57 protein-coding genes (2 of these 57 only partly in view) are annotated in these 56,541 nt (G+C 56.9%); 28 read left to right on the forward strand and 29 right to left on the reverse strand.

The features are described from left to right. The 3 genes in view from Q9245_RS07100 to Q9245_RS07110 are tightly spaced (at most 25 nt apart) and all read right to left on the reverse strand, a layout consistent with a single transcriptional unit that may run on beyond the window. Positions 1 to 436, reverse strand: partial view of a GNAT family N-acetyltransferase gene (locus tag Q9245_RS07100; protein ID WP_305896470.1) — the 5' portion only. The gene continues 104 nt to the left of window position 1, outside the view; the window shows 436 of its 540 coding nt (coding positions 1-436); it begins with the start codon at positions 434 to 436; its stop codon lies off the left edge, out of view. A 19-nt stretch (positions 437 to 455) separates the two neighbouring features. Beyond that, on the reverse strand, positions 456 to 1,073 hold the full coding sequence (locus Q9245_RS07105; RefSeq protein WP_305896471.1) for a DJ-1/PfpI family protein: 618 nt from the start codon (positions 1,071 to 1,073) through the stop codon (positions 456 to 458). Positions 1,074 to 1,098: 25 nt separating this feature from the next. After that, positions 1,099 to 1,374, reverse strand: a complete 276-nt coding sequence (locus Q9245_RS07110; RefSeq protein WP_305896472.1) for a hypothetical protein — start codon at positions 1,372 to 1,374, stop codon at positions 1,099 to 1,101. A 158-nt stretch (positions 1,375 to 1,532) separates the two neighbouring features. Here Q9245_RS07110 and Q9245_RS07115 point away from each other — a divergent pair, with 158 nt between their 5' ends. The 14 genes from Q9245_RS07115 (at position 1,533) to Q9245_RS07180 (ending at position 15,753) form a co-directional block, all read left to right on the forward strand. Further along, the gene (locus Q9245_RS07115) at positions 1,533 to 1,778 is read left to right on the forward strand and encodes a type II toxin-antitoxin system CcdA family antitoxin (protein WP_305896473.1); all 246 of its coding nucleotides are present in this window, start codon (positions 1,533 to 1,535) and stop codon (positions 1,776 to 1,778) included. Next, the gene (locus tag Q9245_RS07120; RefSeq protein WP_305896474.1) at positions 1,778 to 2,095 is read left to right on the forward strand and encodes a CcdB family protein; all 318 of its coding nucleotides are present in this window, start codon (positions 1,778 to 1,780) and stop codon (positions 2,093 to 2,095) included. The genes Q9245_RS07115 and Q9245_RS07120 overlap by 1 nt, the downstream gene beginning before the upstream one ends. A gap of 730 nt (positions 2,096 to 2,825) precedes the next feature. Then, positions 2,826 to 4,190, forward strand: a complete 1,365-nt coding sequence (locus Q9245_RS07125) for a hypothetical protein (protein WP_305896475.1) — start codon at positions 2,826 to 2,828, stop codon at positions 4,188 to 4,190. Between the two features lie 24 nt (positions 4,191 to 4,214). Continuing rightward, positions 4,215 to 4,601, forward strand: coding sequence for a hypothetical protein (locus Q9245_RS07130; protein ID WP_305896476.1), 387 nt, complete (start codon positions 4,215 to 4,217; stop codon positions 4,599 to 4,601). A 167-nt stretch (positions 4,602 to 4,768) separates the two neighbouring features. Beyond that, positions 4,769 to 5,347, forward strand: a complete 579-nt coding sequence (locus Q9245_RS07135) for an aminodeoxychorismate/anthranilate synthase component II (protein WP_305896477.1) — start codon at positions 4,769 to 4,771, stop codon at positions 5,345 to 5,347. Positions 5,348 to 5,363: 16 nt separating this feature from the next. After that, on the forward strand, positions 5,364 to 6,392 hold the full coding sequence (gene trpD / locus Q9245_RS07140) for an anthranilate phosphoribosyltransferase (RefSeq protein ID WP_305896478.1): 1,029 nt from the start codon (positions 5,364 to 5,366) through the stop codon (positions 6,390 to 6,392). A gap of 7 nt (positions 6,393 to 6,399) precedes the next feature. Then, positions 6,400 to 7,212: an indole-3-glycerol phosphate synthase TrpC gene (gene trpC / locus Q9245_RS07145; protein WP_305896479.1), complete on the forward strand. Its 813-nt coding sequence runs from the start codon at positions 6,400 to 6,402 to the stop codon at positions 7,210 to 7,212. Positions 7,213 to 7,234: 22 nt separating this feature from the next. Next, on the forward strand, positions 7,235 to 8,602 hold the full coding sequence (locus Q9245_RS07150; protein ID WP_305896480.1) for an MATE family efflux transporter: 1,368 nt from the start codon (positions 7,235 to 7,237) through the stop codon (positions 8,600 to 8,602). A gap of 86 nt (positions 8,603 to 8,688) precedes the next feature. Continuing rightward, positions 8,689 to 10,506 (forward strand): IucA/IucC family siderophore biosynthesis protein, encoded by a 1,818-nt coding sequence (locus tag Q9245_RS07155; protein WP_305896481.1) that lies wholly within the window; start codon positions 8,689 to 8,691, stop codon positions 10,504 to 10,506. Then, on the forward strand, positions 10,493 to 12,319 hold the full coding sequence (locus tag Q9245_RS07160) for an IucA/IucC family siderophore biosynthesis protein (protein WP_305896482.1): 1,827 nt from the start codon (positions 10,493 to 10,495) through the stop codon (positions 12,317 to 12,319). Before Q9245_RS07155 ends, Q9245_RS07160 begins: the two co-directional genes overlap by 14 nt. Then, a complete protein-coding gene (locus Q9245_RS07165) occupies positions 12,316 to 13,617 on the forward strand; it encodes an AMP-binding protein (protein WP_305896483.1) in 1,302 nt (433 codons plus the stop codon). The genes Q9245_RS07160 and Q9245_RS07165 overlap by 4 nt, the downstream gene beginning before the upstream one ends. Next, positions 13,614 to 13,877, forward strand: coding sequence for a phosphopantetheine-binding protein (locus tag Q9245_RS07170; RefSeq protein WP_305896484.1), 264 nt, complete (start codon positions 13,614 to 13,616; stop codon positions 13,875 to 13,877). The genes Q9245_RS07165 and Q9245_RS07170 overlap by 4 nt, the downstream gene beginning before the upstream one ends. Beyond that, a complete protein-coding gene (locus Q9245_RS07175) occupies positions 13,874 to 14,887 on the forward strand; it encodes a DUF6005 family protein (protein ID WP_305896485.1) in 1,014 nt (337 codons plus the stop codon). The genes Q9245_RS07170 and Q9245_RS07175 overlap by 4 nt, the downstream gene beginning before the upstream one ends. Continuing rightward, positions 14,887 to 15,753, forward strand: a complete 867-nt coding sequence (locus tag Q9245_RS07180; protein ID WP_305896486.1) for a sugar phosphate isomerase/epimerase — start codon at positions 14,887 to 14,889, stop codon at positions 15,751 to 15,753. The genes Q9245_RS07175 and Q9245_RS07180 overlap by 1 nt, the downstream gene beginning before the upstream one ends. Here the strand turns inward: Q9245_RS07180 and Q9245_RS07185 are convergent. The 9 genes from Q9245_RS07185 to Q9245_RS07225 form a co-directional block, all read right to left on the reverse strand. After that, positions 15,729 to 16,019: a DUF2218 domain-containing protein gene (locus Q9245_RS07185; RefSeq protein WP_305896487.1), complete on the reverse strand. Its 291-nt coding sequence runs from the start codon at positions 16,017 to 16,019 to the stop codon at positions 15,729 to 15,731. The two genes, Q9245_RS07180 and Q9245_RS07185, sit on opposite strands and share 25 nt — an antisense overlap. A gap of 16 nt (positions 16,020 to 16,035) precedes the next feature. Then, positions 16,036 to 16,821 (reverse strand): ABC transporter ATP-binding protein, encoded by a 786-nt coding sequence (locus Q9245_RS07190; protein ID WP_305896488.1) that lies wholly within the window; start codon positions 16,819 to 16,821, stop codon positions 16,036 to 16,038. Beyond that, positions 16,818 to 17,903 carry a FecCD family ABC transporter permease gene (locus tag Q9245_RS07195; RefSeq protein WP_371824806.1) on the reverse strand — a complete coding sequence of 362 codons (1,086 nt, stop codon included), beginning with the start codon at positions 17,901 to 17,903 and terminating at the stop codon, positions 16,818 to 16,820. Before Q9245_RS07195 ends, Q9245_RS07190 begins: the two co-directional genes overlap by 4 nt. Before the next feature lie 5 nt (positions 17,904 to 17,908). Continuing rightward, a complete protein-coding gene (locus Q9245_RS07200) occupies positions 17,909 to 19,057 on the reverse strand; it encodes an ABC transporter substrate-binding protein (protein ID WP_305896490.1) in 1,149 nt (382 codons plus the stop codon). An 8-nt stretch (positions 19,058 to 19,065) separates the two neighbouring features. After that, entirely contained in the window at positions 19,066 to 21,033 is a 1,968-nt protein-coding gene (locus Q9245_RS07205; RefSeq protein ID WP_305896491.1) for a TonB-dependent receptor domain-containing protein, read from the reverse strand. A gap of 123 nt (positions 21,034 to 21,156) precedes the next feature. Further along, entirely contained in the window at positions 21,157 to 21,861 is a 705-nt protein-coding gene (locus tag Q9245_RS07210) for a response regulator transcription factor (protein WP_305896492.1), read from the reverse strand. A 74-nt stretch (positions 21,862 to 21,935) separates the two neighbouring features. Further along, positions 21,936 to 22,547 carry a DUF4202 domain-containing protein gene (locus Q9245_RS07215; RefSeq protein ID WP_305896493.1) on the reverse strand — a complete coding sequence of 204 codons (612 nt, stop codon included), beginning with the start codon at positions 22,545 to 22,547 and terminating at the stop codon, positions 21,936 to 21,938. Between the two features lie 39 nt (positions 22,548 to 22,586). Beyond that, a complete protein-coding gene (locus tag Q9245_RS07220; protein WP_305896494.1) occupies positions 22,587 to 23,204 on the reverse strand; it encodes a glutathione S-transferase family protein in 618 nt (205 codons plus the stop codon). Between the two features lie 18 nt (positions 23,205 to 23,222). Beyond that, on the reverse strand, positions 23,223 to 24,200 hold the full coding sequence (locus Q9245_RS07225; protein WP_305896495.1) for an META domain-containing protein: 978 nt from the start codon (positions 24,198 to 24,200) through the stop codon (positions 23,223 to 23,225). 173 nt (positions 24,201 to 24,373) lie between these two features. On the opposite strand from Q9245_RS07225, the gene Q9245_RS07230 reads away from it, so the two are divergent. The 6 genes from Q9245_RS07230 to modC all read left to right on the forward strand — a co-directional run bounded on the left by Q9245_RS07230 (position 24,374) and on the right by modC (position 29,604). Then, on the forward strand, positions 24,374 to 25,111 hold the full coding sequence (locus Q9245_RS07230; protein WP_305896496.1) for a glutathione S-transferase family protein: 738 nt from the start codon (positions 24,374 to 24,376) through the stop codon (positions 25,109 to 25,111). Positions 25,112 to 25,219: 108 nt separating this feature from the next. Then, complete coding sequence (locus tag Q9245_RS07235; protein WP_305896497.1) at positions 25,220 to 26,194, forward strand: sterol desaturase family protein; 975 nt, start codon at positions 25,220 to 25,222, stop codon at positions 26,192 to 26,194. Continuing rightward, positions 26,160 to 27,092 (forward strand): alpha/beta hydrolase, encoded by a 933-nt coding sequence (locus Q9245_RS07240; protein WP_305896498.1) that lies wholly within the window; start codon positions 26,160 to 26,162, stop codon positions 27,090 to 27,092. Before Q9245_RS07235 ends, Q9245_RS07240 begins: the two co-directional genes overlap by 35 nt. Further along, positions 27,026 to 27,832 (forward strand): molybdate ABC transporter substrate-binding protein, encoded by an 807-nt coding sequence (modA, locus tag Q9245_RS07245; RefSeq protein ID WP_305896499.1) that lies wholly within the window; start codon positions 27,026 to 27,028, stop codon positions 27,830 to 27,832. The genes Q9245_RS07240 and modA overlap by 67 nt, the downstream gene beginning before the upstream one ends. 15 nt (positions 27,833 to 27,847) lie before the next feature. Further along, positions 27,848 to 28,525 (forward strand): molybdate ABC transporter permease subunit, encoded by a 678-nt coding sequence (modB, locus tag Q9245_RS07250; protein WP_305896500.1) that lies wholly within the window; start codon positions 27,848 to 27,850, stop codon positions 28,523 to 28,525. After that, positions 28,522 to 29,604: a molybdenum ABC transporter ATP-binding protein gene (modC, locus tag Q9245_RS07255; protein ID WP_305896501.1), complete on the forward strand. Its 1,083-nt coding sequence runs from the start codon at positions 28,522 to 28,524 to the stop codon at positions 29,602 to 29,604. The genes modB and modC overlap by 4 nt, the downstream gene beginning before the upstream one ends. Positions 29,605 to 29,661: 57 nt before the next feature. Here the strand turns inward: modC and crp are convergent, their stop codons facing one another. Further along, positions 29,662 to 30,303 (reverse strand): cAMP-activated global transcriptional regulator CRP, encoded by a 642-nt coding sequence (gene crp, locus Q9245_RS07260; protein WP_114335439.1) that lies wholly within the window; start codon positions 30,301 to 30,303, stop codon positions 29,662 to 29,664. A 207-nt stretch (positions 30,304 to 30,510) separates the two neighbouring features. Here crp and Q9245_RS07265 point away from each other — a divergent pair, with 207 nt between their 5' ends. Next, the gene (locus Q9245_RS07265; RefSeq protein ID WP_305896502.1) at positions 30,511 to 30,933 is read left to right on the forward strand and encodes an OsmC family protein; all 423 of its coding nucleotides are present in this window, start codon (positions 30,511 to 30,513) and stop codon (positions 30,931 to 30,933) included. A gap of 232 nt (positions 30,934 to 31,165) precedes the next feature. Then, a complete protein-coding gene (gene speD, locus Q9245_RS07270; protein WP_305896503.1) occupies positions 31,166 to 31,957 on the forward strand; it encodes an adenosylmethionine decarboxylase in 792 nt (263 codons plus the stop codon). 32 nt (positions 31,958 to 31,989) lie between these two features. Here speD and Q9245_RS07275 read toward each other — a convergent pair whose 3' ends face one another. Both Q9245_RS07275 and Q9245_RS07280 read right to left on the reverse strand, forming a co-directional pair. After that, complete coding sequence (locus tag Q9245_RS07275) at positions 31,990 to 32,856, reverse strand: phosphoribulokinase (protein ID WP_305896504.1); 867 nt, start codon at positions 32,854 to 32,856, stop codon at positions 31,990 to 31,992. Positions 32,857 to 32,877: 21 nt separating this feature from the next. Continuing rightward, positions 32,878 to 36,606: a DUF1631 family protein gene (locus Q9245_RS07280; RefSeq protein WP_305896505.1), complete on the reverse strand. Its 3,729-nt coding sequence runs from the start codon at positions 36,604 to 36,606 to the stop codon at positions 32,878 to 32,880. Positions 36,607 to 36,795: 189 nt separating this feature from the next. Between Q9245_RS07280 and Q9245_RS07285 the strand changes: the two genes are divergently transcribed. Further along, positions 36,796 to 37,866, forward strand: coding sequence for an aminopeptidase (locus tag Q9245_RS07285; RefSeq protein ID WP_305896506.1), 1,071 nt, complete (start codon positions 36,796 to 36,798; stop codon positions 37,864 to 37,866). Here Q9245_RS07285 and argA read toward each other — a convergent pair. From argA to coaBC, 7 genes are all read right to left on the reverse strand, one after another. Next, entirely contained in the window at positions 37,840 to 39,147 is a 1,308-nt protein-coding gene (gene argA, locus Q9245_RS07290; RefSeq protein WP_305896507.1) for an amino-acid N-acetyltransferase, read from the reverse strand. The two genes, Q9245_RS07285 and argA, sit on opposite strands and share 27 nt — an antisense overlap. 51 nt (positions 39,148 to 39,198) lie before the next feature. After that, positions 39,199 to 40,368, reverse strand: a complete 1,170-nt coding sequence (gene argE, locus Q9245_RS07295; protein ID WP_305896508.1) for an acetylornithine deacetylase — start codon at positions 40,366 to 40,368, stop codon at positions 39,199 to 39,201. A gap of 20 nt (positions 40,369 to 40,388) precedes the next feature. Beyond that, positions 40,389 to 41,633 carry an acetylornithine deacetylase gene (locus tag Q9245_RS07300; RefSeq protein ID WP_305896509.1) on the reverse strand — a complete coding sequence of 415 codons (1,245 nt, stop codon included), beginning with the start codon at positions 41,631 to 41,633 and terminating at the stop codon, positions 40,389 to 40,391. Between the two features lie 23 nt (positions 41,634 to 41,656). Then, positions 41,657 to 42,553, reverse strand: a complete 897-nt coding sequence (argB, locus tag Q9245_RS07305) for an acetylglutamate kinase (protein ID WP_199005820.1) — start codon at positions 42,551 to 42,553, stop codon at positions 41,657 to 41,659. A gap of 39 nt (positions 42,554 to 42,592) precedes the next feature. Then, positions 42,593 to 45,226 (reverse strand): phosphomannomutase/phosphoglucomutase, encoded by a 2,634-nt coding sequence (locus tag Q9245_RS07310; RefSeq protein ID WP_305896510.1) that lies wholly within the window; start codon positions 45,224 to 45,226, stop codon positions 42,593 to 42,595. 97 nt (positions 45,227 to 45,323) lie between these two features. Continuing rightward, a complete protein-coding gene (gene dut / locus Q9245_RS07315) occupies positions 45,324 to 45,785 on the reverse strand; it encodes a dUTP diphosphatase (protein WP_305896511.1) in 462 nt (153 codons plus the stop codon). Beyond that, positions 45,785 to 46,996 carry a bifunctional phosphopantothenoylcysteine decarboxylase/phosphopantothenate--cysteine ligase CoaBC gene (gene coaBC, locus Q9245_RS07320; RefSeq protein WP_305896512.1) on the reverse strand — a complete coding sequence of 404 codons (1,212 nt, stop codon included), beginning with the start codon at positions 46,994 to 46,996 and terminating at the stop codon, positions 45,785 to 45,787. Before coaBC ends, dut begins: the two co-directional genes overlap by 1 nt. A gap of 176 nt (positions 46,997 to 47,172) precedes the next feature. Between coaBC and radC the strand changes: the two genes are divergently transcribed. From radC to rpmG, 3 genes are all read left to right on the forward strand, one after another. Next, positions 47,173 to 47,847: a DNA repair protein RadC gene (gene radC / locus Q9245_RS07325; RefSeq protein ID WP_305896513.1), complete on the forward strand. Its 675-nt coding sequence runs from the start codon at positions 47,173 to 47,175 to the stop codon at positions 47,845 to 47,847. A 218-nt stretch (positions 47,848 to 48,065) separates the two neighbouring features. After that, positions 48,066 to 48,302, forward strand: a complete 237-nt coding sequence (rpmB, locus tag Q9245_RS07330; protein ID WP_114335425.1) for a 50S ribosomal protein L28 — start codon at positions 48,066 to 48,068, stop codon at positions 48,300 to 48,302. Between the two features lie 11 nt (positions 48,303 to 48,313). Further along, positions 48,314 to 48,469, forward strand: coding sequence for a 50S ribosomal protein L33 (gene rpmG, locus Q9245_RS07335; protein WP_114335424.1), 156 nt, complete (start codon positions 48,314 to 48,316; stop codon positions 48,467 to 48,469). Positions 48,470 to 48,535: 66 nt separating this feature from the next. Here rpmG and Q9245_RS07340 read toward each other — a convergent pair whose 3' ends face one another. The 6 genes from Q9245_RS07340 to Q9245_RS07365 form a co-directional block, all read right to left on the reverse strand. Continuing rightward, positions 48,536 to 49,582, reverse strand: a complete 1,047-nt coding sequence (locus Q9245_RS07340) for a glycine betaine/L-proline ABC transporter ATP-binding protein (protein ID WP_305896514.1) — start codon at positions 49,580 to 49,582, stop codon at positions 48,536 to 48,538. Between the two features lie 9 nt (positions 49,583 to 49,591). Further along, on the reverse strand, positions 49,592 to 50,626 hold the full coding sequence (locus tag Q9245_RS07345; RefSeq protein WP_305896515.1) for a proline/glycine betaine ABC transporter permease: 1,035 nt from the start codon (positions 50,624 to 50,626) through the stop codon (positions 49,592 to 49,594). 98 nt (positions 50,627 to 50,724) lie between these two features. Further along, complete coding sequence (locus Q9245_RS07350; RefSeq protein ID WP_305896516.1) at positions 50,725 to 51,693, reverse strand: ABC transporter substrate-binding protein; 969 nt, start codon at positions 51,691 to 51,693, stop codon at positions 50,725 to 50,727. Between the two features lie 239 nt (positions 51,694 to 51,932). After that, positions 51,933 to 52,796 (reverse strand): endonuclease/exonuclease/phosphatase family protein, encoded by an 864-nt coding sequence (locus tag Q9245_RS07355; RefSeq protein WP_305896517.1) that lies wholly within the window; start codon positions 52,794 to 52,796, stop codon positions 51,933 to 51,935. A 55-nt stretch (positions 52,797 to 52,851) separates the two neighbouring features. After that, the gene (locus Q9245_RS07360; RefSeq protein ID WP_305896518.1) at positions 52,852 to 53,487 is read right to left on the reverse strand and encodes a thiol:disulfide interchange protein DsbA/DsbL; all 636 of its coding nucleotides are present in this window, start codon (positions 53,485 to 53,487) and stop codon (positions 52,852 to 52,854) included. 185 nt (positions 53,488 to 53,672) lie between these two features. Continuing rightward, positions 53,673 to 54,287, reverse strand: a complete 615-nt coding sequence (locus tag Q9245_RS07365; protein WP_305896519.1) for a cytochrome c — start codon at positions 54,285 to 54,287, stop codon at positions 53,673 to 53,675. Between the two features lie 179 nt (positions 54,288 to 54,466). Between Q9245_RS07365 and yihA the strand changes: the two genes are divergently transcribed. After that, on the forward strand, positions 54,467 to 55,105 hold the full coding sequence (gene yihA / locus Q9245_RS07370) for a ribosome biogenesis GTP-binding protein YihA/YsxC (RefSeq protein ID WP_305896520.1): 639 nt from the start codon (positions 54,467 to 54,469) through the stop codon (positions 55,103 to 55,105). 180 nt (positions 55,106 to 55,285) lie between these two features. Here the strand turns inward: yihA and Q9245_RS07375 are convergent, their stop codons facing one another. Then, a complete protein-coding gene (locus Q9245_RS07375; protein WP_305896521.1) occupies positions 55,286 to 55,957 on the reverse strand; it encodes a TetR/AcrR family transcriptional regulator in 672 nt (223 codons plus the stop codon). Positions 55,958 to 56,132: 175 nt separating this feature from the next. Between Q9245_RS07375 and Q9245_RS07380 the strand changes: the two genes are divergently transcribed. Next, positions 56,133 to 56,541, forward strand: the start of a protein-coding gene (locus Q9245_RS07380; protein WP_305896522.1) for a coniferyl aldehyde dehydrogenase. Its footprint extends 1,037 nt past the window's final position; the window shows 409 of its 1,446 coding nt (coding positions 1-409); it begins with the start codon at positions 56,133 to 56,135; the stop codon falls past the right edge of the window.

Here is a 56,541-nt window from a genome sequence, read left to right on the forward strand (position 1 = left end):
ACCCCAAACGCTCGGGAATGGCTCGGCTTCGGGTGTTGCCAGTGGCGCAGGCAATCTCGATTCGGTTCAAGCCGTACTCCCGAAAGCCTTGCTCAACCAGCGCCTGCACCGCACGCACCATGATGCCTTTGCCCCCATAAGACGCACCCAACCAATAGCCAAGACTGCCGCTGCGATTAGACAGATCAAACGGATGAAAGCCACACACGCCACAAAGAGCTGACTCGGAGAAAATGGCGTACTGCGGGCCTTGGCCGGATTGGTATTGGTTGATGGCGAATTGAAGGAAGGATTCAGTGTCGGCCGGAGACTGGGTTGCATCGACCCAAGGCAACCACTCGCGCAGGTGTTCGCGGTTGGTGTTTATGAGGCTGAATAGCTCATCTTTGTGGCTTAGGTTGAGCAATTTCAGTTCGGTGGAATCGGCTAAGAGCAATTCGATCTCCTATTACGCGTTAAACGAGCCCATAGATGCGTGCAAACGGATCCCGGCCGGCATCGCTCTGCCATTCGTATTCGGCCAGCGTAGCGATACTGTTCGCCATTTCCCGCCCAAGCATTTTCTGAATCAGCGCCAAGGTCATGTCGATGCCAGCCGATACACCTGAAGACGTAAAAAACCGACCATCTTCAACCCAGCGCGCTTCCTTTACCCAGTGCACCCGCTCGCCTTGAGACGTGGCCCAATCAAACGCTTTCTTGTTGGTTGTGGCCCTCATGCCATCCAGTATTCCGGCCTTTGCCAACAAGGCGCTGCCCGTGCACACGGAGGTAACGTATTCACATGTTCTGGCTTGATCCACAATCCACTGCAGGAATACGTCGTTCGACACTTCAGCCCGTGTTCCTATGCCACCCGGCACCAAAAGAATATCGAAGTTCGGTGCATCGTAAAATGCCACATCAGCGACCGACCTCGGCCCTTGGGCGCTGGCCACTTCACCGCCTTTTTCTGAGACCAGCTGGAGTTCGAAATGGTCCGGCGCCTGGCCATACATCTCCAGTGGGCCAAATACGTCGAGAAGCTCAAATCCGGGGAAGAGAACAACGCCTACTGATCGTTTGTTTTTCATCGAGCCTACCTATCCTTTCAAAAGACTAACAACCCCACCAATTCCAAATCTTGCCGATACCGCGCCAGATGCCCCCGAGAATAGCGGGAAACAGTTTCGGGAGCAGCAGGGCCAATACAGCAAAAATGATGATACAGGTGACGAGGTAACGACTACTGAGAAAACCATCCCAATACACGGCCAGTTCCAGGTTTACCCAGAACCAAACGAATGCTGCCGTTGGGATAGAGAAGAATAGCGATGCGAAGAGGCTGATCAGCCTTGATTCAATTGGTCCGCCTTGGCCGCGATTATTTGCCATGATTTTTGAACATTCCTTGTTTATTTCGTCTTAGATTTGCCCGAATAAGGGGCGGCAGCGTAGGCACGCCCGCCAACAGTCATTGGCCAACCCCTTGCATGCGCATAACTATGCGCATAAGATCAAGCTATGCATTCTATATCTTCTTGGAGGTCCTTATGGCCGAACTCTATAACTCAGCCGCCCCCAAAAAAGCAGCGAACCTCTCAATCAATAGCGACCTTCTGCGTAAAACCCGGGAACTGAACATCAACTTGTCTGCCACCCTGGAACGAGCTCTGAAAGAAGAGCTTGCAAAACGCGAAGCTGCACAATGGGTTGAAGAAAATCGTGCTGCGATAAAAAGCTACAACGATTTTGTCGAACAACATGGATGCTTCGGCGACGAATTCAGGGAGTTCTGATGGCACAGTTCGATGTGTACCCCAACCCGAGTAAAACCAGCAAGGCTCATTACCCTTACCTTGTGGACATTCAAAGCAGCCTTTTGAGCGATTTGGCAACTCGCATTGTTGTCCCTTTGGGCAAACGTTCTGCCTTCGGTGGCGAAGCCATGCAAGGGCTCACTCCAGAAATCAGCTTTGCCGACGAGGAGCTGTTGCTGTTAACTCCGCAAATTTCGGCCGTGCCTGAAAAACACCTCAAGAGCCCCATTGGTTCTCTCTCGCATTTCAGAGATCAGATTGTTGGAGCGCTGGACCTGGCCATCACCGGTATTTAGCGCCAGCCAGCATGCGCGGCTACGGAATGGAGGCGAAGCCGCAATGCAGTAGGCGTCGCGTGCCTGGCCTTGTTAAATTCAAGGCTTGAAGACCTTCCCATAGTAGATCTCCAGCTCATCATTAATTTCTCGGAGTCTTGAGTCGATATGAGCGATTGCTCTGTAAGCTTCCTCTGCGCCATTCATTTCGCCAACTTCCTTCGCAAGCTCACCTTTTCTGCTCAGCAAATCCAGATAATGCACCCTCAGAGATAGTAGTGAGTTAAGGCGCCCAATATCGTTGGATTGCTTAGCTGATCTTGCCGACCGACGAGCATAAATCGCGGACAGGACTGCAATAAGGACAGAGACGATCGTAATTCCTGACCCAATTAAAATCTCTATGCCGTTCTCCTCAAATTTAACAGCGAGTTATACGAACACGCTCGTATAACTCCGTCCCTTTAAATAAAATCAGCGCCCCAAACGGCACCACACCAATCACACTTGAACTTATACCCCTTGGCCCCGTGAGGTTTTCTCCACGAAATCAGCACGCCCCACAGCAACCATATCAAAAGCTTACTAACAGTCACCCTTTTTCCCACAAATTTCCGAGAACCGCTTCCCAATCAACACAGTGAGCGCCCGCTCTCATTAACCACCAACCCCATGCAGAAGTCGTCGCAATCCCGCTATACTCCAAAACCATCACCTCTCCACCCCCAAGCTAAATTCCGTAAGGCCTTCAATGACCAACAAAACCACACTGCGGATTGCCACTCTTTCTCCGGTTCGCTCGCCGATCAGTGCCAACAGCGAACACCGTGCGGCAAAGGCGTTGCAAGGTGGTTCCGGTTACTACGGTGGCAAGCGTTTGCTGCCGGCTTCGGGCGCGCTTACGTCGTTCGATTGGCCTTGGGCCAACGGCTACGGCACGCTGGCTCACGACAGCTTGCCGGTGTTCTTCCAGCCGTTTGATTGCTACGACATTGATCATTCGGCCGCTCGGGCGCGTTCGGAGAATCTGGCGCGCATTTGTAGTGACTGGAACGGCGAGATCGAGGCCAGCCAGCTGTTTCTGTACGACGACACGGTGGCACTGCTGCGGCTGGATGTCATGATCCAAGTGGACGAGGCCACGCTTGAAACGCTGATTGAATCCGGCCTGTTAGACCGTACCCTGTCGGATGCGGCGAGTGATGTTTACGGGGCGCTGATTTATCCGTGTTTTCAGGCGTATTGCTGGGAGTTTTCCGGACGCTTTGGCAAGCGCAAATCTGGCGATGAGCAACAGCTTCGCGACCCGAACAAGCTGACGGTGTTTAAAGACGTTGCGTTCAAGGAAGCAACCGCTCCCGCTAGCCATGTGCTCTGGACTGGGCGCAGTATTGTGGCCAGCCCGGAAGAGCTGGATCAGCCTCTGGGTGAGTTGTTACGCCAGTGGGCGTCTTACGCCGGTTCCCTCGACGATCTCAAACAGGCGCGCCACTATGTGGGCTCTGGCAACATTCTGGTGGTGGGTGACCAGCCGCAAGACTGCCGCGACGACTGGTTCCGGGGTTTGTCCATCTGCCAGCTTTATAACGCCATTCTGTTCATTTACGGCGCCATTCTGAAATCCAGTTATTCACAGCTCACCGATCTGTTGGACGCGAAGCGCACTCGTAACGGCGAACTGAACCGGTTGATGGCGAACATTACCGTGAGTCTGGATCACCTTGAATTTAGCCGTTTGGAGTTTAAGGAAGCCCGCGCAGGGGTGCAGGCCGACCGTGCCCGCATTGTGGAAGACACCTGCGCGGCCTGGCAGCTGGATACTCTGATCAGCAGCGCGCTGGAACGCACGGATTTGATTCGTTCACGCATCGCCCGGCTGCTGGAAGCGCGCAAATCCCGTGTGGATAAAACCGTTGAATTGATTCTGGCTGGCATCGGGGGCGTGGCGCTGGTGGAGCTGTTTCTCTCGCTCACCACCGCATCCCGCAGCCTGCCCAAAGATGATTTCCCCGGCATTCTGGATGTGTTCTTGTGGTTGCCGCCCAACGGGGCCATTGCGTTATCGTCTGCTCTGCTGGTGACGATCTTCATCTATATTTATCTGGCCAAACGCTGACTCGCCACTGATAAGGTTTTAACCATGACAGACAATGCCCGTATCCGCTTTTTGGTGCTGTTCTCAATCAGCCCGGAGAAAATGGCCGAGGTCGGCGACTTGGTGGCGGGCCAGTTGTCGCGGCGGTTTGGTGGGGCCACGGTGCTGCATTCTTCCGACAGCGCAACTTTAACCGGGTTCTGGGCTGATGATGGTCAGGCGTTCAAATCCGCCTACGAAGGCGAAATTCACAAGGAGCCGGTGATCAGCCTGATGCTGTCGGTACTGCCGGAAGATGAAGAAGAAGCCTACAGCCAAATTAAGGCCACGTTGGCACAGGCGGCGAAACGCTTTGCGCTGGATTGCCGCCACGTGCATGTGGAAACCCTGCGCGCCTCGGCACGGCATTTTGATCTTCAGGCCGAGGCTTAATACCGGCTTCCCCGCCGGCCCGATATTGTACCCAAGCCGGTGGGCTGCAATAATCCACTGTCTGTTTGCGCCAAACCTCAGGCAAGGTGTGCTGTGAATTACCTTTACCAACAGCACCGCCCGCATGGCGAACACATCCACTGCTAGAACATACGGTCCCGATCGCTATGCTGCTGATGATTGATAACTACGATTCCTTCACCTACAACATTGTCCAGTATCTGGCCGAGCTGGGTACCGAGGTTCAGGTGCACCGGAACGATGAGATCACCATTGAGGAAATCGAGGCGCTGAACCCGGAACGGCTGGTGATTTCCCCCGGCCCCTGCACCCCGAACGAAGCGGGCATTTCCATGGAAGCCATTCGCCATTTTACCGGCAAGCTTCCGATTCTGGGCATTTGTCTGGGCCATCAGTCCATCGGGCAGGTGTTTGGCGGCGACACCATTCGCGCCGGGCGTGTGATGCACGGCAAGGTGTCCCCCGTTTACCACAAAGATACCGGCGTATTCCGGGGCTTGAACAACCCGCTGCAGGCCACTCGTTACCACAGTCTGGTGATTGATCAGAACACCCTGCCGGATTGCCTGGAAGTGACCGCCTGGACCCGCAACGAAGACGGCTCCATCGAAGAAATCATGGGCGTGCGCCACAAGACGTTGCCGATTGAAGGCGTTCAGTTCCACCCCGAGTCGATCATGACTGAGCAAGGCCACGAATTGCTGCGCAACTTCCTCAAATCATAAGAAAGGACACCCACGCATGGATATGAAACAAGCCCTCGACCGCATTGCCGCCAATCTGGATTTGTCCCGTGAGGAAATGAAGGATGTGATGCGCATTGTCATGAACGGCGAAGCCACCGATGCGCAGGTGGGTGCCTTTCTGATGGGGTTGCGCCTGAAAAGCGAAACCATTGACGAGATTACCGGTGCCACCGAAGTCATGCGCGAGCTGGTCACCAAAGTTGAAATCAACGCTGAGCCTCTGGTGGATATTGTGGGTACCGGCGGCGATGGCGCTAACCTGTTCAACGTATCGTCTGCGGCCTCGTTCGTGGTGGCTGCGGCCGGCGGGTTTGTGGCCAAGCACGGTAACCGGGGTGTTTCTTCCAAAAGTGGCAGTGCCGATTTGATTGAGAAAGCCGGCGTGAATCTGACCATGTCGCCGGAAGAAGTTGCCCGCTGCGTGGAACAAATCGGCGTGGGCTTCATGTTCGCCCCGTCTCACCACGGCGCGATGAAGCACGCCATTGGCCCCCGCAAAGAACTGGGTTGCCGCACCATCTTCAACATCCTCGGCCCCATGACCAACCCGGCGGGCGTAAAGCGCCAGCTGATCGGTGTGTTCACCAAGGCCCTGTGCCGCCCGATGGCGGAAGTGATGCAGCGTTTGGGTGCCGAGCACATCATGGTGGTGCACTCGAAAGACGGGCTGGATGAAATCAGCCTGGCCACCGAGACGTATGTGGCCGAACTGAAAGACGGCACCATCACCGAATACAGCATCACCCCGGAAGATCTGGGTATCAAAAGCCAGAGTCTGGTGGGCCTGACCGTGGATTCCTCTGAAGAATCCCTCAAACTGATCCGCGCCGCCTTCGGTCGTCAGCACGACGAAACCACCGAAAAAGCCCGCGACATAATTGCTTTGAACGCCGGTGCTGCGATTTACATTGCCGGGCTGGCCAACACCCCGCAGATGGGCGTTGAGATGGCGCTGGATGCCATGGGCTCCGGCCTGGCAGCGGGCAAGATGTCTGAGCTTGCTGATTTCTCCCACTGTTTCTGAGGCCGACATGACCAACAGGCACAATGACCGTACCCCCACCATTCTGCGCAAGATTGTTGACCGCAAATGGCAGGAAGTGGACGAGCGCAAACCGAAAACCTCCATTGCTGACCTAAAAGCCATGGCGGGCGATCAGCCACCGGCGCGGGGCTTTGCCGAGGCGTTGCGTTCGCGCATTGAACAGCAGCAGGCGGCGGTGATTGCCGAGATTAAAAAGGCCTCGCCCAGCAAAGGCATTCTGCGCGACCCGTTCGAGCCGGAAGCCATTGCTGAAAGCTATGAAAAAGGCGGCGCGGCCTGCTTGTCAGTCCTCACTGACCAAGACTTCTTCCAGGGCCACGAAGACTATCTGAAAGCGGCCCGAGCGGCTTGCAGCCTGCCGGTGATTCGCAAGGATTTCATGGTCGCGCCCTATCAGGTGTACGAAAGCCGCGCCATCGGAGCCGACTGCATTCTGCTGATTGCTGCCTGCCTGACCAAAGACCAGATGCAGGAACTGGAAGGCATCGCCCACGAGATCGGGCTGGATGTGCTGGTGGAAGTGCATAACGGCGAAGAGATGGACGATGCGCTGACCCTGACCACGCCACTGGTGGGCATCAACAACCGCAACCTGCACACCTTCGAGGTGTCGCTGGACACCACCTTCGACCTGTATCAGCGCATTGGTTCTGACCGTTTGGCCATTACCGAAAGCGGCATCATGACCCGCGCCGACGTGCAGACCATGACCGAACGTGGCATTTACGGCTTCCTGATTGGTGAGTCGTTCATGCGCGCACCGGAACCCGGCGAGAAGCTGCAAGAACTGTTCAGCTGATTCATCCAGCCATGGAAGCGCCATGACCAGCCCCAGCGCAGACGCTAACGACCCAATCCTGGCCGGCCCTTATTGGCCGGCCTTTTTCCGCTATGCCCTGCCCTCGGTGGCCGGGTTACTGGCGCTGACCACCGCCAGCATCGTGGATGGCATTTTCATCGGCAACTTTGCCGGGGCAGACGCACTGGCAGCGCTGAACCTGCTGATTCCCTGGTTTACCTTAATGTTCGGGCTGGCCCTGGCCTTAGCGATTGGCGGCACTGTGCGGGCCGGTCGCTATCTGGGCGAAGGCAACCAGGCTGCCGCGTCTGCTATCTTCAGCAAATGTATGACAGCAACGCTGGCGCTGGCCTTGACCGGCGCACTGGTCGGGCTGCTGTTTCACGAATCCATTTATCGATTGCTCGGGGCTTCCCCCAACGTCTTCCCGCTGATGTCCGAATACTATCTGGTAATCATCTGGGTGATAGTGGTGCAGCTGCTGACCATGGTGCTCTATTACTTTGTGCGGGTAGACGGATTCCCCGGGCTGGCCACCACTGCACTGGTGCTGGGCGCTGCCGCTAACATTGTGCTGGACGCCCTGTTGGTGGGGTATCTGGATTACGGCCTGCGCGGTGCCGCCATCGCCACGGGGCTGGCCCAGTTGCTGCAGTTTGCGGTGCTAGCGCTGTATTTCTACAAACCGGCGCGAAAGCTGGTGTTCCGGCTGCGGCAACAGAATTGGCGCGAAGTGGCCAAGGCCTTCGCCAACGGTGTGTCTGAGTGGATCAACGAGATGTCGGTCGGCTTGGTGATGCTGTTGATCAACTGGCTGTTGATAACCTCTCAGGGCTTGGCTGGCGTGGCGGCATTCACCGTGGTGAATTACCTGATCTTCCTCAGCCTGATGGTGTTTTACGGCATTTCAGACGCCATGCATGTGTTGATCAGCCGCAATCTGGGGGCAGGCAATGCCGAACGCATCCGCCGGTTCATGGGCTGCGGGGCCACGGTGATTCTGACATTGGCGCTGACGCTGGTGGGCACGGTCTGGCTATTTGGCAATGATGTGGTTCGGCTGTTCCTCGATACCTCGGCGGACCCGGCCACGGCGCAACTAGCCGACCAGTATCTCGCCATCCTCTGGCCGCTGTTTCTGGTGAACGGCATTAACGTACTGCTGTCGGTGTACCTCACCGCCACCCACCAACCCCTGCCTTCTGCAATGGTGGCCTTCTCGCGGAGCCTAGTGTTACCGGCTCTGCTGCTGGTGGGCATCGCCCGCTTTGCACCGGACTGGCCACTGCTACTGGCGCTGCCGATGGCCGAGTGGCTGACCTTCGGCCTCGCGCTGGCACTGTTTGTTCGCTTTCGGCCTCAGCGTTTGGTCGCATCCAGCACGGCCTAAAGCCAAATGTAAAAGATGTAAATACATTTCAATTGCGGATAATTCTCATTTAGATTGACTCCAAATTCTGACTTTGGAGTGCCGACATGGGACCGTCCGCCCGCGCGATTGCCGAACAGGCCAGCCTTCAGGCTTTTCTTCATGGTTATCTTCAGGAAATCGACCCCGGCCAGTGGCGAGAGAACACAGAATCAGCGCGCACGCCCGGCCACTGGATCTGCGAGCTGTCGCTTGAGAGCCAGCGCTCCCGCCTTGCCATCGACATTCTTTACCGCTCCGATCTGGGCCGGCACCGCTACGGCAAACTACACCAGTGGCTGAACGGGCGTTATTGCTGGGCCGAGATTGAGCCCTTTCAGGCCATGTGCCTGCTGGTGCGGGAACTCTATGCTCGCTCCGCAGGCATGGTGCCAGAGCTTCGCAAACTGCGGGAGCTGGAGCTGCTGCACCGGCTGACCGACAGCTACGGGGTGATGACCCGCTACATTGCCAAACGCCGCCACGACCCGCACCTTTACCTGAACCGCTTTCTTGAGAGCGAACAATCCTTGCTGTTCGGCCACGCCAGCCACCCGACCCCGAAAAGCCGGCAAGGCATGTCGGAATGGCAGCAAGACGCGTACGCCCCGGAACTGACAGGCCGGTTTCAGCTGCACTACTTCATGGTGCACGAATCCTGCGTGCTGGAAGATTCCGCAACAGCCGTGCCCGCCAGCGCAATGTCGGAGCTTCTGATTAACGGCAGCCAGGCCTCGCTGAACCTGCCCGATAACTACGTTCTGCTACCGGGCCACCCGCTGCAAGCTCAGTGGTTATTACTGCAACCGGCGGTACAAAGCGCCATTGAAGACGGTGTAATTCTTCCCCTTGGGGCGCTGGGGCCGGAGTTCGCTGCAACGTCTTCCGTGCGGACGTTATACAGCGAGCAAGCCGACTGGATGCTGAAGTTCTCCATTCCGGTCAAAGTGACCAACTCGTTGCGGGTGAACAAGGTGCCCGAGCTGCGCGCTGGCGTAGTCATGGCCCGGCTGCTGGCGCAAACCGGTTTTGCCGAAAGCGAGCCTAGGTTCCGTATCCTGCAGGATCCCGCCTACTTAACGGTGAATCTGCCCGGGCAGGCCGAAAGCGGCTTTGAAGTGATTTTCCGGGAAAACCCGTTCATCAAGGGGCAAGAGCACGATGTGGTCAGCATTGCCGCTCTGACGCAAGATCCGCTGCCGGGGCGCAACTCCCGTTTACTAAGCCTGATTGAAGGCGTGGCACTGAATGAAAACCGCAGCCTGGCGGCGGTCAGTCAGGACTGGTTCCAGCATTACCTTGCCTGCGCCATTGCACCGGCTCTTCGCCTGTATGACGAGCACGGCGTTGCGCTGGAAGCCCACCAACAGAACAGCCTTCTTGATTTAAGGGGCGGGTACCCGGACACCTATTATTATCGGGACAACCAAGGCTACTACCTGTCGGAAAGCAGACGTGCAACGCTGACCGAACTTTGCCCGGACGTTAACCACACCCCGGAACTGTTCTATCGGGACGCGATGATTCGCGACCGTTTTTGCTATTACCTGATTGTGAACCAACTGTTCTCGGTGATCGCACGTTTTGGTGCAGACGGGCTGGTTTCAGAAGCGGCGCTGCTGCGGCAATTACGAGGCTTTCTACAGACGGAACTTGCGCGCCTTGATGGCCCGGCCCGGCCGTTGGTGGCCATGTTGCTGGAAGACAGTTGTTTGCCCTACAAAGGCAATCTGCTGACCCGTGTGCACGATGTCGATGAGTTGAACGCCGAGCTGGAAATGGCGGTGTATACCAGCATCCCCAACCCGCTGTGCCGCCGTGTGCAATCGGTACTACCCAACCAGCTACGCAAACAAGCCGTTGAGGTGCACCATGGCGCTGCGTAACCCGGTTGCCGAGGCGGCTCTGGTACCTGCGCTGGCGGAAACACCCCGGCAACGGGTGCTTCGGCAATTGCTGGAAGCCTTGCTGTTTGAAGGCTTGGTGCCCTGCTACAAAACCGATTCCCGCAGCGGCAGCTGGCAGTGGCTGGATTTTCCTGTGGGCACCTTGCAGGCGCGTTGCCGAGGCCGGGTCAGGGGCTTCAGCCGCGTTCGCCTCGACATCGAATCCCTGAGTTTCAGCCGCCGCCAGCGCCCGGTGGCGGTGGACTTGCCTGAACTTATTCAGGAGCTGCCCGGTTCCCGCTCACAGCACCAGCAACTGCTCGAAGAGCTGAATGCGACCATCGCCAACGAGGAGCAACTGCGAAACAGCCACCAAACCCGCACGCTGAACGATCGACGTTCCCTGCACGGCGAAGCGCTGGATCGGGCCATTCATGAGGGGCACCCCTATCATCCGTGTTTCAAAAGCCGACTGGGGTTTGGCGCCGACGATTTAATGCGCTACAGCCCGGAAACCAGCACCGGCTTCCGGCTGCACTGGGTGGCCGTACCCCGCCGCTATCTGGACAGCCAGCTGCCCGCGTCAGACCTGGCGTTCTGGCAGGCTGAGCTGGGCGAGGAAACGGCGTTTCTGCTGCGCGCGGCGTTTCATCGAGTGGGCATTGATTGGCAAGCCTACGGTGCAATGCCTATGCACCCCTGGCAATGGCGACACCTCAGTACGGGGCCGCTGGCCAAACAGCTGGGGGATGTCGATATTCGCGATCTCGGGCCATTGGGCGACCGCTACCAGCCCAGCCAGTCCTTGCGTTCGTTATTCAACATGAACCGCCCCGGCCAGGCCTGCCTCAAACTGCCATTGGGCATTCACAACACCTCGTCCCGCCGGCATCTGGAGCCGCATTCCGTGCCCTCGGCACCCGCCATCAGCCGCTGGCTGGAAGCGATTGTTGAATCCGACCCAAGGCTCTCGCGGGATTACCCGCTGCGGCTGTTGCCGGAGTACGCCAGCCTGAGTTTCATCGCGCAACCCGGCACACTGCCCGGGCAACATCCGCTTGAAGGTGAGCTGGCCGCCATTTGGCGCACCAGCCTCAGAGCCCGGCTGAACGAGGACGAACAAGCGATACCGCTAAATGCGCTGTTTCAATGGCAGCCCGACGGCCAGCCGTTCATTGAGTCTTGGATCGAGCGGTACGGCCTTGAACCTTGGCTGAACGCCACACTTTCGGCCCTGATTCTGCCGGTCTGGCACATGCTGGCCGCTCACGGCGTTGGCTTGGAAGCCCATGCTCAAAACAGCCTGTTGGTGATGCGCCAAGGCTGGCCCAACGCGCTCTTGTTGCGGGATTTTCACGACAGCGTGGAATACGCCCGCAACTACCTGGCAGCCGCCACGCCAGAGCCGGACTTGGGCGAACGCCAAGCTGCTTACGACCAGGCACCGGATGATCTGTATTACCGGATGTCCGGCCCCGAAGCCCTGCGGGAGCTGGCTGTGGACACTCTGTTCATCTACAACCTGAGCGAACTGGCGCTGCTGCTCGAAGACGCTTACGGGTTTGCAGAAACCCGGTTCTGGGCGCAGGTGCGCACGCTGCTGGACCAATACGCCCAGCAACACCCCGAGCTTCAGCGCCGTCTGTCGCGGCTTGGCTGGGACCAGCCACGGCTGAAAACCGAATCCTTATTAACCCAAAAATTGCAGCCGGACACCGGGAATGTGAGCCATTGGGTTCCCAATCCTTTGGCCATCACCCCGACCGGTTTCACGACTTCTTTCACCGATCACCAGCAAGCGAGGTTATCGTGACCACTCCTCTGTTTTATGTTGATAACACCCCGTACAGCCAGGACGATTGCGACCGCATTGTGTCGCCACTGGTCGGCTCTGGGCCGTTTCAGAATCCGGCGAGCTGCCGATTGGCGGTTTGCCTGCAAGACACCGCCCACTGGCTGGCCCTGTGCCTTTGGCTGAAACCGCTGGGTGCCAGCGTGCTGCCTATTCATCCCGGCACGCCCCTACAAGCGGCACAAACGTTGGCAAAAGACACCGGCTGCAGCCATTTGCTGTTCGGGGACAACCTGCGCGATGCCGCTCCCGAAGCCCTCGAAGCACTCACAAATCCGGCCAAAGGCAACGGGGGCGAGTTGATTCAACTCAGCTCGGGCACCACCGGCAAGCCCAAGACCATTGCCCGCTCGTGGCGGGATATCGACCGGGAACTCACCGCCTACGTTGACCATTTCACCGAGGCCCAGCCACTCACCCCGGTGGTGGCCTGTCCGGTCACCCATTCCTACGGTTTGATCTGTGGCGTGTTGGCGGCACTAGAGCGAGGCGCGACACCCCATGTGGTGACCAACCTGAACCCCCGATTCATTTTGTCGCAGCTGCGCTCGGTGCCGGAGCACCTGCTGTACGCTTCCCCCACACTGGTCAGCCTGTTGATCCGGATATTGCCGCCAAGCGAAACGCTGCATACCGTGATGCTGTCCGGCGCGCCTTTGCCCGCCCCGGTGTTAAACCAGCTTCGGGACCGTTGCCAACGGCTGTGCCAGCAATACGGCTGCTCGGAAGCCGGCTGTGTTGCACTCACCCCGGATGTGACCAAACCCGGCTTGTTGGGCACTCCACTGCCCCATGTCTCGCTGGATGCGGGCACCTCCGCAGAGCAGCCGGACGACGTGCTGATTACCATCAAAGGCAGTGGCCAGCAGATTAATACCCGGGATTTGGGTTATTTCGATGCCCATGGCCAATTGCACTTTCTGGCGCGCACCGACGACACCATCAACGTGGCGGGTATCAACGTATACCCCGGCGCAGTCGAAGACGTGTACCTGAGATACCCGGGCATTCGCGAAGCGGTGGCGTACAAACAAGCCGACAGCTTTGCCGGCGAACGGGTGTGCCTACGTTTCGTGGCCGATGCCGTACTGGATATCGACCAGCTCAAACAATGGAGCCGTGAACACCTGTCGCCCCATCAGGTGCCCGCCTTCATCGAGCAGGTGGAAACCATTCCGCGCCTGCCCAACGGTAAGGTCAGCCGCCGCCTGTTAAGCGAAGCGCCCGCCCACACGCTCGCTGCGGAGGTGCCGGCATGAGCGCCAACCGCCATGCCGCCATCAAGGCGGTTCTTCAGCAGCATCTGCCCAATGCGCGGCTCTCCGCTTTCGCGGGCAGTGCCCGTCTGAACGCTGACCTGGCCATCGATTCGATCATGTTGCTGCAATTGATTGTGCATCTGGAACTGGAACACGGCTTCAATCTGCCGGAAGAAACCTTGCTGACGCAGGAGCTCGAAACCGTGGATGATCTGGCCCGGCTGCTGGTTGCCAATGACCAGAAGGAGCCGTCGCTGTGATCAAGGTGCACTGTTTTGTCAGTTGCGTGTGCGAGATCATCAAACGCACCCCCGGGGTGGACCACCGCCCGTTTTACTTCGGAGTCTGGGATGCCGATTTTTCGGTGAACGATCAAATGGAGCTGTCGTATCACTCGCCCCACACCCGACATAACGAATTCCGCGATTGGTACAAGCTGTTATACGGCATCAGCATTGAACCTTGGTACAACCATAAGGCAGACAAAGACACCAACATCCGGACGCTGGTCTCGCTGGTGGAAAACCGGCCCTCGGATCGACAAGTGATGGTGATGCTTGATCTGTACCGTCTGCCCGAGCGGGAGAACAAGTTTCACCAGAATCCGTTTCCGCACTACGTGATGCTGGAAACCACCGACAACCCCGATGAATGGTTCATGTCTGACCCGGATTTTCGGTGGGAAGGGGTTTTGCCGAAAGATCGGATTCTGGATTCGGTGCGGTCTCCGGCCGCAGCTGGCGGCTTCTATTTTGACGGTTTGAACATACGCCACACGCCGGCTGAAACCGTGGCCGCCTACTTCGCGCAATGCATGAAGACCGACCACAACCCGTTCACCGATGCCCTGCGGCGCATCCTTCGCGCTCACACCGGGCCGGACGCCAGCCAGCCACTGGCAAACCTGCCCCATGCCTTTCGGGAAATTCCGGTGATGGCGATTCGCAAATACGCCTTCGAGCACGCCTTCGCCTGGCTGCTGGAAGATCAGGGCAAACAAGCAGAAGGCGCGCCCTGGTTTGAAGCGGTGTGTGAAGACATTGAACGGCTGGTGAAAACCTACACGCAAATCCAGTTTCGCGCTTTGAAGCTGGTGATGTCTGGCGACAGCGCCTTACTGGCGAGCGTTGAGCAGCTGCTGGATGAGCAGGATGAGCGAGAGTTCGCCATCAAGACGCGCCTGCTGGGATTATTCGACGACTGGCAGCGTTACCGCAACATCGGCGTTCCGAGGCCCGATACCGAACAAGCCCCATTGGAGGTGCTGTGATGATCCGTTTTCACCTGTGTACCATTTCGTTCCGGCATTATCTGGTGTCGTTACCGGAGCTGGCCGACTGGGCCAAACGCAACGACTTCGACGGTATTGAACTCTGGGCCGTGCACGCGCGCCATCTGGACCGGCAGCCCGCCTTGGATGGCCACTGGATAGAACGCCAAGGGCTGCGCATTCCCATGGTCAGCGATTACCTGCCGCTGGATGGCAGTGAGGCGGAAGCGCTTCGCAAAACCCGCGAGGCCTGTCGATTGGCAAAGCGTTGGCACGCAAACAAGGTGCGCACCTTTGCGGGGCCATTAGGCAGCGACGAGGTTTCACCCAGCCAGCGCCAGGCTATGACCCGGCGGTTAAAAACACTGACCCAATGCGTGGCTGATGAAGGCTTGTCGCTGATGCTGGAAACCCACCCGGGCACATTGGCAGACACCGTGGGCTCTACCCTCGAATTGCTGAGCGACATTGACCACTCGGCCCTGGGGATTAATTTTGATGTACTGCACGTTTGGGAATCCGGTGCGAACCCTTTGATTGCCCTGAAGCAGCTGGCACCTTGGGTACACCATTGTCACTTCAAGAATATTCAACAACACAGCCAGCTGGGTGTGTTTGCCCCCGCCAATGTGTATTCACCGGCGGGCACCCGTGAGGGCATGGTACCGGTTTTGGAAGGTGCCTGTGATTACGGGCCGATACTGGCGGAACTGGGCGTTTGGCAATCGGAAGGCATCGATATGGATGTGTCTTTGGAATGGTTTGGCGCAGACAGCTACCGGGTGCTGAACAGCGATCTCCGCCAGCTCCGTAAGGTGCTGGCGGAGCAATGCACTCAGCCTCAAGCGGTCGCGGGGTTCCACTGAACCTCAGCCACCTCATCGCCGGCAAAGCGGATGAGGTGGGACGCCACTACCTGCCCCAGCTCTTCTAATTCTTCTACCGTCGGGGACTGGCATTCAAGCGCCAGCGCCCCGTTTAGGGTGTTCAACCGGCACTCTCCGATGGAGAAGGTGAGCAACCCGTTGGTTTCGCTCCACTCGGCTTCGATCTTGTGGCTGAAATGTTTGCACAAGCGGTTAATCAAACGGCTCGGGTTTTCAGTGGATACTTGAGCGTTCATAAACGGCATAACAATCTCCTCGGTTTCAGCGAACACTGGCGGGCAAGGGGCGATCCGCCAGCACAATGGGTTGGCCCTGCGAGCAGCGTTCAATACGGGCTTCAATGCCGTAGGTACGTGCCAGCAAGTCTGGCGTTAACACCTGTTCCGGCGTGCCGAGTTCAGCCTGACCGCCGGGCGACAACACCAGCACCTGATCGCAATAACGCAACGCCAGGTTGAGGTCGTGGCACGCCACCAGCGCCACCGACTGTTCGCGGTTGGTGGCATCGCGCACGGCGTTGAGCACGTTCAATTGCCAGTGCAAATCCAGCGCACTGGTAGGTTCGTCCAGCAGCATCAAGGGTGTCTGGCGCACCAATACCTGTGCCAGGCCCACCATTTGCCGCTGGCCACCCGACATTTCCGACAGCCGCCGCAGGGCGAGCTGACGGATGCCCAGCGTATCGAACACATTTTCAATGGCTTGTTCGGTCTGTTCGCGAGTCCAGTCACCCCGCGCAGAACGGCACGCACTGAACACGGTTTCGTAGGCCACCAGCGGAATGGCTTGCGGCAACGGCTGAGGCAGATAGCCGATTCGGCGGGTGCGCTGGTGCGAACTCAGTGCCGCCAGATTCTCCCCGGCAAAGGTCATGTCACCGGAAATTGGCAGTAAACCGGCAATGGATTTCAGCAGGGTGGATTTGCCCACTGCGTTCGGCCCGATCACCGCCACCAGAGCACCCGCCGGTATTTCCGGCAGGGACAGGTCGTTGAATACGGTTCGATTTCGGTAGCCGGCAGTTACTGATTGCAGTTTCAGTGTCACAACGCGACCCTCCGGCTGCGGCCAATAATCAGCAGGATAAACAAGGGAATGCCCACCAGCGCGGTGACGATGCCCACCGGCAGTACCACACCCGGCACCAGCAGTTTGCTGGCGATAGAGGACAACGACAGCAACACCGCTCCGGCCAGGGCACTGCCGGGAAGCAGGAAGCGGTGATCTTCACCCAGCATCAACCGGGCGATGTGCGGCGCTACCAAGCCGATAAAGCCGATTTCGCCGACAAAACACATGGCGGCGGCGGTCAGCAGGCTGACTCGCATCAATACCGTAAGTCGCAGCCGCTCAACACGAATCCCCAAGCTCCGCGCCTGCTCTTCGCCACTGCGCAAAAGCGTCATGGCCCAGGCGTTGCGCAGCGAAAACGGTACGCAGACCACCAGCACCGCGGCGACGATCATGACTTTATCCAGACTCGCACGGGCCAGACTGCCCATGGTCCAGAACACGATTTGCTGTACCGATTCAGCGTCTGCGACAAACTGGATCAAGCCCACCACGGCGTTAATGCCAAACAGCAAGGCAATGCCGAACAACACCACCGCATGGACCGACGCGCCCAGAGTGCGCGACAGAATCAGAATCAGCAAAGACGCCACCGCAGCAAAGACAAACGCCGACAACGGCAGCAATACGTGGGCCGCCAGCCCCAAAAAAGAGATGTTGAAGGCAATCACCAAAGACGCGCCCAGCGTAGCCGCCGCGCCCACGCCCAGGGTGAACGGGCTGGCCAGCGGGTTGTTCAACACCGTTTGCATTTCGGCACCGGCAAGGCCCAAACAAGCGCCCACCACCACGGCCATCAAGGCATAGGGCAATCGAATGTCTTCAATAATCACCCGGGTACCGGCATCGATACGCTCCGGGTTCAGCAAACCGTGAATCACGTCGCCAAGGCCCAACATGGAGGGCCCGCTGGCGATGTCCACCAACAAGGCGATCACCGCAATCACAGCCAAGGCCGTCAGACACACTACCCGCCGCAAGACAAAACGGCGGTACTGGGAGGCCAGCGAGCCTCCCGGGGCGGAGTTATCCACAGCGCTGCTTGTCGATGGGAACATGGCACTCATTGGGCAGTCTCCTGAGTGCTGATCCAATAAACCCCATCCAGCTCGACCGGCTGAAAGCGTTGGTAGAATTCCGCCAGCGTCGCCTCCGGGTTTATATCGGCGAAGGCATCCGGGTGAAACCATCGGGCCAGCGCCTGAACGGCGACAACGTTCATCGGGGTGTTGTAAAAATGGTGCCAGATCGCCATGGCCTGCCCCTCACGGATGGGCTTTACCGCGCGCAACCCGGGCCGGTTAGTGGCCTGCGCCAACGACGCTCTGGCCATACCCGCATCGATACCAGCACCGAGCATGACGTAACTGTAGTCAGCATCAGAGCGGGCGTAGTTGCGCGACCCGATGGCCGTGGCCACGTAGTAATCCGGCGGGTTGCTGATCAGGTATTCCAGATTCAATACTCCACTGACCCCGGGCACCTTGTCCCGAGCAATGTTGCGCGCGCCAGCCGCTTTCAGGAAATGCCCCATCATGCCTTCGACCATGGTTTCGCAGCAGCTGTCGTGAAGCCCCAACCGGCTGTGCAGGAACACGGTGGGTCTATCCGGTTCCGGAATCTGCTCAACCACGTTGGTGACGCTCATCAGCTGTTCGCGATAGAACTGATTGAAGGTTTGCGCCTGCTCTTGCCGACCAAGCACTACACCCAGCAACGCCATGCTTTTCGGCGTATTCACCAAGGGGTTCTGACGGAAGTCGATGAACACCACGGCAATGCCCGCCCGCTGCAGCTGCTCGATCAGCTGGCCGTTATGGGCCCCGGGGCCGTGTCCCTCCAGGCTGAAGATGGCGAGATCCGCGCCCATGGCAAGCACGCTTTCCAAACTGAAGCTGTCGGCGGAGGTGTGGCCAACACGCGGAACATCTGCCAGTTCCGGGAAGGCTTTCAGATATTGGGCGTAACCGCCCGGGTCGGTCATTTCGAAATCGGGCAACATGCCAGCCAGACGCTCGGGCAAGGCATCCCCCTCCAGAATGGCAAGGGCGGGAATGTAGCGGCTTTCGCCCAGCACAATGCGGTTGACCTCATCGGGAAGCTCAACCGAACGCCCGGCCAGATCGGTCACCGTGCGGGCCGCCAACGAGAGGTCGGCCCACAAACAGAAAAGGCCGCCCAAAAGGGCGGCTAATACTCGGGTGCGTAACATTAGGGGCCTCAGAAACGCATGGCCAAGCCAAGGCGAATATCTCGGCCCGGTGCGGGTAATCCAACCACTCCTTCATAACCGGCAATATGCTCATAGTCGGCATTGCTGGCATGGTCGAGGTATTGATTGTCGCCTACATTCTTGACCGCCAAGGTCAGGCGCAGATCTTCGTTGCCGGTGGGCAACCAGTTTACGAACAGGTCGTGCACGCCGTAGCCCGGCTTGTCGATGGTGCCCACAGACGTTTCCAGATTATCGATGCCCTGAACAAACTGGCCCTGCCAGCCAAACTCCAGATTGCGGTTCAAGCGGTACGCAAGGTCGGCCACCCAGGTGTCACCGATGGTGTTACCCAGCAGGTTATGCTCGTACACAGTCAATGGCTGGCCATCCACTTCGGCATCGTTGCTATGGAAACTCAAACCTGCGCTCAGAGCATTCCACTGGTAGCCGGCGGAGATGCGGTAGCCGTCGGACTCCAGGTCACCGATATTCTCGTAAATGGCCGGTCCGAATAGCGCATCCGCGATGGCATCTTTTACTTCAGAACGATACACCTCAGCCGACAGGCTGAAGTTCTGATACACGTAATCGAAGCCGACTTCGGTGTTTTTCGCCTTCTCACCTTTCAGGTCCGGGTCGTTCTGGCCCCGGTCAATCTTGAACGCATCGTGAGGCATGGGGCCGCGGAACGCTTCGGCATAGCCTGCTTTCAGGGTCAGGCCATCTAGCACATGCCAAGCCAGACTGGCGTTCGGGCTTACAGCATCTTCGCTGAACTTCTGGTCATTGTTGTCACGCAGGTTGTAGTCGTCGTAGCGGGCACCGGTGCTGAGCAGCAATTGCTGAGTGAGCCACAGGTCGGCTTGCAGATAAACGCCCAGCACATCACCAGTTTCCTCTTCAGCGCGCTTATCGGATTCACCGCCGGCATTGATCCTGTCTTCCCGATAATCGACACCGTAGGTCACGCTGTGGCTGCCTAGCTGGCTGGTGTTACGCAGGTCGCCACCGATGCTGCGGCTGAAGCCGTAGTAACGCCCCCAGCGATCTTCTACGTTCTGTTCAATTTCCGACTCGGTTTGGTACAGGGTGAATTCAGCATCCACCCAAGGATTGCCTTCGGGCGCAACCGCGTAATTCAACGTGGTGGTGTCCCGGCGACCGTCCAGATCGTAGAGTTTGTTGAAGCTGCTCACTACCCACTGCGGACGCTGTGGGCGCTCACCCTCATCGGTGCGCACTTCGTGGCTCAGGCGCAGGGTTTGGCCGTTGCCAAAATGGCCCACCAGTTTAGCCATACCCATTTGCTGGCGTGCATCGGTACCCGGGACTTCGTCGCCGTTGCCATCTTCATAGCGTTCGTGATCGCTCTGACTGACCGATACCAAGGTGCTCCACTGATCATTCAGACGACCGAAAATCGTGGAGTTCACGCTGTAACCTTTGGTGTTCGAGAAGGAACCCAGTTTTACCAGAGCGCCTACGTCTTCACCCTCACGCAACAGATCTTCAGGGTCTTTGGTTACAAAGCGAATGGCACCACCCAGCGCACCCGAACCCGCTGTGGCTTTGCCGGCGCCGGTATCGACTTCTACCCGCTTCAGCAAATCGGGATCAACCGCCACTCGGCCGGTGTGGTGGAACAACACGCCTGCCTGAGTGGCGCCATCCACGCTGACGTTCAACAGCGGGTCTTCAAAACCACGCACGTAGACTTTCTGGGCCACGCCCACTGAACCGCCGACACTCACTTCGGGCTCGCCGGCGAATACGTCTTCAAGATCGTCAGCCTGGAATCGTTCAATGGCTTGGGCATCTACAACCGAGTCTGCGTTGTTTACGCGCTCGGCGGTTACCTCAATAGCATCCAGGGTGACGGGTTCAGCATGAGCCAATGGCGCGGCTAAAAGCGCCAGCCAGAGCGCACTGCGGCGGAACTGCTTGGGTTGTGCAAGCGGGGATGAAACTGCCATAACGACCACACTCCATTATGATAACCATTCGTATTTGGCATGCATTCTCGATAACTTGTGTCGCTAAGGGAACCGGTTTTACATTTGTTACATCTTTGTCGTGAACCACTGCCGCAATCCGGCTTACAAGAAGCAATAGCCTTTGCCATGGACCGTTTGCAGCCGATCGCCCGCCACGCCAGCTTCCATCAGCTTGCGGCGAATGCGGCTCAGGTGCATATCCAGACTGCGGTCGTATCGGCTGAACTCTTTTTCAAGCACAACTTGGTAAAGGTAGGGTTTGCTCAGGGGCTCTCGTTGGTGCAGCACTAGAATCCAGAGTAAACGGAATTGAATGGGGGTCAGGCTGACCGGGCGCTCCTGGTAGAGCACTTCCATCGTTTGACGGTCTAGCCGCAACTCGCCCACCGCTAGGCTCGGCGGTTCGGCGCGGTGGTCCAGAGCCCCCCGGGTGCGCCGCAGCAGGGCTTCCATTCTCAGAAACAGTTCCGTGAATTTGAATGGCTTGGGCAAGCAGTCGTCCGCACCCTGTTGATAACCGAGAATGCGCTCGTCTTCGGAGCCATCGTTGGTCAGCATCATGACCGGTGTCTGGCAGGTTTTCCGAAGCCTTTCCAGCACTTCGAAACCGTTCATGGTTGGCAGGACCACATCCAGCAGAATCATATCCAACCGCTGCCCCAGCGCGGCCACCAACGCTTGATCGCCTTGGTGGCTTTGCAGCACTCGATACCCGCGGGAAGTCAGCTGGCTGGCCAGTTGCTCACTCAGGTGCGGGTCGTCTTCAGCAATCAGGATCTTGGGGGTGTTGTTGGCAGGCACGGCCATCTACTGACATCCACTATCAAATGATAATGAATATCATACGCAGCGCCGACACCTGCCTCAAGTGTCGTGGTAAGTCACTCGTTTTCGGACAAGGCTTCCTGCAGTAAGGCCAGCAGATGCGGCGGCAGGTTGCCCGCCAGCTGCAACGCCGCCTCATGGCCCCGCGGGGTCATTTTGGCCCAGGTACGGCGGACAATGGTGAGCCACTTGTCTTTATCGTAATCCGGATTTTCTTCGTAGAACTGGGCGAAGTAACGCTCCAAAAACACCATGCAAGCTACATCTTCCAGCAACTGGGTGTCTGGATCGTTGCGCAATTCCCGCTTGGTGAGAATGGTTTCTACCCGCTCGCACTCTTCCTGAGGATAACCACACTCGGCCATGATTTCCGCAGCGCGTCGACCATGCATGCGACCGCACGCCTGTCGCCACTGGTAGTAATTCTTCCGACCTTCCCCGAAATCCTTTCTCGGGATGGTCCAGCGTTCGATGTGCTGAGCGCGGCAGGCAATCTGCATCCGCTCGGAAGGCTCCGCTTCCAGAGCAAACAACCAACGCGTCATGTGCAGGCTGTAGGCGTATTCCTTGGGTAGGCTCGCTCCTTCGACCTGCTCAATATTGGGATCGGCCCGATTAGCCCGATCGATGGCCTCGAGGGCCTGCGTTAGCTTTGTGTGTTGCGTCATTGTTGATCCTTATAACAAGCGGATGCCGCCGCCAAGAGCTTAGGCCTGCGCTGACGGCCGCGCCTTGATGCGGTCGTACCAGGCCTGCAGGTTGGTTTGCTCCGGCGTGGGGCGGATGTTCACCACGCGGGCGAAAGCTACGGTGGTGAAGGCGTTGATGTCGGCGGCGGTAAATTTATCGCAGCAAACGTATTCTTTGCCTTCAAGGTGCTTGTCCAGGAAATGCATGAACTTTTCCACACCCTGCCCGCACTCTTCACCCCACTCCTTGATAGGGTTCATGCGATCTTTGAAATACCCGGTGGTGTGCTGGAAACACATGCCAGTGGGCATAAAGAAGTAGAAATCAATCCAGCGCAGCCATTGCTCGATCTGGGCTTTCTCCAATGCGCTTTCACCCAGCAGTTTCGGCGCGTCGGGGTAGTTCTCTTCAAAGAAACGGCAAATGGCCATGGTTTCTGCCAGGCAAGTGCCGTCGTCCAGTTCCATCACGGGAACTTTTTTCATTGGGTTCCGCGCTTTGAATTCCGGCGTCAGGTTTTCACCTTTTTCGATGTCCACCTGCACGAACTCGGCTTTGTCCAGCAAGCCTTTTTCGGCCATAAAAATGCGGACGCGACGCGGGTTGGGTGCACTTTTCGTTTCGAAGATTTTCATGTTGTTGTTACCTTCGGTTTAGGGGTTTTCGGTATCCGATTTGAACGCCTTGATGGTGTCACCGGATTGCGTTTCCAGCAACAGCTCGCCGTGGCGACCGATGTGACCGGACACCACGTCCGACATCAGTGTCAGGAACTTCTGTTCCTGATTCATCAGGGATTCGTGGCACGCCATCATGGTGCTGCCCATCTGGCTGAAGGTCAGGTTCTCACCGGTCAAAGAATAGCTGCCCATGTAGCGGTTACAAGAAGCGCGACCAGAAATCCGGCCTTCATCGTGGAAGCGAATCGTCATCATGGATCGGTCAATAATGCCGTCTCCGGCCAGATCTTCCACTATCCATTCCGCACCCTGGAACAATCTCTCGCGGTCGCCGCCACACCCTTCAAATGTGTTGCCATCTACGGTCAGGCGAACCTGCGCCGGGTATTGGGCTCCCGACATGGGGTTTTCGCACAACTGGTGTGCGACAGACACTTCAATGTCGCGGTCATCAACCTTGCCTTCGTAGACTCGTCCGTGGCGATTGGCAACGGTTTCTCGCAGCCACACACCTTCCAGAACGTCGCCATCGTAGGGCAGGGTCAGGTCCATCCGGTTATTCTCGATCTCGGCAGACCAATTGGGCTCTGTGCCCATGGCCTTGAAGGAGGATTCGATTGCACCCGGCTCCAGGCACTCGGGCAAGGCGTTGCCCTTCAAGGTGAGTGTGGCGCGCTCGCCCTTAGCCCAGAACCGAGTCTGGGTGTCGCCCGGCGCTACGTAAAGTGCGCCTTCGTCGGTCGGGGAAGGCTTCAGCAGCACACGTCGGTTCAGGTATTCAATGCCTAGGAGGCCACTTTCTTCCACTCCGGCAACCTTCAAGTCTAGCTGGCCGCACTGGTAAACCCCATAGTCCGACAAACTTTTCACCTCGGGCTTGGTGGCACACGCTGATACGGCTACACCTGCCACAACAACGGCAGATACGGAAAGGGCGCGACGTAACAACATAAAGACATCCTCTGACATGACAGACTGTAGCAAGCTAGTTTAGTGATTCCCGGCGATTTTCACCATGACCATCCTGTCAGTTCGCAGGCTGACCCCCGATGTTGCCTTTCCGGCCATGGGAATTGGCCAAAAGTACGGGTAATCTTGGCCAAACATTTTACGGAAGACTTCTCATGGCCATTAAACTCTATCAGTTTTGCATTTCTCACTACGCCGAGAAGATACGCTGGGCTCTGGATTACAAAGGCATCAATTATCAAACCGTGAATTTGCTGCCCGGCCAGCACGTTAAAACCATCAAGCAGCTGACCAAAGCGGAATCGTCGGTGCCGGTGTTGGACCACGACGGCCATATTGTTCAAGGCTCGTCAGCTATTCTGGACTATCTCGACGAGACTTTTCCGGAACGGCCGCTCACACCTGAATCTCCGGAAGCGCGGGAAGAAGCCCTGGCTTGGGAAAAGAAGCTGGACGATCTGGCCGGCCCGGCCATTCGCACCTGGGTATACCATTACTTCCTGCAGCGCCCGAAGGTGGTGATTCCGCTGCTGGCCGCTGGCACCCCGTTCTACAACAAAATCATGCTGAGCCTCGCTTTCAGCCGCGTTGATGACATCATGCGCAAGTGGATGAAGATCAACCAGACCACGGCGGATGCTTCTCAGCAAACGCTTGAAGCTGTGCTTACCGAACTGGCCGAAGTTTATGGCCAGCAACGTTACCTTGCAGGTGACCGCTTCTCCCGCGCGGACCTGACCGCAGGCGCTTTGCTGGCACCGCTGTTCCAGCCCGAACAGTACCCGGTGCCATGGCCCAAGCCCGCTAAAATCCCGAAGCCGGTTCAGGCCGTGCTGGCGGAATGGGAGGACATAGTCGCGCCCGTTGCACAGATGTACCGCAACAACCGCTAACCAGGCCGCCTGTCGCAAAGCGACACTGACAATGGCGCTATAGGACATCGGGAAAAGCCGGGCACGTGTCATGATAAAGCCTGAATAATAACCAACATGGGTTTTGTTATGGCTCTGATCGATATGATGCAGTCTGTGCTTGAGAGCAGCGGCCTGCTGGCGCTCTGGCAGATGCTGGCCCCCTGGTTGGCGCTGGATGAGCGGCAACTGATTTTTGTTGTCGCCACACCGGTTTTCCTTGCCGTCGCGGTTTGGGAATACCTGAAAATCCGCCATGACCCGAAGCGGATGGATGTGCCCGAAGCCATCCGAAATTTCATGCTAGGCGCAGGCTATCAAACCACTGAGCTGCTGTTTGCCGGCTTGATTGCCTTCCCGGTGTACGCGCTCTGTTATCACTACCGCTTGTTCGAGATCGAACTGAACGCCTTCACGGCGATACTGACGTTCATCGGGGTGGATTTCTGCTACTACTGGATGCATCGTTCCAGCCATCGCATTCGCTGGTTCTGGGCCGCCCACGTGGTGCACCACTCGTCCGAACGCCTGAACTTTTCCACCGCCATGCGCCAAAGCGCCACCAACATCTTCAACGGCAATTGGGCGTTTTACCTGCCCATGGCGCTGCTGGGCTTCAACCCGGTGTGGATTGGCGTAGCCTATGCGCTGTCGCTGGTGTACCAGTTCTTCATTCACACTACGTTGATCCATCGCCTGCCGGCAGCCGTGGAATTCGTGTTTAATACCCCCAGCCATCACCGTGCCCATCACGGTCGCAACCGGCAGTACATCGACCGCAACTATGGCGGCGTGTTGATCATTTGGGATCGCCTGTTTAACAGTTTCGTGCCCGAGAGCGACGATCTGCCGCCGACTTATGGCATTCCCCGGCAGATACACTCAAACAACCTGTTGGTGCTGTGGACACATGAATATGTGGATATGTTCCGCGACATGGGCAAACCCGGCAGTCTAAGCTCTCGTTTAAAACATTTGTGGAAACCGCCGGAGTGGCAACGCCCGGTTGCACAGGAACCGGTTAAGAATTATGAACCAGCACACTCTGAACCTGACCGCCGCTGACGGCCACCGGATCACCGGCACGCTGTTTCAGCCCGAATCACCCCTTGCCTGTCTGGTGATCAGCCACGGCATGGCCGAGCACGGCAACCGTTACGCCGGGCTTGCGCAGTGGCTGAGCGAACATCAGATTGCCGTGATCAGCTATCACCATCGGGGCCACGGCCCCGATTGCACCCCGGCAAACCTTGGCCACTATGCCGACAATGAGGGCTGGGCCAAGGTGGTTGGCGATCTAGGTCTGGTTGTTGACCACGCCAGAAGCACTTTCCCTGAACTGCCCCTGAGCCTGCTGGGCCACAGTATGGGGTCGTTCATTGCCCAAAGTTATGCACAGCAGCACGGTGCCTCTATTGATGCGCTGATACTGAGCGCATCCAACCGCATCAACAAAGCAGAATTGATTCCCTCACGTATACTCATCGGGCTAATCAAGCGGGTTCGCGGCAAACACCATCAGAGCCAACTGGTTGCCCGCCTGACCTTTGGCAAGTTCAATCGCATGTTCAGGCCTAACCGCACCGACTGCGACTGGCTAAGCCGGGATGAACAGCAAGTGGATCAATACCTGGCCGATCCGTTGTGCGGATTCGAATGCAGCACCGGGCTGTGGCATGATTTCCTCGGCGGCATGCTTACCATCAACCCGACGTTGTGGCGTCAAGATTTACCGGTGCATCTGTTTTCCGGCAGCGAAGACCCCGTTGGTGAAATGGGCAAAGGTATCCGCCAGCATTTTCAAACGATTCGCGAAGCCGGCATTCAAAATGTGACCTTCCGGCTTTTCGACGGCGGCCGCCACGAGATGCTGAACGAACTCAACACCGAGGATGTATGGCAACACCTGCAGCAGTGTATTCCTACCGCTCAACCTGCGTGCGCCGAGCCTTTGTCGGCCTGATCACGGCCTGCCTGTTTATGGCCACGGGGCAGGCTCGCGCCGCACAAGCCACGGTCGCCGTGGCGGCGAATTTTACCGGCACCATGACCAAGCTGGTCGCGCTTTTCGAGCAGGAAACCGGACACCAGATACAAACCAGTTACGGCTCCACCGGCAAACTCTACGCTCAGATCCGGCACGGTGCGCCCTACGATGCGTTCATGGCAGCGGATGCCGAGCGCCCTCGCCTGCTGGCTGAACAAGGTGTGGCGGTTGCCCGTTCACAGTTTCCTTACGCAGAGGGCCGGCTGACACTTTGGAGCCGCAACCCGGAGCTGTTCCGTGACGGCTTGCAATACTTGAACAGCCAGCCACAACGTCTGGCGATCGGCAATCCGAAAACCGCGCCCTACGGCATCGCCGCAATCGAGGTTCTGGAGAATCTCGGGCTGGCCGAGTCACTCACACCGAAACTGGTCAGCGGCGATTCCATTGCCCAAACCTTTCAGTTTATCGCTAGCGGCAATGCTCACGCCGGCTTCGTGGCTCAAGCTCAGGTGCGGGCCTTTCAGGGAGCGGCAGGCTCGGCATGGCTGGTACCCAAAACACTGCATCGCCCCATCAGCCAGCATGCGATTTTGCTCAACCGAGGCCGAAGCAACATGGCCGCGCAAGACTGGATGACCTTTCTGAATGGCGCAAAAGCACAGGCGATCATCCGTGAAGACGGGTACGATGTTCCGCAACAGCCCTCTCACTGAACTGGCGGAGATTTCATGAGCCCGGAATGGCAGGCCGTTTGGCTGACCCTGAAACTGGCTGGCACCACCACCTTACTGTTGCTGTTTCTCGGCACCCCGATTGCCTGGTGGCTGGCCCGCACCCAACACTGGCTGCGCCAACCGATTGCCGCGATTGTGGCGCTGCCTCTGGTGTTGCCACCGACGGTTCTGGGTTTTTACCTGCTGATCGTGATGGGGCCTGATGGCGCGATTGGCCAGTTGACCGAAAGTCTTGGTTTGGGGCTGTTGCCCTTCACCTTCGAAGGGTTGGTGATCGCATCAGTCATTTACTCGCTGCCGTTTACGGTTCAGCCCCTACAGAATGCCTTTTTATCTCTCGATGAAAACCTGCTGGAAGCAGCGGCCACGCTTCGCGCCTCGGCTTGGGACCGGTTCTTTTCCATCGCGATCCCCCTGGCTCGCCCCGGTTTTTTGACCGCCGCGGTGCTGAGTTTTGCCCATACCATCGGTGAATTCGGCGTTATCCTGATGATTGGCGGCAGCATTCCCGGTGAAACCAAGGTGCTGTCAGTCGCCATCTTCGATCACGTGGAAGCACTGGAATACACGCAGGCGCATTGGCTCTCCGCCGGCATGCTGGTGTTCTCGTTTGTGGTGCTGGTTGCCCTCTACACCCTGAACGGACGCTTTCAGCCGGGAGTGGTGCGATGAACCCACCGGACACCATACAAGCCCGGTTTCAGTGCCACTTTGAGCAGTTCGCCCTTGATGTTGATCTGAACCTGCCCGGCTCCGGCATTACCGCCATCTTTGGCCACTCCGGTTGCGGCAAAACCACCCTACTGCGGTGCATTGCCGGCTTACAGACTGCCCAGGGACAACTTTCGGTGCTGGGCGAACCCTGGCAAACCCCACAGGAAAGCTGGCCGGTGCATCGGCGGCCCTTGGCCTATGTGTTTCAGGACACTAGCTTGTTTCCGCATTTGTCGGTTCGCAAGAACCTGTTGTACGGCTACCGCCGGGTACCCGCCGAGCAACGCAAGATTACCCCGGAGCAAGTCTATGACTGGCTCGGCCTGACACCCCTGTTGACGCGCATGCCTGCCGGACTTTCAGGCGGTGAACGCCAGCGTGTGGCCATTGGTCGCGCCTTGCTGACCAGCCCTCGCCTGCTGTTGATGGACGAACCACTGTCGGCGCTGGACCAGCAAAGCAAACAGGACATTCTGCCGTACCTTGAACGCCTACGGGATAGCCTGGCCATACCGGTGCTCTACGTTTCCCATTCCACGTCAGAGGTCGCAAGATTGGCCGATCATATTGTGATGATGGATCGCGGACAGGTTATCGCCCAGGGACCACTGCAGGAAACTCTGGCGCGCACGGATCAACCGTTCCGGCTGGAAGACGATGCAGGGGTAATTCTGAACGGAGAAATCGCTGAAGTGGATGTTCAGTGGCGGCTCAGCAAGGTGGTGTTCAATGGCGGTGAACTGTGGCTGAGACATCACGATCACCTGAGTACGGGCATGTCGGTGCGCGTGCAGGTTCTGGCCCGGGACGTCAGTATTGCGTTACACGAGCACCGGGGCCAAAGCATTCAGAATCTGTTGCCAGCCACGGTGGATCACATTGCACGGGAGGTGATGCCCGGCATAACTCTGGTTCGCCTGCTGGCCGGAGACACCGCGTTTCTCGCCCGCCTGACCTCTCGCTCGGCCCACCAGCTTCAACTGACACCGGGGTTGCGGGTTTGGTTGCAGATCAAATCGGTGGCTTTGGCAGACTGACGCGCACAAAAAAGCCGCTGCGATGCAGCGGCTTTCTGTTGGTTCTTCTGCCGGCCATCAGCGCGTGCCGTAAACCACCATGGTTTTCCCTTTCACCTGAACCAGACCTTGCTCTTCCAGGGTTTTCAGTACCCGCCCGACCATCTCACGGGAGCAACCCACAATGCGGCCAATTTCCTGACGGGTGATTTTGATCTGCATGCCGTCCGGGTGGGTCATGGCATCCGGTTCCTTGCACAGATCCAGCAACGTGCGCGCTACCCGACCGGTCACATCCAGGAAGGCCAGATCGCCCACTTTACGGGTGGTTTGGCGCAAGCGCGAGGCCATTTGCTCACCGATAAAATACAGAACCCGAGGATCTTGCTGAGCAATTTCACGGAATTTGGTATAGCTGATTTCGGCGACTTCACATTCTGTTTTGGCTTTGACCCAGGCACTGCGGGAATCCATGTTGTCGAACAGCCCCATCTCACCGAAAAAGTCACCAGTGTTCAGGTACGCCATAATCATCTCGCGGCCATCGTCGTCTTCAATAATGACGGTTACCGATCCTTTGACGATGTAGAAGAGAGAGTCACTTTTGTCGCCCGCATAAATAATCGTGCTCTTGGCCGGGTAACGCCGGCGATGGCATTGGGAAAGAAAGTAATCCAGATGTTTGGTTTTCTGCTCAACCGGCTTGATGATAGTAGCCATAATGCGAGACGTGCCTCCTCAGCGAAATGCCGATCCTGATCTTTGTTATATCCCCGCTTTTCCCTGCAGGTTACGGGTTTTTCTATTTAGCCACGCAACTTATAGCAAGATGGGCCCCGTGGGGCAACTTGAATGCAAAGGCGTGGAATTGCGAAAGTCTGTGCTAGCATCCGTTCTCATCACTGATCGAACAACGGAGAAACCGTAATGAAAGCAACCGTAGACTGGACAGGCAATGTCAGTTTCAAAGCCACCAGCGGCACCGGCCACAGTGTACAGATGGACGGGCCACCTGATCTTGGCGGGCAGAACCTGGGGCCACGCCCCATGGAAATGCTGCTTATGGGTGTCGGCGGTTGTTCTTCCTTTGATGTCATGACTATCCTGCAGAAAAGCCGACAAGACGTAACCGCCTGCCACGCCGAGCTGGAAGCCGAGCGGGCCGATGCTGTGCCGGCTATTTTCACCAAAATCCACCTGCATTTCGTGGTGACCGGTCACAACCTGAAAGAAAAGCAGGTGGAAAGGGCCGTTAGCCTGTCTGCTGAGAAGTACTGCTCGGCGTCTATCATGCTGGGCGCGGCCGGTGTGGAGATCACCCACAGCTTCGAAATTCGGGAGGCAGAGTAAGTTCGAAAAGCCCCGTGAGCCGTAGCTTTGCGGGGCACAATCGGGTGTTTAAAAAAAGTCCTGGCAAACACTATCCATCGCCATAAGCCGTATGCATAATACGCACCTTTCTCCGCCGGTCTGCGCAAAAGGTGAACAGTTTGTTTGCCGGGTCAGTAGTCGGTGGCGGCCTCGGTAGGGGGACTAACCTCACCCTGTCACCATTCATCTCCAATCCTAGGAGGGGCTGAGCATGGAATCAAAACTCCAGCTGCACGGTTTTAACAATCTGACCAAATCCCTGAGCTTCAACATCTACGACATCTGTTACGCGCAGACCAATGAGCAACGTGAAGCCTACATCGATTATATCGACGAGATGTACAACGCCGAACGTCTGACTCAGATACTGTCTGACGTGGTGAAAATCATTGGCGCAAACATTCTCAACATCGCCCGTCAGGATTACGAGCCTCACGGCGCGTCTGTCACCATGTTGATTGCCGAGCATGACGTGGAAGACTGCAAAGAGAATTACGACGAATCGCCGGGGCCGCTGCCAGATACCATCGTGGCGCACCTGGACAAGAGTCACGTGACCGTTCACACCTATCCGGAAAGCCACCCCCATGATGGCGTGAGCACCTTCCGGGCGGATATTGACGTGTCCACCTGTGGCCTGATCTCACCGCTGAAGGTGTTGAACTACCTGATTCACAGTTTCGATTCAGACGTGGTGACGGTGGATTACCGGGTACGGGGTTTTACCCGCGATATCGATGGCACCAAGCACTACATTGACCACGACATCAATTCGATTCAGAACTACCTCACGGAAGACACCCAGAACGCCTATCAGATGATCGACGTGAACGTGTATCAGGAGAACCTGTTCCACACGAAGATGATGTTGAAGGAGTTCAACCTGGATAATTACGTGTTTGGCACCAACGCAGAAGAGCTCGATCCTGCCGAAGCCAAATCCATCGAGGACCGGCTACGCCGGGAGATGCTGGAAATCTTCTATTCCCGCAACGTGGAATGATCGCGTTGAGAGGCAGCGGTCTATGCTGCCTCTCAGGCAAACGCCTTACCTGCCATTAGCCTCTGAACCATGGGGCGAACAATCAAATCCATCGCCAATGGCATTTTCGTTCCGGGAATCACCAGGGTGTCGTGCCGGGACAGACGGCTTTGGGGAATCGCCTGCAGCAACCAGCTGAAGTCCACATCAGCAACTTCACGGAAGTGGATCACAATCATACTTTCATCTTCGCTCGGCACTTCCCGGGCAATAAACGGGTTGGACGTATCCACTAACGGCACGCGCTGAAAGTTGATATGGGTGTGGGAGAACTGCGGCACGATGTCTTTAACGTAGTCATCCATACGATTAATAATGGTTTCCACCACCGCTTCCTGACTGTAACCCCGTTTGTTGGTATCGCGGTTGATCTTCTGAATCCACTCCAGGTTCACGATCGGCACAACACCAATCAACAAATCCACATACTGCACCAGATTGAAGTTTTCACTCACCACACCACCGTGCAGCCCTTCATAAAACAGCAGATCCGTATCCGCCGGCAATGAGCTCCAGGGCGTGAAAGTACCCGGTTTGTGGCCAGCGGCAATCAGCTGCTGATCTTCATCGTGAACGTACTGGCGGCATCGACCATTGCCCGTGTGGCTGTAGTCGTACATCAGCGCTTCGAGTCGGTCGATGTGATTGGCGGCAAGGGCGAAATGGTTGCGTTCCCCAAACTGGCCTTTCGCCGCCAAACGAGCCATCTGTTCACGGGTATAACGGTGAAAGCTATCGCCGCTGACCATCGCGGCATTGATGCCTTCTCGGGCGAACAGGCGGGCAAAAATCTGACCGGTGGTACTGGTGCCAGCTCCGGAGGAGCCGGTCACCGCAATAATCGGGTGGCGCTTGGACATAAAAAGCTAAATTCCTGAGGATCAGATCAAACTGTTGAGTAGTTTGGGCTTTTCGATCACGAAGCCCTGAGCATAGTCCACGCCCAACTGCGCCAGCTTATCCAGAACCTCACGAGTTTCAACCTGTGTTGCGACCACTTCCCGACCCATAAAGTGGGCCATATCCACCATTGATTTGACCATGGCTTGATCGTTGGCGTTTGTCGCCAGGTGATGGGTGAAGGCGCTGTCAATCTTGATCAGATCGATCGGCAGCGAGCGCATGAATTCGTAAGAATTCGGGCCCGACCCAAAGTTGCCCAAACAGAACCGGCACCCGAGTTCTTTCATTTCACCAATAAACCGGGCGACGGCCTGCACGTCGTTAATGGCGGATGCTTCGGTCAGCTCAAACCACAAGCGCTCAATGGGGGCGTCTTTTTCGCTGAGTTTTTCATAAATAAACTCAAGCAGAGCCTGTTCGTTCAACGAATGGCCGGAAAGATTGATACAGATGCCACCCACATCGCGGACATCCGGCTTTTTATCTCGCAGCCAATCCAACATGTGACCCACCACCCAGCGGTCTACCGCCTGCATCCGGTCGTAGCGCTCGGCCATACGAACGAGATCGCGACCGGTCACCAGCTCACCGTTGTCGTCGTACATACTGATCAGGATTTCGTACTGGGCGGCCGACATGCTGGCCTCAGCATTCAGCGGGATGATCTTCTGACACCGCAGCAACATCCGATCATCAGACGGATCGCCCAGGTTGGCGACACGGGCAGCGATCTGATCCTGCCGCGCCTGATCTTCGCTATCCTCGCTGTAGACAGACACGTGCCCTGCGCCACCGCGGCGGGCGGCAGACAGCGTTTGTTGAGAAGTTCTCAACCAGCGCTCGGCAGATGTTACCGCAGGCACTGTCGGCACAATGCCAACATTGGCGGTCAGCTCGTAGGCTTTACCATCAAAACAGAATTCTCCAGCCTCGATGGCACTGACCAGCGATTTGGCAACCGGGCCAGCCTGCTCGTCCGACACCAGCATCGCAAACTCGGAACCTTCAATCCGCGACACTGGCATGCCCTCATCCGCGTGCTGGCAAAGTATGTCAGCCACCTGCTTCAGAGTTTCATCGGCGGCCTTGTGGCCCGCCACATCACTCAGCAGCCGGAAGCCTTTGAGATCCAGATGCAGAAGCGTGCGGGTGTCTTCACTATGCGTCAGTTGCTGCTCCAGCATGCGCTCGAATTCGCGCCGGTTCAGCAGGTGCGTCAGGTCGTCGTGGGTCGAGACCCAGGACAGCTGGTCGTAAACATCCCGCACCATACGATCAATACTTTCATCCACCAAAGGTTTTTCGTACTGGCTGTCGAGAATAAGCGCGCCCTCGCGCATCTTGCACGCCAGTGCGGCCACCTCCAACTCCACCACGCGCATGCCCTGATGATTCACGAACACATAGCGCGAGAAGTTGTCGGCAACCCAAACCAGCCGGATGTAATGCGGATCGTCGGATTTGCTTTGGTCTTTGAACCAGCTACCCACCTGTAATTGCTGGGCGCGGTTGATCCAGCGCTGCAGGCTTTTCGTTTCCCGCTCATCGGCAACCGACTCAGCGGTGGGTTCAGGTTGGGACTTCGGCATCTCAACCAGTTCCAGTGGCTCGCCGGGCTGGCGCACCATCAGCTGTTTCAGCTCATCCCGTATCTGGGACGACGGCGTGCGATTACTGGAGATGGACGCCAAGCCGTCCTGAATCAAGCGCAGGAGTTCCGGTAAATTACTGCTGTTGCCAGGACTCTCCGCATAGGCCATTAACGAATCAATGACCGCGAGATAATCCTGCCACAATTGCCCTTCTTCACCCTGTCGGATCCAGGTCAGAGACAAGAGATCGCGCCAACCTCCTTCCAGCAGGCTTACCACGGCCTTGGGCACTTTTCGGCCGCCCAGTTTGGCATCCAGCGCTGCGGCTACCGCGGCTTTCGATTCAGCAACCTTCTGGGAACCCTGAGCCGCCGCCGTGACACGTTCGACGTTGCGGCGGTAGGCCAGATTCTGGCGCTCAATCAAGGTATCGAGTTCCTCGACGGCTTCGTCGAATATGCCAGTGTCCTGATCGAAGTCGGTGGCGATCCGCTGCACCAGCTCATCGACCTTGCGCTGCACCACGGGGTTTGGGCGGGCCCCCTTCACACCGATCTGTGCCAGTCGGTTCATCACACTGCGAACCGGGCTGGACTGATCCTCAAAGAAGCTGGGATCGCGCATCACCACTTTCAGCACCGGCACCTGCAACTGACGCATTTTGGCTTGAGCGAAACGGCTGAGCTTGGGGCTTTCGGTGACACTTCGGAAGAACCGATCGACCACGTCCAACGCATCTTCGCTTTCTTCGTTCAGACGCGCATTGTCAATGCTGTCTTTCACTTTCGCCACAACCCGTTCTTTGAGCGGTACATCGGGCTCATCAAGATCGGCGGCCTGTATCTGCAGCTCCTGCAGCTCTTGGTTCAGTTCACTGCTGGTCAGCGGGCGCGCATCGGGCTCAAAGCGTTCTGACGCGGGTTCTTCTCTTTCGGAGCGGCTCAGCTTCAGGGATGACAGAAGGTTTCGAACCGTTGCGAACGCGGTCTGCGCATGTCTGGAATAGCCCCTGAACTCACCGGAAGCCCGAGAACTCGATTTATCCTCAGTTTCCTCAGGCGACGCCTCTGGCGATTCGTTCTTGGCTTCGGGCTCCGGCGATTTAGGCGTAACCCGCTCTGCCGCTTGTTCGCTGAGGTACTTGGTCAAGTCGAGATCAGGCAGCACTCCGTGCCTGATCAGAATATTGTTCAGCTCGCGATACAGCGGAGCCAACTGCCGAATCACTGCCTGCTCAAAAACCCTCAAACACACCTTTTCCACATCGCGGCTTACCTTCAGCTGCACCAAGGCATGGTGGAAAGCTTCGCAAACCAGCGCCGGACCCAGCGGATTATGGTGCCCGGTTCGATTGGAGACACCCAGATGATCCAATCGCAACTTCAGTTCCAGCAGATCACCCCGGTACAGGGTGTCGGCGCGAGTGACCATCACTTTAACCGCCAGCCAGTCCTCGAATTCGTCCTTATCGACAACCGACAAAAGCCCGCCCGGCGCCCCTTTTTGCTCGGGCTTTAACGGAGATTCCAGGCTTCGGGCCATGTGATGCCACAAAATGCGCTGGCGGCCGTCAATCTGCCCTGCTGCATCCATGTATTCATTGGCCAGCTGATCGTTTGGTGCCTTCTGAGCCGCAGCGTTTAATGCCTCCGTCGTGTTTACGTAACAGGCGTCCATCAACGGCTCAATGAACTGGGTGATCACCCGCGCACATTGGTGCAGTACAAACTGAACCCTATCGCTGGGCGCTTGCAGTGACGACCGGCTTTGATTGTTGCCACCACCACACAGTCGTATTAGCGCCTCGATCGCTTCCGGGTTCGACCGGACAAAGGAAACGCCCATGGCGCGCTCGATTCGCCGCGCCGGACGAACATGCAGCTCGTGGTGAGCGCTGCTATCCAAGCCACGAAAGCGAACAACCACCTCTTTCGGTTCTTGTTGGCCGAATGCATGTTCAAGCTTGTTGGACGTTTGCCCGGAATAACGGATGTACAGACCTTCGGCGCAAAAGTCTGCAATCTGGCAGGGTAATGATTCACCGCTTCCCACATCGATCTGGGCTGCGAGTTTAATTGGCTGTCTGGGGCTACTGCGACGTTCTCTCGGATCCATCAATAATTGACCAGTTATAAAGCCGGTTCCGTCACCGGGAGGAAGATACCCGGTACATGTCCCTGTTCAGGTGGAACGTACCACCCACAAAAAATCGGTTACAGTGGTTGAAGAAATACCCTACAACTCTGTGTGCACTATGGCAAAACGTCGAATGCGCAGGCTCACTTCACCACAACATGATGATTCATGAAACAGCTTAGTCAGGTCTATCTCATTTTGCTACTGTTGGCAGCACTTCAAGGCTGCTCGTCAATGAGTTACTACACCCAGGCCATTTCTGGTCATGTTTCGTTAATGATGCGAAGCGAGCCGGTAGATGAGGTGTTGCTGCAGCCCGACACCCCGCCCGAACTGTCCCAGGCGTTATCGGTGGCCCAGGCTGCGCGCCTCTTTGCAGAGCAAACGCTCAAACTGCCGGTTGGCGGTGCATTTTCAAGCTTTGTTCCGCTCGAGCACCCTTGGGTGGTGGTCAATCTGATTGCCGCGCCCGAGTTTTCACTAACGCCGAAACAGTGGTGTTATCCGTTTGTCGACTGCCAGGCGTACCGGGGCTATTTTGACCTGGCGAAGGCAAAGCAGGCCCAGAAGCAATTCGACGACAACGGATACGATACGTTTATCGGTGCGGTCACGGCTTACTCCACTCTTGGCTGGTTCGATGACCCATTGCACACCGGGTTCACCAACCTTTCAGAAGACCGGATGGTGGCCTTGATGTTTCATGAGCTGGCGCACCGGGTCGTCTATCTGAAGGGCGATACAGCGTTCAACGAGAGCTTTGCCACCGCAGTAGAGCTGGAAGGATTGCGCTTGTGGCTGGAGCGCGAAGGCCAACCGGAGGCTTTCGAGCGTGCCTTGCTGCGGCTCGAACACCGCAATCAGACACTTGAACTGGTGGGTGAGACCAGCAAGGTGCTGCGCCGCCTTTACCAACAACGGAACGCGCTGGAGCTTGATCAACTCAGGCTTCGTAAACAACAAACGCTGGATGATCTGGCCGACCAGTACGCAGCCCTGTCGTCGAACTACCCGGAGCCCGGGCCTTTCGGGTCGGCACCGGTGCAGCTCAACAACGCCAAACTGGCGCTGTTTCAGCAATACAATCAATATGTCCCGGCCTTCCGGCAGTTACTGAAGGACTCCGGATACGAATTCAATCGGTTTTACGAGGCGGTTTCCCGGCTGTCAGAACAACCGGAAGCCGAGCGCGGGGATACCCTGAACGCGCTGTCAAAGCGGTTTCACGAACACCTTTGATTTTCGGAGCGGGTTGTAAGTGGCCAATTTGGGGCCGGGCAAGTTTTCCACGGCTGTGGGCTCAAATCCTCGCTCCCGGAACCAATGTTCGGTTTGGGTGGTCAGCACGAACAGTTTTTCAATACCCTGCCCCCGTGCCTGTTTTTCGATCATCATGAGGATGTCGTCACCGCGCCCTGCGCGCCGGTAGGATGGATCCACCGCGAAGCAGGATAGCTCGCCAGCGGCTTCCTCCGGGTAGTGATACAGAGCCGCACAACCCACCACGGTGCCGTCTCGCTCGGCAACCACGAAGCGGTCCACCTCGGTTTCCAGCATTTCACGAGAGCGCCGCACCAATATGCCCTGCTCTTCCAACGGCTGGATCAATTCCAGAATACCGCCGATGTCTTCTACCCGCGCCGGCCGAATCTGTTCGTAATGGTCACCACTGACCAAAGTACCGGAACCGTCCCGTGTAAACAGCTCTTCCAGCAACGCGCCATCTTCTGCGTAGCTGATGATGTGAGCACGACGCACACCTTTCACACAGGCATCGCAGGCCGCCTTCAGAAGCACCGCGTCGTGACCGGTGACGTTGTTGGCGTTCAGCCGCTCTGTTGCCTGATGGGCACCCAATTCCCGGATCAGCGAGCCGTCTTCATCCAGCAAGCCTTCGTCGTCAATAAAAACAATCAGCTTCTCGGCCTTCAAGGCTGCAGCCACTTGGCTACCTACGTCTTCGTAGGAGAGGTTAAAAGCATCTCCGGTAGGCGAATAACCCATCGGCGGCAACAGTACGATATGGCCTTGTTCGAGCAGTCGCTCGATGCCCGGGGTGTCGATCCTGCGCACCCGGCCGGTATACCCGAAATCGATGCCATCCAGCACACCCACCGGCTTGGCGGTAACGTAGTTGCCGCTGCTGACCCGGATTCTGGCGTTGTGCATGGGCGAGTTCACCAGCCCCATCGACAACTGGCTTTCCAGGTAGGCGCGCAAGCCGCCAATCGCTTCCATAACCAGCGGCAAGTGATCATCCGGCGTAACCCGCAAGCCCCGCTCGAAGGTGGTTTCCAGACCGGCATCTTCCAAACGCGACTGAATTTGCGGACGGCCACCAAACGCCACGACAAGGCGCACGCCCAAGCTACTGAGCAAGGCAATGTCGTGGATGATGTTGATGAAGTTCCGGTGCTCAATGGCATCCCCGGGCATGGTCAACACCACGGTACGGCCCCGATGGGCGTTTATGTACGGAGATGAGTGGCGAAACCCATGCAGCCAGTCGTTTGATTTCAATCCGGTCTCCCTTTTGAATGCTTTGCGACCAGCTTACCGGCCACGAATCTTTTACACACAGTACCGTTTTATCAGCCCGCGCAGCACGTCGATGGTCGGCTGCAACTGCGACAACTCCAGAAATTCATCCGGCTGATGAGCCTGATCGATCGAACCCGGGCCCATCACCAAAGTTTCCAACCCCAGTTTTTGCAACCAGGGCGCCTCTGTGGCGAAGGCAACCGCATGGGCCTTATGGCCGGTCAGAGCTTCACAGGCTTTCACCAAGCCGGCATCGGCCGGGGTTTCAAACGGCGGTACACCATCGAACAACGGCTCAAACGTCAGGCTTAGCTGGCGGCGCTCGGCCAGCGGCTGTATACGGCTCAGGATAGCCTGACGCAGCGTTTCCATATCCATGCCCGGTAACGGGCGCAAGTCAAAATGCAACTCGCACTGGGCACAGATTCGATTCGGGTTATCGCCACCGTGGATACAACCCAGATTCAGAGTCGGTACCTGCACCGCAAAATTCGGGTTTCGGTATTGCTGCTGCCATTCGGCTCGTAAAGCCAGCAATTCGGTCATGGCCTCGTGCATGCCTTCTAAAGCATTGCGGCCAAGATCAGGATTGGAAGAATGGCCCGACTGCCCCTGAAATTGCAGCCGCTCCATTATGATGCCTTTGTGCATCCGAACGGGCCGAAGACCGGTCGGTTCGCCAATTACCGCATAGCGCGCCTTCGGCTTACCCGCTTCGGCCAACGCCCGGGCACCGTTCATCGAGCTTTCTTCGTCTGCGGTTGCCAGGATGATCAACGGTTGTTGCAACGGCTGGTCAATAAAGCTTTTGGCGGCTTCGATCGCCAGTGCGAAGAAGCCTTTCATGTCGCAGGTGCCCAAACCGTACCAGCGGCCGTCTTTTTCGGTCAGCGTAAAAGGGTCGGTCTGCCAGCGCTGATCGTCGAACGGTACAGTGTCGGTATGGCCAGACAACACCAAACCGCCCGGGCCGCTGCCCAAGGTGGCAATCAGGTTGTACTTGCCGGGCATCCCCGGTACTTCCAGAATTTCGATCGCAAAGCCCAGCGTTTCCAACCACTCGGCCAGTGTCCGCACGACGGCTTCGTTGCTGTGATCCCAGTCCGGCGAGGCACTGCTGATGGAAGGCAAGGATATCAGCCGTGCCAACATGTCGTGAACGCCCGGCACCCGGTTTTTCGTATCCGTACTTTGCACCATGCCTGCCTCCCGGCTTTAGATCAGTTTGCCCGGCCCCTCCGCCAGACTTCGAAGCGCGCAACCGCGCGAATCAACATAGGGTAAGCCACTTCACCACCCGCAATCATGCGGGCCACTTCCAATTCCCGCTCTCCGACACTCACCAAGCGGCCCTCGACCGTTTTCCCGTTCGAAAGCGTGACCCGCACGGTTTGCCCTTGCCACAAACTGGCATTTTCCACAGGCTCTGCAAACCACTGAGGCCGGCTCGATGTTTCCGGGTGAGTAACGGGCTCATAGGCTTCGGGAGCCACTTCCGGCACGGCTGGCTGGATTCGGGTCAAATAAACATCCGGAACCTGAGCGCCGTTGTACGTAACCGGCCAAGCGGCTTGCGGGTTCTCGCCGGCGCGAACCGGAACACCGAACGCCTCACTGCCGGGGTTAACCCGGAACTGGAGCTCGCCGCCTTCGGTCAACCATTGGCGGTACAGGGCAATCAACTGTGCACTCGCTTGATAACCCCGGCCCTCCAATGCTCGCGCCAAAGCTTTGGCCGCGGTCACGCTCCACTCATTGACGGTAAGCCCCGTTTCCCGGGAGCAGTACGCCGAAATACGTCGCATCAACCCTCCGTCCCGCAGGGTGACGTCGGCCGGCTGATCGCGGCCGGAAATGTCGAGACCATCTCGGAAGACGTTCAAACGCGCGCCAGGCCAATTCAGCTCCAGGCTGCCCATTTCCAGGGTGTGCAATTCCGCCTGCAGGCCGTCCCGGTTTTGCGTCAACCGGAAATCGCCTCCGATCGAATCAATGCCCATGCGTTTCAGGTCGCCGCTGCCCAGATGCTGCCTGGGATCGGGCGCACAGGCTAAAGCAATCAACGGAGACTTGGTTGACGACGCCTCAACATCTTCGGTCACCCAGTTGCGGAACATCGTAGGCTCAAGAGCCATGTGCGCCTGTTCGACAACCAAGGTCCAGTCACCTGTAACGGCCTGGGGATTAGCCAGCCCGGTCACCAGTGCAACCGGAGATTGCGCATCAAACTCAACCAGCCCCAGACTCAGGGGCTGGGTCAGTCTGAAATCGAGCCAGCTGGCCTCTCTCAGCAACAGGCGACCGTCCAGCGCCGAACCGATCTGCCCCCGTTCAAGAACACCGATGCTGGACAGTTCGGTACGCGCTTCCGCTAACCGCTGATCCGCCAGCCACCAGACACCGGCTTTGTAGCCGGCAAAAGCGAGCAAACTGAATACAACAAGCAAAGACAGCAGACGCTTCATCCAATGGCTCCGGGTCAGGCAGTTTAGTTACGGGAAATCAAAGTACCGACACCTTCGTCGGTGAAGATTTCCAGCAAGCAGGCGTTCGCGACTCGGCCATCGATGATGTGCGATGTCCGCACACCGTTTTCCACCGCACTCAATGCGCAGCGGATTTTCGGCAGCATACCGCCGTGGATGGTGCCGTCTTCAATCAATTCACTGACCTGCTGTGCGGTAAGGCCCGTGAGGACTTTGTCGTCTTTGCTCTTCAGGCCCGCCACGTTGGTGAGCAGCATCAGCTTTTCGGCCTTCATGGCCTCTGCCACTTTGCCAGCCACCAGATCGGCGTTGATGTTGTACGAAGCGCCGTCTGGCCCCACGCCGATGGGTGCGATCACCGGAATAACGTCGCTGCGAGTAAGCATGTCGATCACGTTAACGTTCACGCTGGCAACTTCACCTACGTGACCGATGTCGATGATTTCGGGGCGTTCGAGCTCCGGCGAACGATCAACCACTTCCAGCTTTCGGGCGCGAATCAGGTTGGCATCTTTACCGGTCAAGCCGATGGCCGTGCCGCCCTGGGCATTGATCAGCGACACGATTTCTTTGTTGACCTGGCCACCGAGTACCATTTCGACCACATCCATGGTTTCAGCATCGGTCACCCGCATACCGTTTACGAAACGGGATTGGATGTTCAAGCGCTCGAGCAGCCCGCCAATCTGCGGCCCGCCGCCGTGTACAACGATCGGGTTGATGCCTACCAGCTTCATCAACACCACGTCACGGGCAAAGCTGCTTTTCAGGTCTTCATTTTCCATGGCGTTGCCGCCGTACTTGATGACGACCGTTTTGCCGGTAAACCGTTGGATATAAGGCAGGCCACGGCTCAGTACCGAAGCGACCTGCATGGCTGTTTCACGATTCAGCGCCATGATGATGTGTTGATCCTTACTGTCAGAGAATGGTTAAAGTCAGAAACTTGCGACCAGGTCCGGCGCAGCCTTCTGCAATTGCTCCCGGAACACGGTCTTGATCCGTTCCAGAGCCTCTTCGGTTTCTGCCTCGAAGCGCAGCACCAGAACAGGCGTGGTATTGGAGGCCCGGCACAGGCCCCAACCGTCAGGGTAATCCACGCGAATGCCGTCGATGTCGCTGACGTTACCATCACCGAAATCGCCCAGCTCGCCAAAGCGTTCAATGATCGCGAATTTATCGCTTTCCGTCACCTCGAGATTCAGCTCCGGGGTACTAAGATCTTCCGGAAAATCGTCAAATACTTCGTCGCTGTGGCGGTCTTCAATGCCCAGAATTTCCAGTAGCCGCGCCGCCGAATACAGACCGTCGTCAAAACCGTACCAGCGCTCACCAAAGAACACGTGACCGCTGAGTTCACCGGCCAGCAATGCACCGGTTTCCTTCATTTTGGCCTTCATCAGGGAATGGCCACTTTTCCACATAACAGGGCGGCCGCCGGCCTCGGAAATGACTCCCGCCAAACGACGGCTGCATTTCACATCGTACAGCACATCGGCCCCGGGGTTACGGGACACCACATCCCGGGCAAACAACATCATCAGCCGGTCCGGCCAGATGATTTTACCTTTGTTGCTCACCACACCGAGGCGATCTCCGTCGCCATCAAAGGCCACACCAAGATCGGCGCCAACTTCCTGGACCTTGGCAATCAGATCCTGCAAATTCTCAGGTTTGCCGGGGTCCGGGTGGTGGTTCGGGAAGTCGCCGTCAATGTCGCAATACAGCGGCACCACTTCGCACCCCAACTCTTCAACAAGAATGGGCGCCAGTTCACCGGCAATACCATTACCGGCATCCACCACCACTTTAAGCGGCGCTGCCACGGCAATATCGCTGACAATGCGATCCAGGTAAGCCCGGCGGACATCGTCTCCGGTCTGTTCGCCCTGCCCGGAGGTGAAATCACCGGTCTGGATGCGCTGATAGAGCTTCTGGATCGCATCACCGGAAAGCGTTTCGCCCCCCAACATGATCTTCAGACCGTTATAGTTGGCCGGGTTATGGCTCCCGGTTACCATGACACCCGAACCGGTGTTCAAGTGATGGGTGGCAAAGTACAGCACCGGAGTGGGCACCGCACCCACACGTATCACGTTGCAGCCAGCCGACATCACGCCTTTTGCCAAGGCGTCAGCCAATTCGGGGCTGGAGTGGCGGCCGTCGTAACCAATACACAAAGAGGCGACACCCCGCTCCGTGGCCTCTGAGCCAATCGCCTGACCAATGATTTCCACCACGCCGGCTGACAGAGTTTCTCCCACAATGCCCCGGATATCGTACGCCCGGAAGATTTCGGCTTCGACCTGAACATCCGGCACCGTATTTTCCAGCACATCAGGAATGTCTTCATCGAACAGGGGCGCATCGGAACTGCCAAGCCCCAGCACATCATCGTCGCCGTCGAGCATGTCCATGCCCAGCGAATTATCGCTTTCAAACAGGGGTTCGGATGTTTCGCCCGGCTGCGCGGCCGGCGCGGAAGCTGCTTTCGGGGCAGCCGTACCTTTTGCCTGCGATACGCGCTTCTCTACCACCTGAGACACTCGGGACAACACTTCTCCGGTTGACGCGACCATGTCCCAGCGCGTGCTGGGTAATTTCTGACGTTCACCACTGAACACTTTATAAGCCCATTGCGTCATCGCGCTGACGTCTTCGCGTACGCTTCGTTGAGCCTTCCCTAACAATATCCACACGATCGCTGCTGCCACCAGCACAGGAACCAAGACCAACAGTGCCAATAAAACCGGGCTGACAGGAGGTGCCGGGGTCATGCCGGGCTGATACACCACGTTCCAGTCCGGATTCACCAGAGGGCGTGATACCTCGGGGCCGCTGCCATTGCCTATGCTGATGACCGGGCGTGCACTACCCGCCGCGCTCTGCACCAACGCCAGCCGCCCGCCCAGAGTCTGGTTGCCGACTTGCAGCCAGGGCGCCAAATGATCGGCTTTGAACACAACCAGAACGGTTCCGACCACCGCATTGCTGACGGAGCTTCTCACCGGTGCGGCGAATTGCAGGTACCACTGGTTGTTCCGCGGGAAGGCATCAGGCAGCATCGGTTGGCCATTCTCCGCCCGCCGCGCCAATTCCAGCCCGGCAAAACCAAGCAGCGTCTCGCTGTTCCCGGTTCTCGGAATACCCCGCCGCGGAAACACGAACACCGCAGCGGCTCCGTTTACAGCCGATTCCAGCTGGCTGGACAGCGCCCTCAGATCCGATTCGCCGGACACTCTGTCGATCACGAACTGCTGATTAGCCACTGCCTGAGTCTGCCCTTGCAGAGCTTTCAGATAATGATTCAGCCGGTGTTGCGCGCTGGCCACCTCCACGCTTACAGCGTGGTCAAAATCTTTCTTCGCAACGGGCACCGAAACCAGAAAATGCAGCAAGGCCGTCGAAATCACACCGGCAAGGACCACCACCAACGCCTGCGTAACCGCTACCGAACTGAGTTTTTTCAGTCCGTTGCCGGCTCGGCCGCGTTTTGCTTTGCCTTCCGGTACGGCCGTTACCGGCTGTTCTTCGGCGGCATCGTTGTTGGTCTTTTTCTTACCGAATTTCATAGTGCATCCCATCGTTATTTTCTTGTTCCGGACAAACACTTGCCTTCGCAGTATAGTCGTCAGACTTTCGACGCGCCGCCATCAGGCGGCCACCGAATCAGCGAGTTCCTGTCGAGCCAAAACCGCCTTCGCCGCGATCACTGGCATCAAACTCGGACACCACTTCAAAATCTGCCTGTACCACCGGCACCAACACCATCTGCGCCAGGCGCTCACCAATTTCGATGGTGAATTCGGTCTGACCGCGGTTCCAGCACGACACCATCAGTTCGCCTTGGTAATCCGAGTCGATCAACCCCACCAGATTGCCCAACACAATGCCGTGCTTATGGCCCAAACCGCTACGAGGCAGGATCATGGCAGCCAGCGCAGGGTCGGCTATATGTACCGACAACCCAGTTGGAATCAAATGAGTGTCACCGGGAGCGACGGTAAGAGGCTCTTTCAGGCAGGCGCGCAGATCCAGACCGGCAGATCCTTCGGTTGCATACTCAGGGAACGGAATTTCTGAACCAATACGATCATCCAGAATTCTTACCTGCAGTTTTTTTCGCGTCATTACTTGTCGGCCTTCTTGCTGTGTTCTTCAATGAGCGCCACCAACCGGGTGGCAATGGTTTGTTTGCTCTCGGGGCCGATGGACTCCTCTCCGTCTGGCCAAAAAACGGTGACTGCATTCTGATCACTGTTGAAGCCTAGCCCGGGGGCGGATACGTCATTGGCCACAATCATCTGCAGTTTTTTGCGCTGCATTTTATCCATCGCGTAGCGCGCGACGTCGGTGGTTTCAGCGGCAAAGCCCACGGTAAATGGTGCATCAGGCCTGGCGGCGATGGTGGCCAAAGTATCCGGGTTGCGCACCAGCGACAGGCTCATCTCATCGTTGGTTTTCTTGATCTTGTCTCCGGCGCAGGACTCGGGCCGGTAATCGGCCACTGCGGCGGTGGCAATAAAGACATCGCAGCCCTCGCTGACGGCTTGTTGCGATGCCTGCAACATATCTTCAGCGGTGACCACAGAACGCATCTTTACACCCTCGGGGGCTGACAAATTCACCGGACCACTGACCAAGGTCACCTCTGCACCCGCGGCCACCGCCGCCCGTGCAATGGCGTAGCCCATTTTGCCGGAGCTGTGATTGGAGATGTAACGCACCGGATCGATCGGCTCCCGCGTGGGGCCGGCGGTAATTACGAATCGCTTACCGGCGAGCGGTCCGGTTGGCTGTGGCACCTGCTCGGTCAGAATCAACGTGGCGAGCGCAGAAGGCTCCAGCATTCTTCCGGGACCGGTGTCTCCACACGCTTGTTCGCCCTGATCCGGGCCCCAAATCGTCATTTGCGGGTCTTCTGACAATAACCGGAGGTTGCGCTGGGTACGGTGATTTTTCCACATGGCCTGATTCATGGCCGGTGCTACCGCGATGGGCGCTTCGGTGGCGCAGCACACGGTTGTGAGCAGATCGTCAGCCATGCCATGAGCCAATCGAGCCAGAAAGTCAGCAGAGGCTGGCGCAATCACCACCTGATCGGCCCATTTTGCCAGTTCAATATGGCCCATACCGGCTTCGGCTTCCGGGTCCAATAATGATGTACGCACGGGCTCGCCGCTCAAGGCCTGAAACGTCAGCGGGGTGACGAAGGCTTCAGCCCCCTGAGTCATGATCACACGAACGTCCAGCCCGGCTTTTTTCAGCTGCCGAACCAGTTCGGCACTTTTGTAGGCGGCGATGCCACCGGTGATTCCCAGCAGTATTCGTCTGACGGCCATGAGGGCTCCGTAATCCCGTAAAATGAAAGACTTGTAAGATAGCATGCGAGCCCTGACAGCGCAGCCTGCACGCACGATTGTTCCGTTTACCAAATGTTACCTTTTCGAGTACCCTTTGTAACTTTGAGAACCACGTGCAGGACGCACGGGTTAACGACCACTCGCAAGGACGCAATATGAACGAACCCCATTGGCCCAACGACGAGCGGCCACGTGAACGTCTGCTTGCCCACGGTGCCGAATCTTTGTCGGATGCCGAACTCCTGGCGATATTTTTGCGCACCGGTACCGCCGGCATGCCGGTAATGGCCATGGCGCGCCACCTGATCGAAGAATTCTCAAGCCTGCGTGGCCTGATGACCGCCTCCCGCCGCCAGTTTTGCCAAGTAAAAGGTCTGGGCACTGCAAAATACGCGCAGGTGCAGGCCGCCATGGAAATGGCAAGACGGGTGATGGACGAACCGCTGCGCCAAGGCGATCCGCTGCGTTCACCCGCCGACACCCGACGCTTCCTGACCAGCCGCCTGGCCACGTATCCGCACGAGGTCTTCGCCGGCTTGTTTCTTGATAACCGCCATCGCGTTATTCAGTACCGCGAGCTGTTTCGGGGCACCATCGACGGCGCCGCCGTGTACCCGCGGGAAGTGGTCCGTCAGGCCCTGGAAGATAATGCAGCGGCGGTGATTTTCGCGCACAATCACCCGTCCGGAGTAGCAGAACCGAGTCAGGCGGACATTTCGCTGACCCGTCGCCTGAAAGAAGCTCTGGGGTTGGTCGATATCAGGGTTCTTGACCATATGGTTATCGGTCACGGTGAGGTAATATCCCTCGCTGAAAGAGGGTTGATGTAACCGCCATGAGGTCGCCACCGAAAAACTGGCCAAAATCCCAACAATTTTTTGCGTTGGGCCCCCGGTTCTGGTATAAAAGCGTCCCTTTCTGGCGGTATCTGGCGTGTTGCGCCCAGTTTACAGGCGCGAACCGGTAGCAAAGTTAGCTCCGGAGCAACCAGAGACGCGTTAAATAACGAATTCGCATTGATAGACCAGTGCTCAGGTCGGAGGCATGTATGTCCAGAGTTTGTCAGGTTACCGGTAAGCGTCCGGTTACCGGTAACAACGTATCCCACGCGATGAATCACACTCGTCGTCGTTTTCTGCCGAATCTGCAGAACCACCGTTTCTGGGTTGAGTCCGAGAAGCGTTTTGTGAAGCTGCGCGTATCCACCAAGGGCATGCGCATCATCGATAAAAAAGGTATTGACGCTGTACTGGCCGATCTTCGTGCCCGCGGCGAGAAATTTTAAGGAGCTGCATCATGCGCGAAAAAATTAAGCTGGTATCGTCAGCAAACACCGGTCACTTCTACACGACCATGAAGAACAAGCGTAACACCCCGGAAAAAATCGAGATCAAAAAGTACGATCCGGTTGTCCGTAAGCACGTTGCGTACAAGGAAGCCAAGATCAAGTAATTGGTCCTGCCTCCACGAAAAACCCGGCTCTCGAGCCGGGTTTTTTATTGCCTGCAAGCCGGGTAACTAGGACACCCTTGCCCCGCTTCCCTCTGTCGGCACCAAAGCTTTGGTCAGCTCGGTCATCGCAAGACGTCCGACCGGATGGCCGTCACGCACAACCCGAAACACCTGACTCACATCGCCCCCCGATTTGGCCAGAACCGATTCCAGGTTATCCGTCTCGAGTACATCGCCGGCAAACGACTCCGCGTCGCTGACAGGCTCCATGACCGAACGCACTCTCAATACCCGGGCGCGATTAATGTCGCTGATAAAATCGATGATGTATGGATCGTTCGGCTTCAACAATATGCCCTGAGGATCGCCCTGCTGCACCACCTCACCATCTTTAAGAATGACCAGATGGTCTGCCAGCTTCAGCGCTTCGTCCAGATCGTGGGTGATGAACACAATAGTCTTGTGCAGTTCTGCCTGCAATTCCAGCAACAGGTCCTGCATATCCGAGCGAATCAGCGGGTCAAGAGCCGAGAAGGCTTCATCCATCAGCATGACCGGGGAATTGGACACCAGAGCACGCGCAATTCCGACCCGCTGCTGCATACCGCCAGACAACTGGTGGGGATACTGCTCCTCGCTGCCCTCCAAACCAACACGGGCCAACCACTTGCGAGCCTCTTCTTCATAAGCTTCACGGCCCTGGCCGGAAATCTCCCAAGACAAACCGGCGTTTTCCAGCACCGTTTTATGAGGCAACAACGCAAACTTCTGAAACACCATGGACATTTTCTGACGCCGCAATGCCCGCAAGCCGTCCTCTCCCAACGCCAGGACATCTTCACCATCGAACAGGATTTCGCCTGCGGTAGGTTCAATCAGGCGGTTGAGATGGCGAATCATCGTTGACTTCCCGGAACCGGACAAGCCCATGATGACGGTCACTTCGCCTTCATGCACATCCACATTGATGTCTTTGAGGCCAAGCACGTGCCCGTGCTCGTCTTGCAATCCGGCCTTGCTAACGCCCTGTTTCACATGCTCAAGAGCAACCTCCGGCTCTGGCCCAAAAATCTTGTACAAGTTGCGAATCGCGATTTTGACATGCTTTGCCACGATACTGCCTCACTGTTTCTGTGCGGAATTGACCCGGGCCAGAGAGGCCTTGGTGACACGATCAAGTATGACGGCCAGCAACACAATGCCAAGACCAGAAACCAGCCCCACACCCAACTCCAGGTTCCGAATGCCACGCAACACCAAGACGCCCAACCCCGGAGCAGACACCAGTGACGCAATCACCACCATCGCCAGACTCATCATGATGGTCTGATTCACGCCCGCCATAATATTCGGCAACGCCAACGGGATCTGGACCTTGAACAGCTTTTGCCGGGGCGTCATGCCGAACGCATCAGCGGCCTCAATCACCTCCTTGTCCACCAAACGAATGCCGAGATCGGTCAGCCGAACCACCGGCACGATGGCATAGAGGATAATGGCAATGCCGTACAACTTGGATTCTGTCACGCTGAACAGAAAGATCAGCGGAATCAGGTACACGAACGGGGGCAAAGTCTGCAGCATATCCAACACCGGTATCGTGCCTCGTTGCAACCAGTCATTTCTTGCCATGGCGATCCCTATCGGGACTCCGATCAAGACACACAAGAAGGCACAGACGAAGATAATGGCCAGGGTCTGCATCGCGTATTCGTAGTAATCAATAAAGGCCAGCAGGCCGATGGAGAACGCAACAAACGCTACCAGCCTCCAGGACTTGCTCACCAAAAACACCACCGCCAACATCACCGGAATCACAATCCACCACGGTGTGCTGAGCATGACGTAGAGCGAACCATCAAGAAACCAGCTCAGGGGCTGGGTGAGCGGGTCTAGCACCAGGCTCAGGCTGTCTTTGACTTCCAGAAAGCCTTGCTCGAGCCCTTTGGTGAGATCGCGGGATTTCGGGAACGCCGCGCACGATTCGTTCAGCGCATCCATCGAGGGAAACGGCAAGTCCCACAGAGATTCGGATTCGGCATCCTTTCCTTTGCTCTTGGCCAGCAAGTCGGCCATGGATAAGGGGCCAGAGTTCTTATTTTGGCCACACCACTCCTTCAGACCCAAGTTTGAGAACAACCAGTCGTATGTTGCCATCGGCTATGCCTGTGTTAGAAAACCGTCGATAAGAAATGGGAGAATCGGTACATGCCCGGCTCACCTGACGGCGGTAAGCCAGGCAGTGGATGAGCGCTTTAGTCTCCTAGCACTCGGCTCAGACGCTTTCTGGCATCGTCATTCAGCCAGGAAGACCACTCTTCGCCATAATTGGTCAGGTAGTACACTGCGGCTTCCTCCGCCGTGGCGTTGTTGGCGTCCATCCATGCCAACAACGCACTCATGGTTTCGGTTTCAAAACTTAGCTGAGCCAGCATTTCCGCCACTTCTGGCTCGCGATCTTCGAAATCCGGCGTTACGGTGGTCAGCACCGTCGCAGCCGGAAATTCAGACACGGTAGGATTATCGGCATCGGGCGACTGGTTCTTCGCATGCACTTCTGGCTTGTACTCACCCAGTTTGACCCGAGTCATGTCGAACTTGCCAAGCGGAACGGTTGGGCCCCAGTAATAGCCGAACCAAGGTTCCTGCTTCTGCACAGCAGATGCCATCGACGAAGCCAGGGTTTCACCCGAGCCGTGGTTGAACACATCGATACCAGCCGACTCAAGATCCAGCGCCCGAACCAGATTGTCGTTCGCTACACGGCAGCCCCAACCATCGGGGCAGTTGTTGAAGCGGCCACCCACCAGCTCAGGGTTGGCCATAATCCCTTCGATAGTGGCCAATTCCGGATGCTTCTCCGCCAGATAGGTCGGAATCCACCAACCCTCAATACCGCCGGGCCTCAGCACTTTAGTGAGCGGCTTGATTTTCCCTTCAGCTTCCAACCGTTCGTAGGCTTCACCCGCCGAGTTTTTCCAAAGCTCGGTCACAATATCCGGCTCGCCGTTCTCGGCAACAGAGGTCACGGCTGGCACCGTGTCCGAGGGCACCACGGTCACCTCACAACCGTAGCCCTGCTCCATGATGAACTTGGCCACACTGGTCACCACCGTATTCGAGGCCCAGTTCATTTCCGTTATCGACACCTCGCCGCAATCGGCACTTGCCAGCGAAGGTATCGTTAGGGCACAAAGCAATGCTGTATAGGAAAGCTTTCTCATAACTCACTCCCGTCGGTATTAACGTATCTGGAGGCTTCGGCTAGACACCACAATAATCAATACGAACAACGAGATAACTCAGACTATCGAAGCAAGCCGAAATTGCGTGGTCGCCGCGACAAAGCCCCTGCGATCACCCAGACTCATTACAATCCTTAGACTTCTAAGCATAAGACGTTCGCTCGAAGTTACAAGATATTTACCAAAATCGGTCGCTTAAAATGACACAGCCGGGGCAGCTAAAAGGTTTCGAGGTAGCCCTTCGGCAAGGCAATGTCGAGTGAGATAGGCAGGTGATCGGAGACCGGGTAGCTCACCACACCGGACTGACGAATTTCCAGCGACGGGCTGACCAGAATGTGGTCCAGAGCCTTTTCGGGACGCCAGCTTGGAAAGCTATGCGCGGTCGCCGGTAACGGAACCAGATCGGTTTCACGGAGAGGCGTTTGGGTAAGTAATTGCTCGGCATGGGCATTCATATCTCCCATCAACACCACATGCTGATATTTGCTGATCAGGTCGCGGACAAAGCCGAGTTGGCGCTGTTGCGCGGATTTGCTCAACGACAGATGCATCTGTACCAACACCAATGGATCTTCTTCCAGACCATAACGCGCGACGATCGCGCCTCTGCCCGGTATCAGCCCGGGCAGCTTGTGCTCCGTGACATCCAAGGGGCGGTAGCGACTCAAGAATCCGTTGCTGTGTTGGGCAAACTGGCCAAGGTTCCGGTTCAGCTGCTGGTACCAATACGGTATCCCGGCGGCCTCGGCCAGATATTGGACCTGATTCACGTAGCCACTGCGCAAGCTGCCACCATCGCATTCCTGCAACGCGACCACATCGTACTGTTTCAACAGCGTGGCAATGCGGTCAAGGTTTTCAAAGCGACGGCGATTGGGAAGGAAATGCTGCCAGCTACGAGTCACGTAGTGACGATACGAAGAGGTGTTGATACCCACCTGAATGTTAAAGGTTAACAGCCGGATATGGCGATGGGGCTCAAAGTCAGGCACGTGTTCGCTTCCCGAACACGCACCACGCGGGGCGGCTTCCTGTGATTTCAATATGCCGTTGATCTGGCTACGAATCCGTTTATACATAATCGCCCGTAAGCTGAACAGAAACCCTGAAAGCCGCACGCATCAGACGTCTCCCTTATTCCGATACTCCGTGCTCTTTGCTGACCAGGTAATCGACAACCTTCAGCACGTTTTCATGCCCCCGGGCCATGGTTGCATTGACCACGTACTTTCCGTTAACCAGCATAGTCGGTGTCCCGGTAACTTGCGCACCCATAATTTTGGTTTGCGCCTGGCGCACACGCGACCGAACGGCAAAACTGTTGTAAGCATCGACAAAGGCCTCGGCGTCCACACCGTAACCCGCCACGAAATCCGCCAGTGATTCCGCCGAGTTCAGCGGACGTCGCTCACTCGCCAATGCTTCGAACAAGGCATCGTGCACCTTATCCAGCTGGCCCATGGACTCCAACGCGTAAAACGCAAAGGCGTGCGGTGCCCAGCTCTCACCGAGCACGGCCGGCAGGCGAACATAATTCACGTAATCCGGCGCTTGTTCTTCCCACGCCTCTGACAGTGGCTTGAAGTTGTAGCAGTGGGGGCAGCCATACCAGAACACTTCAGCCACCTCGACTCCGCTGTCGGAAGCGGTGCTGACCGGCGTGCTCAAGGTGCGGTAATGCACACCGTTTTGCCAGGTGTCGGAACTGGCGAAGCCACTGAAAGCCAGCGATGCGGCCATGGTTACTATCAGGCTTAGGGTTCTGATCATGAAACTCTCCGAGCTTTAGCGTGGTTATTCGTTCTATTTAAGGCGTTCGATTATGACCCAGCCACGCTCAAAAGTTCCACCGGGCGCAACAGGAAATAATTACGGATGATTAAGCCTCTGCCTTCTCCCCAAAAACAAAAACCCCGCCGGAGCGGGGTTTTCTGATCTGACAGAACTGATCGGAATCAGTGCAGGCCGGATGCGTAGTTGGCAACCGCTTCGATTTCAGCGTCGGTCAACTTGGAAGCCACATCTACCATGATGCCGGCATTCGCCGTGGTAGCACGAGTGCCATCACGGTAGGCCTGAAGCTGCTTGGCGATGTACTCTGCATTCTGGCCACCCAGAGCCGGGTAACCAGCAGGCTCGTTCCCCTTTCCGCTCGGGTTATGACAGCCAGCGCATGCCGGCACGCCAGAAGCCATGTTACCGCCACGGAAAATAGCCTGACCTTGCGCAATCAGCTCAGCGTCATCGTTTGCCTGATTAACCACCAGCTCTTGCTTGTTGAAGTAAGCCGCCAGATCTTTCAGATCCTGATCCGTCATGTTGGTCAGAATACCGGTCATCTCCGGTACAGAACGATCTCCGGATTTAATGTCTGTCAGCTGACGGTACAGGTACTTTTCACCCAAACCGGTCAATTTCGGGTAACTCGCCATCATCGGCTTGCCGCCACCCTGGCCATGACAGGCCGCGCACACGGCAGCTTTCTGTTCACCCGCTGCCGGATCTCCTGCCCCGTGAGCCATCGTTGACAAGCTAACTCCGAGAACCACTCCTGCGATCAGTCTTTTCATGCCCGCTCCGCTTCTCTCATCTTAGAATCTTGAAAGTATTCTGGTTATTCGCCGGATGGCCCTGTTGGATCAGGCTCAAAACCGGGACTGACAGCGGAACGCGCAGCGTGCCGCCGGAATTTGGTGTAGCATTATACATTAATCGTCGATAACTGAAATCCAAAGGAACAGCAACCGTCGTGGACCCTGATCTGACTCAAAAAAGCGTCTCATTCAACAGCGCCCGATTTTTAATCAGCGCCTCCAAGCTGGACGAGTGCCCGCCCGATTACGGTGCCGAGGTTGCCTTTGCTGGCCGCTCTAACGCCGGCAAATCCAGCGCACTCAACGCCATCACCGTCAACGGCAAACTGGCCCGGACCAGTAAAACGCCCGGGCGCACACGACTGATCAACTTTTTCAGTCTGAACAAAGAAAACATGCACTTGGTGGATTTGCCGGGCTACGGCTACGCAAAAGTCTCCCGGGACATGAAAGATGACTGGCAAAAACATCTGGGACACTATCTGAATGAGCGTCGCTGCTTGCGCGGATTGGTTTTGGTTATGGACATTCGTCACCCGCTGACCGAATTTGACCAGATGATGATCGAATGGTGCGAGCACAACAAGCTGCCCCTGATGATTCTGGCCACCAAAGCCGACAAATTGAAGTTTGGCCAGGCCAAAACGGCGATGCTGGGCATTGCGAACAAACTGAAGAAGTACGAATACGTGGAACATCTGGTGATGTTCTCGGCCACCTCTAAGCTGGGCCTTGATGAATGCCGGGCGGCACTGACGAACTGGTTGGAAGCCCCTGAAGAGGCCGAAGACTGATTGCAGCGCAGAAAAAGCCGGCCTACCTGTGGTAGGCCGGTAAAACGTCAGGGTTTGCGACGTGCTTTGCCCCCCGAAAGGGGCAACCTGAGAACTCACTCAGGAGCAGCAGAAAAGTCCGGTTTCCTGCTGTAATTCGTTCGACCGCAGGGTTTCGAAGAAGTTCAGTTTTTATTCAGTTCAAGCCACAACCGCGCTGCACTTTTCCGGCAGAGCCGGACGATACTTCTCTCTCAACGCCATCACCTCATCACGATACTCTGGCATCAAATAGGGCATTTCAAGGGTCAACACCTGATAAATACCCTGTTTGAGGGCCGTCAGGCTTAAGCCTTCATCGCCGGTACTGGCATGGGCCGTCTTCAAAAATGCCATCCAGTTGGTCACCACCAGCCAGATATTCAGCGCCATGACTTCACGCAACTCTTCCGGCTGCTTCTGCACAATGCCGGAGTCCGCCAACTTCTCGAAAATTGTTTTCATCGCCGCCAGACAGCGGTTGGTAAAGTCACGATAATCGCTCCGCAATCGAGGATCGCAATCCAGCAGGTATTCAAGATCCCGATGGAAAAACCGGTAGCTCCACAAGCCATCAAATACAGACTCGAGATAGAAGGTCATGTCAGCCACCGTCAACGGCCGGTCTTCCGGAATATCCAGGTAGTAATCGACCAGCTTTTCGTATTCCTGAAAGATCTCGTAAATGATGTCCGACTTGTTCCGGAAGTGGTAATACAGATTACCCGGAGAGATCGCCAGATGGGCGGCAATATGATTCGTGGTTGTGTTCCGTTCCCCTCGCTCGTTAAAAAGCTCGAGGCTCGCCAACAGAATTTTGTCTCTGGTCTTCATGCTCACGCCGCAGTTTGTTGTTATCACATTGAGGATGGCCCATTAGGCCACCCAGCATTTCTTGACTGAGTAGAGTATATACTCTAATAATAGCCGTTAGCGCAAATTTCATACACCAAGCGCCAACAACAACAGCTTCCAGCACCTTGACTGGACAGCTCAAGGAGATAGCACAATGGTAGCCACTGTCGTTCAGATGACGGAAAGCAAAACGCAGATTCAACACACCCACCGGATTCACCAGCTCCAGAAGAAAGCATTCCGGAATAATCCGATGCCCTCTGCGTCTGAACGCAAGGAGAACCTCAAGCGGCTGAAGCGAGCGCTGCTCGCCAACCAGGAGCGTTTGCTGGAAGCCATCGATCGCGACTTCAGCTGCCGCTCGAAAGACGAAACGCTGATTGCCGAGATGATGCCTTCGATTCAGGGTATCAACTACACCCTGAAAAATCTCGACAGCTGGATGAAGCCCTCAAAGCGCCATGTCTCCGTGCTGTTTCAGCCCGCCAGCAACAAGGTTCATTACCAGCCAAAAGGCGTGGTCGGCGTCATCGTGCCCTGGAACTATCCTTTGTATCTTGCCG

Source organism: Marinobacter sp. MDS2, assembly GCF_030718085.1.
Classification (GTDB): Bacteria; Pseudomonadota; Gammaproteobacteria; order Pseudomonadales; family Oleiphilaceae; genus Marinobacter.

What these genes read in the sequence shown, in the direction of transcription:
- rpmB (WP_114335425.1), top strand. Translation starts at nt 48,066, where the DNA reads ATGTCCAGAGTTTGTCAGGTTACCGGTAAGCGTCCGGTTACCGGTAAC.
- trpD (WP_305896478.1), top strand. Translation starts at nt 5,364, where the DNA reads ATGGATATGAAACAAGCCCTCGACCGCATTGCCGCCAATCTGGATTTG.
- Q9245_RS07275 (WP_305896504.1), bottom strand. Translation starts at nt 32,856, where the DNA reads ATGTCCAAGCGCCACCCGATTATTGCGGTGACCGGCTCCTCCGGAGCT.
- Q9245_RS07160 (WP_305896482.1), top strand. Translation starts at nt 10,493, where the DNA reads ATGGCGCTGCGTAACCCGGTTGCCGAGGCGGCTCTGGTACCTGCGCTG.
- trpC (WP_305896479.1), top strand. Translation starts at nt 6,400, where the DNA reads ATGACCAACAGGCACAATGACCGTACCCCCACCATTCTGCGCAAGATT.
- Q9245_RS07225 (WP_305896495.1), bottom strand. Translation starts at nt 24,200, where the DNA reads ATGTTGTTACGTCGCGCCCTTTCCGTATCTGCCGTTGTTGTGGCAGGT.
- modB (WP_305896500.1), top strand. Translation starts at nt 27,848, where the DNA reads ATGAGCCCGGAATGGCAGGCCGTTTGGCTGACCCTGAAACTGGCTGGC.
- speD (WP_305896503.1), top strand. Translation starts at nt 31,166, where the DNA reads ATGGAATCAAAACTCCAGCTGCACGGTTTTAACAATCTGACCAAATCC.
- Q9245_RS07285 (WP_305896506.1), top strand. Translation starts at nt 36,796, where the DNA reads ATGAAACAGCTTAGTCAGGTCTATCTCATTTTGCTACTGTTGGCAGCA.
- Q9245_RS07235 (WP_305896497.1), top strand. Translation starts at nt 25,220, where the DNA reads ATGGCTCTGATCGATATGATGCAGTCTGTGCTTGAGAGCAGCGGCCTG.
- modC (WP_305896501.1), top strand. Translation starts at nt 28,522, where the DNA reads ATGAACCCACCGGACACCATACAAGCCCGGTTTCAGTGCCACTTTGAG.
- Q9245_RS07170 (WP_305896484.1), top strand. Translation starts at nt 13,614, where the DNA reads ATGAGCGCCAACCGCCATGCCGCCATCAAGGCGGTTCTTCAGCAGCAT.
- Q9245_RS07120 (WP_305896474.1), top strand. Translation starts at nt 1,778, where the DNA reads ATGGCACAGTTCGATGTGTACCCCAACCCGAGTAAAACCAGCAAGGCT.
- Q9245_RS07375 (WP_305896521.1), bottom strand. Translation starts at nt 55,957, where the DNA reads ATGAAGACCAGAGACAAAATTCTGTTGGCGAGCCTCGAGCTTTTTAAC.
- Q9245_RS07215 (WP_305896493.1), bottom strand. Translation starts at nt 22,547, where the DNA reads ATGACGCAACACACAAAGCTAACGCAGGCCCTCGAGGCCATCGATCGG.
- Q9245_RS07230 (WP_305896496.1), top strand. Translation starts at nt 24,374, where the DNA reads ATGGCCATTAAACTCTATCAGTTTTGCATTTCTCACTACGCCGAGAAG.
- Q9245_RS07300 (WP_305896509.1), bottom strand. Translation starts at nt 41,633, where the DNA reads ATGAAGCGTCTGCTGTCTTTGCTTGTTGTATTCAGTTTGCTCGCTTTT.
- Q9245_RS07210 (WP_305896492.1), bottom strand. Translation starts at nt 21,861, where the DNA reads ATGGCCGTGCCTGCCAACAACACCCCCAAGATCCTGATTGCTGAAGAC.
- Q9245_RS07360 (WP_305896518.1), bottom strand. Translation starts at nt 53,487, where the DNA reads ATGATCAGAACCCTAAGCCTGATAGTAACCATGGCCGCATCGCTGGCT.
- crp (WP_114335439.1), bottom strand. Translation starts at nt 30,303, where the DNA reads ATGGCTACTATCATCAAGCCGGTTGAGCAGAAAACCAAACATCTGGAT.
- Q9245_RS07180 (WP_305896486.1), top strand. Translation starts at nt 14,887, where the DNA reads ATGATCCGTTTTCACCTGTGTACCATTTCGTTCCGGCATTATCTGGTG.
- rpmG (WP_114335424.1), top strand. Translation starts at nt 48,314, where the DNA reads ATGCGCGAAAAAATTAAGCTGGTATCGTCAGCAAACACCGGTCACTTC.
- coaBC (WP_305896512.1), bottom strand. Translation starts at nt 46,996, where the DNA reads ATGGCCGTCAGACGAATACTGCTGGGAATCACCGGTGGCATCGCCGCC.
- Q9245_RS07115 (WP_305896473.1), top strand. Translation starts at nt 1,533, where the DNA reads ATGGCCGAACTCTATAACTCAGCCGCCCCCAAAAAAGCAGCGAACCTC.
- Q9245_RS07130 (WP_305896476.1), top strand. Translation starts at nt 4,215, where the DNA reads ATGACAGACAATGCCCGTATCCGCTTTTTGGTGCTGTTCTCAATCAGC.
- Q9245_RS07350 (WP_305896516.1), bottom strand. Translation starts at nt 51,693, where the DNA reads ATGAGAAAGCTTTCCTATACAGCATTGCTTTGTGCCCTAACGATACCT.
- Q9245_RS07105 (WP_305896471.1), bottom strand. Translation starts at nt 1,073, where the DNA reads ATGAAAAACAAACGATCAGTAGGCGTTGTTCTCTTCCCCGGATTTGAG.
- modA (WP_305896499.1), top strand. Translation starts at nt 27,026, where the DNA reads ATGGCAACACCTGCAGCAGTGTATTCCTACCGCTCAACCTGCGTGCGC.
- Q9245_RS07365 (WP_305896519.1), bottom strand. Translation starts at nt 54,287, where the DNA reads ATGAAAAGACTGATCGCAGGAGTGGTTCTCGGAGTTAGCTTGTCAACG.
- Q9245_RS07185 (WP_305896487.1), bottom strand. Translation starts at nt 16,019, where the DNA reads ATGCCGTTTATGAACGCTCAAGTATCCACTGAAAACCCGAGCCGTTTG.
- Q9245_RS07240 (WP_305896498.1), top strand. Translation starts at nt 26,160, where the DNA reads ATGAACCAGCACACTCTGAACCTGACCGCCGCTGACGGCCACCGGATC.
- Q9245_RS07345 (WP_305896515.1), bottom strand. Translation starts at nt 50,626, where the DNA reads ATGGCAACATACGACTGGTTGTTCTCAAACTTGGGTCTGAAGGAGTGG.
- Q9245_RS07125 (WP_305896475.1), top strand. Translation starts at nt 2,826, where the DNA reads ATGACCAACAAAACCACACTGCGGATTGCCACTCTTTCTCCGGTTCGC.
- dut (WP_305896511.1), bottom strand. Translation starts at nt 45,785, where the DNA reads ATGACGCGAAAAAAACTGCAGGTAAGAATTCTGGATGATCGTATTGGT.
- Q9245_RS07310 (WP_305896510.1), bottom strand. Translation starts at nt 45,226, where the DNA reads ATGAAATTCGGTAAGAAAAAGACCAACAACGATGCCGCCGAAGAACAG.
- Q9245_RS07150 (WP_305896480.1), top strand. Translation starts at nt 7,235, where the DNA reads ATGACCAGCCCCAGCGCAGACGCTAACGACCCAATCCTGGCCGGCCCT.
- Q9245_RS07135 (WP_305896477.1), top strand. Translation starts at nt 4,769, where the DNA reads ATGCTGCTGATGATTGATAACTACGATTCCTTCACCTACAACATTGTC.
- Q9245_RS07110 (WP_305896472.1), bottom strand. Translation starts at nt 1,374, where the DNA reads ATGGCAAATAATCGCGGCCAAGGCGGACCAATTGAATCAAGGCTGATC.
- radC (WP_305896513.1), top strand. Translation starts at nt 47,173, where the DNA reads ATGAACGAACCCCATTGGCCCAACGACGAGCGGCCACGTGAACGTCTG.
- Q9245_RS07195 (WP_371824806.1), bottom strand. Translation starts at nt 17,903, where the DNA reads ATGTTCCCATCGACAAGCAGCGCTGTGGATAACTCCGCCCCGGGAGGC.
- Q9245_RS07280 (WP_305896505.1), bottom strand. Translation starts at nt 36,606, where the DNA reads ATGGATCCGAGAGAACGTCGCAGTAGCCCCAGACAGCCAATTAAACTC.
- Q9245_RS07355 (WP_305896517.1), bottom strand. Translation starts at nt 52,796, where the DNA reads ATGTATAAACGGATTCGTAGCCAGATCAACGGCATATTGAAATCACAG.
- Q9245_RS07155 (WP_305896481.1), top strand. Translation starts at nt 8,689, where the DNA reads ATGGGACCGTCCGCCCGCGCGATTGCCGAACAGGCCAGCCTTCAGGCT.
- argE (WP_305896508.1), bottom strand. Translation starts at nt 40,368, where the DNA reads ATGGTGCAAAGTACGGATACGAAAAACCGGGTGCCGGGCGTTCACGAC.
- Q9245_RS07265 (WP_305896502.1), top strand. Translation starts at nt 30,511, where the DNA reads ATGAAAGCAACCGTAGACTGGACAGGCAATGTCAGTTTCAAAGCCACC.
- argB (WP_199005820.1), bottom strand. Translation starts at nt 42,553, where the DNA reads ATGGCGCTGAATCGTGAAACAGCCATGCAGGTCGCTTCGGTACTGAGC.
- Q9245_RS07220 (WP_305896494.1), bottom strand. Translation starts at nt 23,204, where the DNA reads ATGAAAATCTTCGAAACGAAAAGTGCACCCAACCCGCGTCGCGTCCGC.
- Q9245_RS07200 (WP_305896490.1), bottom strand. Translation starts at nt 19,057, where the DNA reads ATGTTACGCACCCGAGTATTAGCCGCCCTTTTGGGCGGCCTTTTCTGT.
- Q9245_RS07205 (WP_305896491.1), bottom strand. Translation starts at nt 21,033, where the DNA reads ATGGCAGTTTCATCCCCGCTTGCACAACCCAAGCAGTTCCGCCGCAGT.